The sequence below is a fragment of the Streptomyces sp. NPDC043685 genome, assembly GCF_056436585.1.
The window spans coordinates 1-57,671 of record NZ_JBWKCH010000002.1 but is presented as its reverse complement, the minus strand read 5'-3'; the positions used below and the strand labels follow the sequence as shown (position 1 = coordinate 57,671).

Genomic DNA, 57,671 nt, shown 5'->3' with positions numbered 1-57,671 from the left:
CGAGCTGTCGGGCCGCATGGTCGCCCAGCGCACGGCGAAGGGGCGGGGCGGTGCCCCGGCCGAGGCGGCAGCGTCGCAAGGCTCCGGCGACCTCGACTCCCCGTCCAGTGCCACCGTTCGGCTGCGGCCCGGCGCTGCCCGGCGGCAGACGGAGGCGGCCGCGCCCCCGCTCCCCCGGCTCGTGGTGGTCGTCGACGATCTGGACGCGCTGGTCTCCCCGGCGCTCGGTTCGACCGGGCGGCCGGCGGCCGGTTCGGTGATGCGGGCGCTGGAGGCCGTCGCCCGGGAGGGCGAGCGGCTCGGCGTCCATCTGGTGGCGGCCACGGGCCCGTGCGCCCGTACGGCGGAGACGGAACCGGTGCGCCGGGCCACCCTCCGGGTCGCGCTGGACACGCCGGTCGAGGGCCCGGAGGAACCGGCCCCGGGGCGGGGCAGGCTGACCGGTGCGGACGGGCGGGTCACCCCGTTCCAGGGCGGCCGGGTCACCGGCCGGATTCCCCGGACGGCGACGCTGCGCCCCACGGTCGTGCCCCTGGAATGGCACCGCATGGGTGACCCTCCGGCCCGCCGTCCGGTGCGGGAGCTCGGAAACGGGCCCACCGACCTGGCACTGTTGGCCAGCGCGCTGGAAAGGGCGGCACGGGAGGTCGCGGCGGCGAAGGTGCCGTCGCTCCTGTAACCAGGGACGGCCGCCGGCCCCACCGGCGTCCTGAAGCCGCGTCCCTGGTCACGAGGGAGTCACGATCCCCCGCTTGACAGCCGATGCCATCTTGCCGCCCCCGCACACCCGGGCGTAGACCAGATCGCACGGGAGCGCGCTCGACGTTCGACGAGGAACGAAGAACGGGGCAGTCATGCGCATGACGAGCAGCACCATCCGGACACGCTGGTCGCCCGAGCGGGACAAGGCGACCCCCCAGCACCGCAGAGCCGCCAGGGCCGCGGCCGCCGTCGCCGCGGGAGCGCTCGCGCTCTCGCTCTCCGCCTGCGGAGGCAGCGACAAGGACACCAGTGGAAGCACGGGCGACAGCGAGGAGACCGCCAGCAGCGTCAACCTTCCCAAGCTGGACGGGACGAGCCTGGAGATCGCCGCCGTGTGGAGCGGTACGGAACAGGCCAACTTCAAGAAGGTCCTGGCGGAGTTCGAGAAGCGCACGGGCGCCAAGGTGACGTTCGTGCCCGCCCAGGACCCGATCATCAACTTCATCGGCTCGAAGGTGGCCGGTGGGCAGCCGCCGGACATCGCGATGCTGCCCCAGCCGGGCGCCATCAAGCAGGCCGTCGACAGGGGCTGGGCGAAGCCGCTGGGCTCCGACGCGGCCAAGGAGCTCGGCGAGAACTACTCGCAGGGCTGGCAGAACATCGGCAAGGTGGGCGGCAAGCAGTACGGCGTCTACTACAAGGCCGCCAACAAGTCCCTGATCTGGTACAACAACCAGGTCTTCGAGAACGCCGGGGCGAGTGAGCCCGAGACCTGGCCGGATCTGCTCAACACCGCGCAGACGGTCTCCGACTCCGGTGTCACCCCGTTCTCCGTCGGCGGCGCCGAGGGCTGGACGCTGACCGACTGGTTCGAGAACGTGTACCTCTCGCAGGCCGGGCCGGAGAAGTACGACCAGCTGGCCAAGCACGAGATCAAGTGGACCGACCCGTCCGTGAAGGACGCGCTGACCACGCTGGCGCAGGTCTGGGGCAAGCCGGACTGGATCGCGGGCGGGGCGAACGGGGCGTTGCAGACCGACTTCCCGGCGTCCGTCACACAGGTCTTCACCGGTGGGGACCAGCCCAAGGCCGCCATGGTGGCCGCGGGTGACTTCGCGCAGGTCAACATCCCCTCCAGCATGAAGATCGGCACGGACGCGAAGGTGTTCCCGTTCCCGGCGGTCGGTGACAACGGACCGGTGGTCTCGGGCGGCGACGCGGCCGTGATCCTCCAGGACTCCAAGGGGTCGCAGGCCCTGGCCACCTGGCTCGCCTCGCCCGACGCGGCGCAGATCCAGGCCAAGCTGGGCGGTTACCTCTCGCCGAACAAGAACGTGCCGAACTCCGCGTACCCGAACGCGGTGCAGCAGAAGATCGCCAAGGCGCTGATCGACGCCGGTGACGACTTCCGCTTCGACATGTCCGACCAGGCCCCGCAGGCCTTCGGCGGCACGCCCGGCAAGGGCGAGTGGAAGATCCTCCAGGACTTCCTGAAGAACCCGAAGGACATCGCGGGGACGCAGGCGAAGCTGGAGGCCGAAGCGGCAGCGGCCTACGGGAACTGACGTCATGACGCCGGTTCCGGCGGCAGGGGGCACCGCGCCCCCTGCCGCTCCCAAGTCGCGCAAGAGTGTGACCGGCACCCGCAGGATCGTCGCGGCGCTGTTCCTGCTGCCCGCGCTCGTCCTGCTCGGCGCGCTCGTGGTGTACCCGATCGGGTACTCGGTCGTACGCAGTTTCTACGACCAGTCCGGTGACGGCTTTGCCGGAATAGACAACTACAAGGCCCTCTTCACCGACGAGGGCATCCGCACCGCGCTGAAGAACAACATCATCTGGGTGGTGTTCGCGCCGACCGTCGCGACGGTGCTCGGCCTGATCTTCGCGGTGCTGACCGAACGGGTGCGCTGGGGCACGGCGTTCAAGCTGGTCGTCTTCATGCCGATGGCGATCTCGATGCTGGCGGCGGGCATCATCTTCCGCCTGGTGTACGACCAGGACCCGGACAAGGGTTTTGCGAACGCGGTGTGGGTGGGCGTGCACGACACGTTCGCCCAGGCGTCGGCGTTCCCGAAGGCCCACCCGGGCCGGGACTCGCCGCTGAAGCCGGCCGGCGGGGGCGCGTTCATCACCACCTCGCCCGTCCGCACGGGCGAGGCCGTCTCGCTGCCCCTGGTGGGTGTGGCGCCCGATCTGATGCCCGACGGCGCGAAGGCCGCGGCGGCACCGAAGCCCGAACCGGGCAAGGTCACGGGCACGACCTGGCAGGACTTCACCCGCGGCAAGGGCGTCGGCAGGCTCAACAGCGTCGACGCCTCCGAACTGGGCTACGCCGGCATGAGGGTCGAGGCCGTGAAGGACGGCAGGGTGGTGGCGTCGGCGACGGCCGCAGGCGACGGCACCTTCACCCTGCCCGCCTCGGCCGACGGCGCACAACTCCGGCTCCCGGCGAGCAACTTCAAGGAGCCCTACGCCGGCCTGGACTGGCTCGGCCCGTCCCTGGTCACCCCGGCCATCATCGGCTCGTACATCTGGATGTGGGCGGGTTTCGCGATGGTGCTGATCGCGGCCGGGCTCGCGAGCGTGCCCCGGGAGCTGCTGGAGGCGGCCCGGGTCGACGGCGCGAGCGAGTGGCAGGTGTTCAGACGTGTCACGGTGCCGCTGCTGGCGCCGGTCCTCGCGGTCGTCGCCGTCACCCTGATGATCAACGTGCTGAAGATCTTCGACCTGGTCTTCATCATCGCTCCGGGATCCTCCCAGGACGACGCGAACGTCCTCGCCCTGGAGCTGTACCGCAAGGGGTTCTCCGAGGACCAGCCGGGCATCGCCAGCGCCATCTCGGTGTTCCTGCTGCTGCTCGTGATCCCGGTGATGTGGTTCAACGTACGCAGGCTGCGGCGGGAGGTGCGGCGATGAAGGCCGGACAGTCGCTGGGATCGCGACTCGCCGAGGCCGTCAGCGGCGGGGTGCTGCGGGTGTTCCTCATCGTCGTCGGGCTGTTCTGGCTGGTGCCGACGATCGGGCTGCTGCTGTCCAGCCTCCGCGCGCCGGAGGACATCTCGGCCAGCGGCTGGTGGAAGGTGTTCACCGAGCCCTCGCAGATCACCTTCGACAGCTACGCGAAGCTGCTGGAGAACGAGGACATCACCAGCTCCCTGCTGAACACGGTGTGGATCACCGTGCCGGCGACCCTGCTGGTGGTGATCATCGGCTCGCTCGCCGGTTACGCCTTCGCCTGGATGGAGTTCCCGGGCCGGGACTGGTGGTTCCTCGGTGTGGTCGGCCTGTTGGTCGTGCCCGTGCAGGTCGCGCTGATCCCGATCGCCGAACTCTTCGGCAAGATCGGCATCTTCGGCTCGGTGCTCGGCGTGGTGCTCTTCCACGTCGGTTTCGGTCTGCCGTTCGCGGTGTTCCTGCTGCGGAACTTCTTCGCGGAGATCCCCCGGGAGCTGCTGGAGGCCGCGCGGCTCGACGGGGCGGGTGAACTGCGCCTGTTCTTCCGTGTCGTGATGCCCCTCGGCGGTCCGGCGATCGCCGCGCTCGGCATCTTCCAGTTCCTGTGGGTGTGGAACGACATGCTGGTCGCGCTGATCTTCTCGGACTCCGGGAGCCAGCCGATCACGGTCGCACTGCAGACGCAGGTACGGCAGTTCGGCAACAACATCGACGTGCTGGCACCCGGCGCGTTCATCTCGATGGTGGTCCCGCTGGCCGTCTTCTTCGCGTTCCAGCGGCAGTTCGTGTCCGGCGTGATGGCGGGCGCGGTCAAGTAGGGGTCGGCGCAAGCAAGTTGAAGGGGCGGGCCGGGGGCGGGCCGCCCCTTCCGCGTTCCCCCGGATGCCGTAGTCGGCGTAACCAAGTCGGCCTACCGGCCGTTCCCGGGCCGAACGCCCGCGCCGACCGATGGATGGCCTCTTGCCCAGGTTCAGTGTCATTGTCCCCGCGTACCAGGTTCAGGCGTACCTGCACGAGTGCCTGGAGTCGGTGCTCTCCCAGTCCTGCCCCGATCTGGAACTGATCGTCGTCGACGACTGCTCCCCGGACGCGTGCGGCGCGATCATCGACGAGTTCGCCGCCCGTGACACGCGCGTACGCCCCGTCCATCTGCCGGAGAACGTCGGGCTGGGCCGCGCGAGAAACGCCGGGGCGGCGCACGCGAGCGGTGACTACCTGCTGTTCCTCGACGGCGACGACACGCTCACGCCCGACGCGCTGCGCTCGATCGCCGACCGGCTGAAGGAGACCGGCGAGCCGGACGTGCTGGTCTTCGACTACGCCCGCACCTACTGGACGGGGGAGGCGATCCGCAACCAGGCGGCCCGCCAGCTCACCGAGCGGGGCCCGGCGCCGTTCCGCCTGGAGGACCGGCCGGGGCTGCTGCGCCTGCTGATGGTCGCCTGGAACAAGGCCTACCGGCGGGAGTTCGTCGAGCGGGAGCAGTTCGCCTTCCCGCCCGGCGTCTACGAGGACACACCGTGGACGTACCCGGTGCTGATGACCGCCGAGTCGATCGCGACCCTCGACCGGGTCTGTGTGTACTACCGGCAACGGCGCCAGGGCAGCATCCTGCGCACCACCAGCGAGCGGCACTTCGACGTCTTCGAGCAGTACGACCGGGTCTTCGCCTACCTCGACGAGCGCCCCGCGCTGGCCCAGTGGCGGCCGGTGCTGTTCCGCCGCATGGTGCACCACCTGGCCATCGTGTACTCCCGGCGGGACCGGCTCCCCCGGGGCTCGCGCGCGGACTTCCTGCGCCGGGCCCGCGCCCACTACCGCCGCTACCGCACCCCCGGCGTCACCGTCCCCCTGCGCTGCCGGATCCACCACGTCCTGATCCGCTTCGGCCTGCACCGCACCTACCGCATCCTCCAGCTGGCGTCGGCCCTGCACCGCGCCGCCGCCAGGACCGCCGGGAAGCTGCTGCGAGGGCTCCGGTCGGCCGCCCTGAGGACCCACTACCGCCTCCAGCGGTGTCTGCCGCTGCGCGCCGACCGCGCTGTCTTCGCCGCCTACGACGGGCGCGGCCACGGCTGCAACCCGGGCGCGCTGGAGGCCGCGTTCCGCGATCTCGCGCCGCACATCCGCACCTCCTGGGTCGCCCGCCCCGAGCACCACCACACCATCCCGCCCGGCCCGCGCCGCCTCGTCCCCGGGTCGGCCGGCTACTGGACGGCGCTCGCCCGCTCCCGGTACCTGGTCAGCAACACCGGCTTCGACGACCGTCTGGCCAAGCGCCGGGGCCAGGTCCTGATCCAGACCGGGCACGGCACCCCGCTGGGCCACATCGGCCTCGACCTCCAGGAGCGCCCCGCGGCGGCCCGGGGGCGGGACTTCGCCCGGCTGCTGAAGGACGTCGACCGGTGGGACTACGTGCTGTCCGCCAACCGCCACACCACCCTGACCCACGAACGGGTCCACCCAGGCCGCTACACCATGCTGGAGTACGGCTACCCCCGCAACGACGTGTTCCGCACGGCGACCGAGGCGGACGTGGCCCGGCTGCGCGATTCGCTCGGCATCCCGCGGGGCGCCGTGGCGATCCTGTACGCGCCGACCCACCGCGACTACCGCCGCTCCCAGCGCCACGCCCTGGACCTCCAGCGGATCGTGCGGCGCCTCGGCCCGCGTTTCGTCGTCCTGGCCCGCGCCCACCACGCCTACGACGCCCCGCTGACCACCACCTGCGGCCGGGTCGTCGACGTCTCCGGCCACCCGAGCGTCCAGTCGCTCTGCCTGGCGTCGGACGCCCTGGTCACGGACTACTCGTCGCTGATGTTCGACTACGCCAACCTGGACCGGCCGATCGTGATCCACGCCGACGACTGGGAGGCGTACGACGCGGCCCGGGGCACCTATTTCGACCTGCGGGACTTCCCGCCGGGTGCGGTCGCTCGCGGGGAGGACGAGCTGATCGACATCTTCGCCACCGGCCACTGGCGCGGCTCCCGTTCGGCCCAGTTGCGCGCGGCGTTCCGCGAGCGGTTCTGCGCCTACGACGACGGCCGGGCCGCCGAGCGGGTGGTGCGCCGGGTCGTGCTCGGGGAGTCGGAGCTACCGCCGGTCGTGCCGCTCGGCGAGCGCCGGCCGGTGCCCTCGGCGGCGGCCTCGCTGACGCGTGAGCCGCTCACCACGGTGCCGTTGCCGGCCGGGCCGCACGCGGTCGCCGACAGCCTCTGACCACGTCTCACCCCGGGGAGTCCGCATGCCCTCCAGCCCGTCGCGGCCGAGACCCAGCAGGCCGCCCTCCTGCCGACCGCCCTCCTGCCGTCCGTCCGGGCGGCCCGGACGCCCGCGCTCCGCCTGAGGACTTCCGACTCCGGCAGATCCGCCTCCTGACAGAAAGAGCAGAATGCCCCGCTTCAGCATCGTCGTTCCGTCCCACGGGGTCGTGGGACGGCTGTCCCTGGCGCTGGACTCGGTCCTCGCCCAGTCCTTCGGCGACTTCGAGCTGATCCCGGTCTGCGACGCACCCGACGCGCCGGCGGCGGACGTCGTCGCCGGGTACACCGAGCGGGACTCGCGGGTGACGCCGGTGCACTCGCCGCCGTCGGCCGGTCTGGCCGGGGCGCGCACCACCGGGCTGCGGGCGGCGGTCGGCGGCCATGTGCTGTTCCTCGACGGCGACGACGTCCTGGCCCCGGGGGCGCTGGCGGCGCTGGACGCCCGGCTGAGCGCGGTGGGCGAGGTCGACGTCCTGTACTTCGAGCACGAGCGCGCCCCCTGGTGGGAGGGCGAGCCGACCAACCCGGCAGCGCCCCTGCTGGCCAAAGCGCCGGACGGGGCCTTCTCCCCCGGCCGGTTCCCGAAGCTGACGGGTGTGGCACTGCCGGCGTGGAGCGCGCTGCACCGCCGGGCCTTCCTCACCGAGCAGGACATCACCTTCCCGGGGGACCACTTCACCGACGTCGGGTTCGGCGGTCTGGTCACCCTGCGGGCGGAGCGGGTGGCGGCCCTGCGCACGGTCGTCGTCCGGCATCTGCTGCGCCGGCAGGGCAACCTCCTGAACCTCCCCGGCGAGCACCACGCCGAGCTGCTCGACCAGACCGAGCTGGTGTTGACACGGGCCGTGGAGCAGGACTTGCCGGGCGACCGGCTGGTGCCGCTGTTCGAGCAGCTCTTCGCCGCCGTGCTGAAGACGGCCGCCCATCCGCGGCGGCTGACCTCCGGGCGACGGGCGTTCTTCCGGCGGGCGAGCGCGCTGTACCGGCAGTACCGCCCCGCCGGCCACCGGGCGCCGGGCGGCAGCCTCGGCGTCCAGCACCGGCTGCTGGCCTCCGGGTCGTACGCGGCCTTCCGCGCCCTGCGGACCGGCAACCGGACGGCGTCGCGGGCCGCCGCCCTGCTCCCCCGCCCCCGGGGGCTGCGCACCCGGCTGCGCTACGCGGCGGCTCTGCGCCGCCCGCTCGACGAGAACCTCGTCGTGTACTGCGCGTACTGGGGCCGCGGTTACGCCTGCAACCCCGCCGCCATCCACGCCAAGGCCCGTGAGCTGGCGCCGCACCTGCGCGCGGTGTTCCTGGTGGAGCCGGACGCGGTGGGCAGTGTGCCGCCGGACGTGGAGTACGCGGTGATCGGCAGCCGGGAGTACTGGGAGGTGCTGGCCCGCGCCAAGTACCTCGTCAACAACGCCAACTTCGCGGACGCCGTGGTCAAGCGCCCCGGCAGCGTGCACCTGCAGACCCAGCACGGCACACCGCTGAAGACGATGGGCGCCGACCAGGCGACGTACCCGGTGGTGGCCGCGGCGACCGGCAGCTTCGCCAGGCTGCTGGCCCGGGTGGACCGCTGGGACTACAACCTCACCTCCAACCGGCACTCCACAGAGATGTGGGAGCGCGCGTTCCCGAGCGCCCACGAGACCCTCGAGTACGGCTATCCGCGCAACGACGTCTACTGCACGGCGTCCACCGAGGACGTCCTCCGCGTCCGGGAGGAACTGGGCGTCCCGCACGGCAAGAAGGCCCTGCTCTACGCGCCCACGCACCGCGACTACGCCACCGGCTTCGAGACGGGGCTGGACCTGGCGGAGTTCTGCGAGGCGATCGGCGACGACTACGTGGTGCTGCTGCGCGCCCACTACTTCTACGACCGGGGGGCGAGCAGGGGCGGCGGCCGGATCATCGACGTCACCGGGCACCGCTCGTCGGAGGACGTGTGCCTGGCCGCGGACGCGCTGATCACCGACTACTCGTCGATCATGTTCGACTACGCCAACCTGGACCGGCCGATCGTCGTGTACGCCGACGACTGGGACGTCTACCGGGAGACCCGGGGCGTCTACTTCGACCTGATGGAACTGCCGCCCGGCCGGGTCGCCCGCACTCCCGGGGAGCTGGCGGCCGTGTTCCGCGACGGTTCCTGGGCGGACGAGTCGGCGGCGTCCCTGCGTGCCGCGTTCCGGGAGCGCTTCTGCCAGTTCGACGACGGGCGCGCGGCCGAGCGTGTCGTGCGCCGGGTGCTGCTGGGGGAGCCGCCCGCGTCGATCCCGCCCGTGGTCCCGCTCGCGGAGCGCGTCCCGGCCCCCGCCGCCACCCTCGTGAGGAGCTGACCGAAGAAGTGCCCCGCTTCAGCATCATCGTCCCCGTCTACAAGGTGCAGGGCTTCCTGCGCGAGTGTCTCGACTCGGTGCTCGGCCAGTCCTACGGCGACTTCGAGGTGATCGCCGTGGACGACCGCTCGCCGGACGGCAGCGGCGCCATCCTCGACGAGTACGCCGCCCGTGACGCCCGCGTGCGGGTGCTGCACCTGCCGGAGAACGTGGGCCTGGGCCGCGCCCGCAACGCCGGTCTCGCCGAGGCGGCCGGCGACTACGTGCTCTTCCTGGACAGCGACGACCACTACACGCCGGGTCTGCTGGCCGCCGTCGCGGCGCGCCTCGCGGTGACCGGCGACCCGGACATCCTGGTCTTCGACCATGTGCGCACCCACTACTGGGGCCGCGGCGGGCGCAGCGAGGCGGCGGACCTGCTGGCCTCGGCCGGTCTGGAGACCTTCGGCATCCGTCAGAGCCCGCAGTACCTGAAGCTGTTCCTGGTCGCCTGGAACAAGGCCTACCGGCGGGCCTTCTTCCAGGAGCACGGTCTGCGGTACGCGGCGGGGCTGTACGAGGACGCGCCGGTGACCTACCGGTCGATGGTGCTGGCCGAACGCATCGCCTGTCTGGACCGGATCGGCGTGGAGTACCGGCAGCGCAGGCAGGGCGCGATCACCAAGACGCCCGGGCGCCGGCACTTCGACATCTTCGCGCAGTACGAGGGGTTGTTCACGTTCCTGGAGCAGCGCCCCGACCTGGACTGGGCGCGGCCGCTGCTGCTGGAGCGGGCGCTGGACCACATGCTGTTCGTGCTGGCCCGTGAGGACCGGGTGCGGCCGGCGGACCGGGGCGACTTCTACCGCGAGATCCGCTCCTTCCACCGCCGTCACCTCCCCGAGGGCGGCTTTCCCCTCCCGGACGGCTGGCGCGGGGTCGAGATGCGGCTGCTGGCCTCGGCGCCGTACGCGTCGTACGCGGCGGCGCGCGGGCTGCGGGAGCTGCGCGCGGCCGCCCTGGGCGGGCAGCGGAGGGCGGTCAGGAAGGCGTCGGAGACGGCGGCGCGCGGCTGGTACGCGGCCCAGTCGAAGCGCCCCCTGGACCCGCACCTCGCCGTCTACGCGGCGTGCCACCACCGGGGTGTCTCGGGCGACCCGGCCGCGATCCACGCCAAGGCCCTGGAGATCGCCCCGCACATCCGGGGCGTGTGGGTGGTCCGGGAGGACGCGGTGGACGCGCTGCCGCCCGGCATCGACCATGTGACGCCGGGCTCGCGGCGCTACCACGAGGTCATGGCGCGGGCCACGTACTGGGTGAACAACGTCAACTGGCCCGGCACCCTGGCCAAGCGGCCCGGCAGCGTGCACCTCCACACCCACCAGGGCACCCCGCTGAAGTTCATGGGCGCCGACCTGCTGACCAAGCCGGGCGCCCGGCACGGCTTCGACGTGCCGCAGATGCTGCGCCGGGCCGACCGCTGGGACTACAGCCTGGTCGCGGGGCGGCACGCGGAGCGCGTCTGGGAGCGGGCCTACCCGTGCCACTTCACCTCGCTGCGGACCGGCAGCCCGCGCAACGACGCGCTGGTCGGGGCGGGTCCCGAGCGGGTCCGGGAGGCGCGCGAACGGCTCGGCGTCCCGGCCGGTGACACGGTCGTGCTGTACGCGCCGACCCGCCGCGACTACCGGCGGGGCGGCCATGTCGACCGGTTCGACCTCGCCCGCTTCGCCGCGGACCTGGGCCCCGGGCACACGCTGGTCGTCCGGCTGCACCCGTCGCTGGCGGCGGGTGTGGCCCGGGGCCTCGGCCTGTCCGACCTGCACCGGCGGGGCGTGCTGGTGGACGCGACCGACGAGCCGCACGTGGAGGACGTGATGCTCGCCTCCGACGTGCTGGTCACCGACTACTCCGCCCTGATGTTCGACTACGCCCTGCTGGACCGGCCGATCGTGGTCCACGCCGACGACTGGGGCGCCTTCGCGGCCAGCCGGGGAGCCTACTTCGACATCACGGCCGACGCGCCGGGCCACGTGTCGCGCTCGTACCGGGAACTGGCCTGGCTGTTCGCGTCCGGCACCTGGCAGGACGCGGAGTCGGCGCGGCTGCGCTCGGGCTTCCGGGAGCGCTACTGCGAGTTCGAGGACGGGCGGGCCGCCGAACGGGTCGTCCGGCTGCTGATGCTGGGCGAGCGGGGCGGCGCGCTGCTGCCCGCGGCCCGCCGGACCGAGGGTGTCCGCACCCGACCCGAGGCGCTGATCGAGAGATGAGAACTCCCGCGACCCCCGAGGCCGTCCCCTCCCTGCCGGGCCAGCGGGCCTCCTCGGCCCGGCCGCCCGCCGCCGCCGAGCGGCTGCCGTGGGTGCCCGGGTGGCACGCCGCCCTGGTCGCCGTGCCCACCGCGGCCCTGTTCGTGCTGGGCTACCGGCGCCGCTGGATCTGCGACGACGGGCTGATCTACCTGCGCCCGGTCCGGCAGATCCTGGCGGGCAACGGGCCCGTGTTCAACGTCGGGGAGCGGGCGGAGAGCTCGACCGGCACCCTGTGGCAGTGGCTGCTCGCGCTGACCACCTGGGTCACCGGCGAGGACCCGGCGTTCCTCGCGGTCGGGCTCGGCCTGGCACTGAGCACGGCCGGGTTCGCGTTCGCCCTGCTCGCCACCTGCCGGCTGCACCGGGGCGCGGGGACACTGCTCCCGGCGGGCGTGTTCGTGCTGCTGGCCGTGCCGCCGTTCTGGTCGTACATGACCTCGGGTCTGGAGAGCGGCCTCGGCACCTTCTGGACCGGCCTGTCGTGGTGGCTGCTGACCCGGACCCGGCGCGGCCAGGAGGCCCGGGAGACGTGCGCTGCGGCCTTCGTGTTCGGGCTGGGTCCACTGGTCCGGCCCGACCTGGCGGTGGTCACGGCGTGCTTCCTGGCGGCCCAGTGGTGGGTGCTGCGTCCCTCCCGGCGCGGCACGGCGGCGACCCTGGCCTCGGCGGGGGCGGTGCCGCTGGCGTACGAGGTGTTCCGGGCCGGCTACTACGGGATCCTGGTGCCGCTGCCCGCCATCGCCAAGGAGGCGAGCGCCAGCGACTGGAGCCGGGGCGCCGGGTACGTGCAGGAGACGCTCGGGCCGTACTGGCTGTGGCCCGTCGTCCCCGTGCTCGGGGCGCTGGCCGCACTGCTGGTGCGCCGGACCCGGCGGCAGCGGCAGGACCGGGCCCCGCGCCGGGCCTCGCTCGCGGTGCTGCTGGCTCCGTCGGTGGCGGGAGCGCTGCTGGCCGGGTACGTCGTCCGGGTCGGCGGCGACTACATGCACGCCCGCATGATCCTTCCCGCCCTGCTCCTGCTGCTCCTGCCGGTGCTGGTCGTGCCCGCGACCCGGTTCACCGGCGCCGCGAGCGTGCTGCTGGTGGTGTGGCTGTGCGCGGCGGTCAGTCCGCTGCGCACCCCGTTCGACGTGCGCGGCACGCCCGGCTCGTTCAATGTGCGCAGCTCCGACGTGGAGGGCCTCGGCGACCACAACCCGGTGCGCACCGCGACCTGGGTGGCCAACTGGCCCGCCCTGCCGGAGGGGCGCGCCATGCTGGCGCGGGCCGAGCGCGCCGCCTCGCCGACGCTGCTCTACTTCGACGCCGGACGGCGGCTGCACGCCACGCCGGCGCGCGCGGACTCCCCGTACCAGGTGGTGATCGTGGGCCGTCACCTCGGTGTGACGGGTGCGGCGGCGCCGCTGGACGCCTACGTCAACGACGCCTGGGGGCTGGCCAGCCCGGTCGGCGCGCATCTGGCGCTGGAGCGGTGGAGCTGGCCCGGGCACGAGAAGTTCCTGCGCAACCACTGGGTCTTCGCGGAGTGGGCGGTGAAGCATCCGCCTCAGCGCGATCTGCTGCGGGCCGGGACGTCGCGGGAGGCGGTGGAGGCGGCCCGGGCCGCGCTGGGCTGCGGCGAACTCGCCGAGCTGCGGGACTCGGTGCGCGCCCCGCTCACCGCCGAGCGGTTCTGGCGGAACCTCACCGGGGCGGCCGAACGGACGCGGTTCCGTTTCGCGCGCTGGCCGGCGGCGGCGCAGCAGGCGCTGTGCGACGGGGCGGCAGGTGGGCGTAGCGGCCTCACCCGATGAAGTGACCCGGGGTCAGGGCGTGCGCGGCGGCGGGAACATTCGGCGCATGCCCCAGACCCCTTCCCCCCTCCTGTGAGCGCCCCGAGCGCCCCGGCCCTGGTCCGGCGGGCCGTGTGCGGCGCGAGCGCACTGCGCGGCGGCCGTGCCGGGAGGCTCACCCCGTACCGGTTCTACGGCGCCCTGTTCTGGCTGGTGATGACGCTGGCGTTCTGGCGGGTGCCGCTGTGCTGCGACGCCGGACAGCACGCGGCGGTCGTCGAGCGTCTCAAGGCCGATCTGCTGCACCCGGCGCACACCATGGCCGATCTGCCGGGCGAGGGCAGCCCGTACTACGGCCCGTACGCCGTCGCCCAGGGCGTGCTGGCGCGTCTGACGGGGCTGTCGGGCTGGGAGGTCGTGAAGCTCGCCGGGCCGGTGCACCTGCTGGTGCTGCTGACGGGGCTCGGCCGTTTCGTCAGGACCCTCACCCCGCGTCCCTGGGCGCCGGTGTGGGCGCTGCTGTTCATGACGCTGCTGTGGGGCACCGCGCGGATCCTGTGGAGCGGCTACCTCGGGCTGATGTCGATGACGACGAACCTGGGCTACCCGTCCGCGCTCGCCATCGGACTGACGTTCTGGGCGTGGGCCTGGACGGTCACGCGCGCGCGGGACGACGCCCCCGCCGTGCGGTTCGTCGGCCCGAGCGGGCTGGGCGGCTGGTGGGGCTACGCCGGGATCGGCGTGCTGTACGGGCTGATCCTGCTCACCCACCCCGTCACGGCGGCCTCGGCGCTGACCGGGGCGGTGGCGCTCGTGGCGTCCCGGCAGCGCGGCTGGTGCCGGCCGGTCGTGGCCCGCTGGGCGCTGACCGCGGCGGCCTGCGCGGCGGTCGCCCTGACCTGGCCGTACTACGACGTCTGGACGCTGGTGGGCGACACCGGCATGGACCCGATGCACCGGCAGCTGTACGAGAGGATGCTCGCCAACTCCTGGCTGGCGCTGCTCGGGCTGCCCGCGCTGTGGGTGCGGGCCCGCCGGTCGGCGCGTGATCCGCTGGTGTGGATGTTCGTGCCGGCGTGCCTGCTCGTGGCGTTCGGCTGGGTCAGCGGGCACTACACGTACGCCCGGGCGCTGTGGGCCCTGCTGGTGCCGTTGCAGTTCGCCCTGGCGGTGGAGCTCGCGGCGCCCCGGCCCTGGCGGCGGGCCCGGCGGGTGCTGGGCGGGGCGGCGGCGGCCGGGGTGTGCGTCGGGTTCGTCACCGTGCACGCCGGTGCGGTGGTGCCGCGCTCGGTCGATCCGGTGGGCTTTCCGCAGCCGACGCGCTGGCCGTCGTACGACTGGGCGGCGCGGTACATCCGGCCCGGTGAGGTGGTGATCACCGACGGGTACCTCGCCGGTCACGCGATCGCCGGGTACGGGCCGAACCTCGCGGCGCCCATCTGGCCCGACCCCGCCCTGGACGAGCGGGAGCGCAAGCGCCGGGCGGCCGACGTGCGCGCCTATCTGGCCGCCGGTTCGACCCGCGCCGAGCGCTCCGCCGTCGTCCGCCGCTATCACGTGCGCTGGCTGCTGCTGACGCGCTGGCACCCGGTGCCCGAGGAGGCCGTGGTGGTGGCGTGGAGCAGACGGACGGGGGAGGTGCTGGCGCGGGTCGGGGGGTGAGGTCCGGTGTCCCCGGGGCTTACTCGATGACGAGGTCGACCTCGATGTTGCCGCGGGTGGCGTTGGAGTACGGGCAGACCTGGTGGGCCTGCTCGACGAGCTTGCGGCCGGTCGCCTCGTCCACGCTGTCGGGGAGCTCCACGCGGAGGGTGACGGCGAGGCCGAAGCCCTCGCCCTGCTTGCCTATGGAGACCTCGGCGGTCACGGCGGCGTCGCTGACGTCGACCTTGGCCTGGCGGCCGACGAGCCCGAGGGCGCTGCCGAAGCAGGCGGCGTAACCGGCGGCGAAGAGCTGCTCGGGGTTGGTGCCCTGGCCGTTGCCGCCCAGCGCCTGGGGCATGCCCAGGGCGAGGTCCAGCACGCCGTCGGAGCTGACGGCCCGGCCCTCACGGCCGTGGGTGGCGGTGGCGACAGCGGTGTAGAGCGCGTCCATGGAAAACCTTCCCTCTCACGTCAACGATCGGCGGCCCGCTTCCGGGCCGCCCGACACCCAGAATTAGAGCACACAATTAAGTTGTGCGCAATTGAATGGCGGGCGCGAGCTACCCTGGACGCATGAACACGCCCGACGACGACTGGCTCCGCCTGGACCAGCAGATCTGCTTCTCCCTGCACGCGGCCTCCCGCGCCTTCAACGGCGTCTACCGCCAGATCCTCAAGGACCTCGGGCTCACCTACCCGCAGTACCTGGTGATGCTGGTGCTGTGGGAGCACGACGAGCTGCCCGTCAAGAAGCTCGGCGAGCACCTGCGGCTCGACTCCGGCACGCTGTCGCCGCTGCTCAAGCGACTGGAGGCGGCCGGTCTGGTGCGCCGGGAGCGCAGTGCGCGCGACGAGCGGTCGGTGGAGGTGCGGCTGACCGAGGAGGGCATCGCCCTGCGCGGACGGGCGCTTCAGGTCCCGCGCCGGATCGCCGTCTCGACCGGCTTCGCCCCCGAGGAGATCCGAGCCCTGCGCAGCCGCCTCGACGAACTCACCACCGCCCTGGACGCGGCAGCGCTCGCCGAGCCGCGGGAGGGTGCGCCGGCCGACGAGCGGCCGTGACAGCACCGAGTGCGGGGGTGCGGCTGCGGCCGTAGGGAAGGCGGGGGGCCGAGCGGGCATCTTGAAGCCGGAAGGCGGGGACACGGCAGGTGGCCTGCGGTCGGACCGCCGGCCGGGACGGCCCATCGGCCGCCGGGGCGCCTCCGGGCCGGGGGCCGGGGCGAGACGCCGCGCCTGCACGCCGGAACCGGAGCGCGGGCATCACGCAGGTGGCGCTTCGGGCACCCGGGAGAAAGCCGGACCGCCAAGAACGGCGGCGGACGCGGCAGGTGGCCTGCGGTCGGACCGCCGGCCGGGGCGGCTCATCGGCCGCCGGGGCGCCTCCGGGCCGGGATCAGGGCGAACGGCCCCGGCATGCCGCGTCACGCCCCTGGCGTGTCGAGGGGTGGGGCGCCGGCGGAGAGCTCAGGGGTGCGGTCGCGGGGTGGTTCCTCGCCGGTCGGGGTGTCTCCGGTCCGGCGCCGGACGTAGAGGCGCAGGAGGACGTCGTCGCGGATGCCTTCCTCCCGGACGTGCTCCTCTCGGACGGTGAACTCCCCGGCGAGGACCGCGAGCTTGGTGCGCTCGACCGGGTCGGCGGGGCTGCGGCGCGGGTCCAGCGCGGATCGCTCGGCGACGACCCAGACGCGGTCCACCGCGGCGAGCCGCCGGCGCAGTTCCCCGGGTGTGGCCTCCCGGCCCCACAGCGTCCCGGAGCGGGGCGCGGACTCCCGCAGCGCGATGTCCCGGGTCCGCCGGAACCCCTTCGGGTAGGCCAGCGCGGCGAGCCTGCCGACCGACGGCACGAACAGCACCGGGTCGCCGGGCCGCATCTGCCGGACGGCGAGCGCGGAGACCCCGGCGAGGTTGTCCGGGCGGTGGGAGGCGGACCTGTCCTGGCGATGCACCGGGAGCTGCGTCAGGAAGGTGGTGGAGAGAACGAGGACCCCCGTGACACCCAGCACGGCGCGCACCTGCCGGCCACCGACCCGCATCCGCCGCCCGTCGAACCGCACACGCCCCAGGGCCAGGCCCACCCGCCCGGCCCCGGCCGCCATCAGCAGGGACGCGCCCGCGAGCGCGTAGAGCACGTACCGGTCGTGATAGAGCGGCCGGGCCTGCGAGACGGTCATCAGGACCGCGGGCGGCACCAGCAGCAGCGGCAGCGCGACCGCCGCCGTCCGCCGTTCCCGCAGCCCCACGGCCGTCAGCAGCAGCGCCCCCCAGAACACCGGCCCCGCCGGGCCCGGGGAGAAGTTCCTGGCCAGCCTCTCGACCCGGTCCCAGCCCGGCGACACCAGCCACGCCACTTGCCCGGACTGCCCCTGGGACACCCACACCAGCGGCAGCAGGAGCAGCGCGACCACCCCGGTCGCCCGCCCCCAGCCGGACCAGACCCTCCTCGGCACCCGCAGCAGCGCCAGCGTCACCGCGTGCGCGCCCAGCACCGGCACCGCCAGTTCGTGCAGCGCACAGGTCAGGGCGACGACCGTCCCGTACGGCCACCAGGCCCGGACGCCCCCCGCGTCCACGGCCCTCACCAGCAGCAGGGTCGCCCCGGCCACGCCCGCCGCGACGAGCGCGTAGGACCGTCCCTCCTGGGCGTAGTGGCCGGCCATCGGCGTGATCGCGTAGAGGACACCGGCCCACAGGCCCACCCGCGGGCCGGCCAGCCGGACGCCCAGGGCCGCGACCAGGCCGGCGGTCGCCGCCGCCGCGCACACCGACGGCAGGCGCAGCACGACCTCGCTCGGGTGGACGGCGAGGACGGCGTGCATGAACAGGTAGTAGAGGCCGTGCACCGCGTCCACCTCGTGCAGCAGCCGCCAGATCTGCGGGACCGTGCGCTGCGCGACCTGGAAGGTGACGCTCTCGTCGCCCCACATGCCGCCGCGGTCCAGACCCCACAACCCGGTCGAGAGCATCACCGCCACGGACACCGCCACCGCCGCCGTGCCCGCCTCGAACCGGCCGCTCCCCCTCGACTGTCCGCTCTCCACGGCCCGATTCTGCGATGATTGAAGCTCTTTGACCGGGTTCAGTGGTGTGTTACCACTTTCATGTCATTCGCCCGGCTTACGATCCGCTGGGATGAACGCCGAGACGCATGCCGAGAGGGACACCCGGGGGCCGCTCGCCGAGGTCGCCGTCGTGGTGATCGGCTACGACGACGCCGCCCATGTGACGGACGCCGTGCGCTCGGCGCTCGCCCAGGGGCCCGCCGTGCGCGAGGTGATCGCCGTGGACGACTGCTCGACGGACGGCAGCGCGGGCCTGCTCGACCGGCTCGCCGCCTCGGAGCCGCGCCTGAAGGTGATTCGCCGCCGGGTCAACAGCGGCGGCTGCGGCACCCCCCGCAACACCGGGCTCGACGCGGTGACCTCGCCGTTCGTGATGTTCCTAGACAGCGACGACGTCCTGCCGCCCGGCGCCGTCGCCGCGCTGCTGGAGGCCGCGTCGGGCGCGCGCGCCGAGGTCGCGAGCGGCCTGTGTGTGCGCCGGGAGGTGCCGTCGGGCCGTGAAGTCCCCTGGCAGGCCCGCCTGTACGCGCTGCACGCGGTGGTGCCGCACCCCGCGCGGCGTACACGCCTGGTCCACGACACGCTCTGCGTCAACAAGCTCTACCGCACCGCCTTCCTGCGCGCGCACGGCATCCGCTTCCCCGAGGGCCGCTTCCCCTACGAGGACGTGGTCTTCACCGCGCGCGTGCTCGCCGCGGCCCCACGCATCGCCCTGATCCCGGACCGGGTGTACGTCTGGCACGTGCGCCGGTCCGCCGAGCGGCTGTCGATCTCCCTGGACCGGGCCGGGGTCGCGAACTGGCGGGCCCGTACGGAGGCCTGCCGGCAGGCGTACGAGGTGCTGCTGGGCGCGGGGCAGAAGGAACTCGCGCGGGCCGTGCGCGCCAAGTTCCTTGACCACGACCTGCGGATGTACCTGCGCGAACTGGGGTTGCGCGACGCCGCCTACCGGCGCGCCTGGTGGGAACTCACGCGGGCGCATCTCGCCGAGTACGACGCCGACGACTGGGCGCGCAACCCGGCCGCTCCCGGCCGGCTGGCCGGGCGGGTCGTCCTGGCCTGTCCGGAGCCGCGCGACCTGCCCCGGCTGCGGGAGCTCGCGGCCCGCCCGGCCCGTCTGTGCCCGCCGTACGCCCACGCCGCGGACGGCACGCCCGTGTGGTCGGACGACCTCCCCCAGGTCTCCCTCGAACCCCTGCTGGCCCGGCCGGTGGGTGCGCTGCCCCTCGCGGTCGACGCGGAGCTGCGGAAACGGGGGCGGGACGCCCGGCTGCGGCTGCGGCTGCACGAGCTGTACGGGCGGGTGGCGCAGGCGGGGCCGGAGACGGTGGAGACGCAGTGGCGGCACCGGGACGACGGGGACGTGGTGGTCCGCGGCGCGACCCTGGCGCTCACGCCGTACGGGTCCGGCGCCGAGGCCGTAGGGACCGGCCCCGAGTCCGCCGGGACCTGGTGGGCGGAGACGACCGTCGACCTCGCTGCCCTGGCCGCGCGCGGCCAGGGCACCTGGGACCTGCGCCTTCGCATCCGCTTCCGCGACGGCGCGAGCCGTGACGTCACCGCGCACGCGCTCACGGGCACCGGTCTGCTGCGCCGCGGCGCCGTCCCGAGCGCCCGGCACGGCGTGGTACTCGTACAGCCGTACATCACCCACTCCGGAGCGCTGGCGCTGCGGGTGGCCCCCGGCGTACGCGGTGTGCTGTCGGTCGCGCGCTCACGACTGCGCCGCCTGCTTCACTGAGAGCACGCGCGTACGACGACCACGACGGATCAGCGCACAGCACCACCACGGGTCAACTGACGAGGGGACGGCCGCACATGACCTGGTTGATCACCGGCGGCGCCGGCTACATCGGCGCGCACGTCGTACGGGCGATGACCGTGGCGGGGGAACGGGCGGTGGTGTACGACGACCTGTCCACCGGCATCGCCGAGCGCGTGCCCGACGGGGTGCCGCTGGTGGTGGGCTCGACCCTGGACGCCGAGCGGCTCGCCCGCGCCCTGGTGGACCACGCGGTCACCGGCGTCGTCCATCTCGCGGCGAAGAAGCAGGTGGGCGAGTCGGTCGACCTGCCGCTGCACTACTACCGGGAGAACGTCGAGGGCCTGCGGGTCCTGCTGGACGCGGTGACGGCGGCGCGGGTGCCGTCCTTCGTCTTCTCCTCCTCGGCGGCGGTGTACGGCATGCCGGACGTGGACCTGGTCACGGAGGAGACGCCGTGCGCGCCCATGTCGCCGTACGGCGAGACCAAGCTGGCCGGCGAGTGGCTGGTCCGCGCGACGGGCCGGGCGACCGGGCTGTCGACGGCGTGCCTGCGCTACTTCAACGTGGCGGGCGCCGCGAGCCCGGAGCTCGCGGACACCGGGGTGTTCAACCTTGTGCCCATGGTCTTCGAGAAGCTCACGGAGGACGCGCCGCCGCGGATCTTCGGTGACGACTACCCGACTCCGGACGGCACCTGCGTGCGGGACTACATCCACGTCGTCGACCTGGCCGAGGCCCATGTCGCGGCGGCCCGCGTCCTGAGCTCCTCCCCCGGCCGCGGCCTCACGCTCAACATCGGCCGGGGCGAGGGCGTCTCCGTGCGCGAGATGATCGACCGCATCAACGAGGTCACCGGCCACGACCGGCCCCCCACTGTCGCCCCCCGGCGCCCGGGCGACCCGGCCCGCGTGGTCGCCTCCGCCGACCGGGCGGCCACGGAGCTGGGCTGGAAGGCCCGACACGACGTCCGGGACATGATCACCTCAGCGTGGGAGGGATGGCTGCGACTCCATCCGGAGTCGAAGCGAGACTGACCCACCGGAGCCCGACGCGCCTCCGCGGACGCGAGCCCGGCGCGCCAGCCCGAACCCCCCGGCGCCTGCCGGGCCCGCCCGAGCGCGGTCCACACCCGCCGGGGCCCGGCCCGGACCCGGGACAGGGCAGACCTGCCCGCGCCCCCGCACGTCCGCCGCGGCCCGCCCGCGCGCGGGGCGCGCGCCCCCGGAAGCGGTCGTCGTCCCGCGGCCTCGCACCCCGGCCGCCGTCGCGGCCTCCCCGCGCGGCCCCCACCAGCGCCGCCGAGGCGGCGGCCTACAGCGCCTTCAGGCCCTCCGACGTGGCCCGGGCCAGCGTGTCCAGGTAGCCCTTGGGGAGTTTCGGGGTGCGGATCACCACCGAGCGCCAGTACAGCGGACCGGAGATCAGGTCGAGGGCCAGCTCGTGGTCGACGCCCGCGCGGAGTTCGCCGCGGCGCTCCGCCGCCGTCACGATGCCCGTGGCGACGCCGTCCTGGCCCTCGCGCAGGGCCTTCTGCAGGGCCTCGGCGATGTCGGGGTTGCGAGCCGCCTCGGCCTGGAGGTCGGGGATGATCTGCGAGGCGACGGGGTGGCGCAGGGCGCGGGACGTCACCTCGTAGAGCAGCCGCAGGTCGCCCTCGAGGGAGCCGGTGTCCGGCGCGGGCAGGCCCTGCACGGCGAGCGCCGAGACGATGTCGAGCACCAGGTGCAGCTTGGAGCGCCAGCGGCGGTAGACCGCCGTCTTCCCGACGCCCGCCCGGCGTGCGATCCCCTCGATGGACATCCGCGCGTAGCCGACGGCCGCGAGTTCCTCGAAGACGGCCGCCCGGATCGCTTCCGTCACGTCCTCCCGCAGTACGGCGGCCCCCGCGGGGGCCCGGCGGCGCGGCGGCTGCTGGGGCTCGTCGGGCTTCGTCGTCATGCCGACAGCATAGGGCGTCACGACGAAACGGTTGCGTTCCGACGCTCGGCCGTCGTACGCTCCCGTTACGACGATACGGTCCCGTCCCGACGTAAGAATCCGTGAAGAGTCCGGTAAAAGTCCACCACTGCCCTTGCTCTTCGCGACCCCAGGTCCCACCCCTCCCCCCGAGCGAAAGCAGCGGATGTGAGTACGGTCCTCCACACACCGCCCCAGTCCCCGGCACCGGTCCCGGCCGACGACCTCGCGGCCCTCGCCGCCCGCCACGGCCTGGCCGTCAGCGGCGCCCGGCCCTCCCTGCCCGAGTACGTGCGCCAGCTGTGGGCCCGCCGCCACTTCATCACCGCGTTCGCCACCGCCAAGCTCACCGCCCAGTACAGCCAGGCGAAACTCGGCCAGGTCTGGCAGGTGATGACCCCGCTGCTGAACGCGGCGGTCTACTACTTCATCTTCGGCGTGCTGCTCGGCACCAAGCACGGCGTGCCGGACTACATCCCGTTCCTGGTCACCGGCGTGTTCATCTGGACGTTCACGCAGAGCTCGATCATGGCGGGCACCCGGGCCATCTCCGGCAACCTCGGCCTGGTCCGCGCCCTGCACTTCCCGCGCGCCGCGCTGCCGCTGTCCTTCTGCCTCCAGCAGCTCCAGCAGCTGCTGTTCTCGATGGCGGCCCTGGTCGTCATCCTGCTCTGCTTCGGCGTGCCGGTCGGGGTGTCCTGGCTGCTGGCGCTGCCGGCGCTGTTCCTCCAGTTCACCTTCAACGCGGGCGTCTCCATGGTCATGGCCCGGATGGGTGCCAAGACCCCCGACATCGCACAGCTGATGCCGTTCGTGCTGCGCACCTGGATGTATGTCTCGGGTGTCATGTGGAGCATCGACAAGCTGGCGCAGAAGGACAGCCTGCCCCACGTGGTGACCATCGCCCTGGCCGCCAACCCGGCCGCCGTCTACATCGACCTGATGCGCTTCGCCCTGATCGACAGCTTCCACGCCGGCCAGCTCCCCGCTCACGTGTGGGCGATCGCCGTCGGCTGGGCGCTGGTCGCCGGCGTCGGCGGCTTCATCTACTTCTGGAAGGCTGAGGAGACGTACGGCCGTGGCTGAGCACCCGAGCGAGAAGATCCCCACCGTCATCGCTGACGGCGTCGACATCGTCTACCGCGTCAACGGCACCGGCGCCGGACGCGGCTCCGCGACCGCCGCCCTCAACCGCATCGTGCGCCGCAAGCAGACCGAGAAGGCCTCCGGCGTGCGTCGGGTGCACGCCGTGAAGAACGTGTCCTTCGTGGCGTACCGGGGTGAGGCCATCGGCCTGATCGGCACCAACGGCTCCGGCAAGTCGACCCTGCTGAAGGCCGTCGCCGGACTCCTGCCCGTCGAGAACGGCCACATCTACACCGACGGCCAGCCTTCCCTGCTCGGCGTGAACGCGGCCCTGATGAACGACCTGACCGGCGAGCGCAACGTGCACCTCGGCGGCCTGGCCATGGGCATGTCCCGCGAGCAGGTCAAGGAGCGCTACCAGGAGATCGTCGACTTCTCCGGCATCAACGAGAAGGGCGACTTCATCACGCTGCCGATGCGGACGTACTCCTCCGGCATGGCCGCCCGGCTGCGGTTCTCCATCGCCGCCGCCAAGGACCACGACGTGCTGCTGATCGACGAGGCCCTGGCCACCGGCGACCGCTCCTTCCAGAAGCGCTCCGAGGCGCGCATCCGCGAGCTGCGCAAGCACGCCGGCACGGTGTTCCTGGTCAGCCACAACAACAAGTCGATCCGCGACACCTGCGACCGCGTGCTGTGGCTGGAGCGCGGGGAACTGCGCATGGACGGCCCGACCGACGACGTCCTCAAGGAGTACGAGGCGTTCACCGGCGACAAGGCCGCCAAGCCGAAGCCCAAGGCCGCCGTTCCCTCGTGAGGCCCACCCGGTCGGCCCTTTCGTCCCATTGATGGCAGCATGACCGCATACGGTGCACGCTGCGAGAGGGGGTCCCCGGGATGGCCGAACTCAGTGTCATCGTCCACGGGCCGAACGTTCAGGACCATCTGACGGAACTCCTCGACTCCCTCGCCGCCCATCCCCTGCCGGACGCCGAGGTGATCGTGGCCGCGGTCGGCGACTGGGCCCGGGAGACCGCCGAGCGGCACACCCCGGACGTCCAGGTCGTGCCGCTTGCGGACGGCGCCGGCGATCCGGCGGCCCGGGCGGCGGGCGCGGCCCGGGCGTCCGGCCGCTGGCTGCACTTCGTCCACGCCAAGGACGGCCTGCCCGCCGGCACCCCGCGCACGGTCGCGGAGCGGGTGGCCGAGCTCCCCGGCGAGGTCGACGTCCTCCTGCTGGACCACGTCCGCAGCACCTGGCACACCTCCGGCATGCCCTCCCCGGACGGCCCGCTCCTCGCCCGGGCGGGCCGCGCCGACCTCGCCCTCGACGACTGCGCGCCCCTGCTGCGGCTCACCCCGCTGCTCGGCACCCGCGTGCTGCGCGCCGGCTTCTGGCGGGCGCACGAGTCACGGCTCAGCACCGAGGACGAACCGTACGCCGCCCTGGCCGCCCTGCTGCTCGCCGAGCGCGTCGCCTGCCTGCCGCATGTCGCCTACGAGGACCGCCGGCTGCGCCCCGCGAGCCTGCCCCCGGTCACGCCCGAGCAGCGCTACGGCCTCGTCGAGCGCTACGAGTCGCTCCTCGGACTCACCCGCGACCGGCGCCCCGTGCACACCGTGCTCTATGACGTCATGGTCCGCGACTGCCTGCGCACCTTCGCGCGCGGCGGCATGCCGGAGGAGGTCGCACGGGAGTTCTTCCGCCGGGCGTCCCTGGCCGCCCTGCGCCACCGCCCCGAGGGCTACCGCCACCCGGGCGGGCTCGAAGGCGTCCGCCGCTCCCTGCTGGAGGAGGGCGCCTACGCGAAGTACCGGGCCTTCCAGGCCGTCAACCGCACCCGCCGCACCGCCAGGTCGGCCGTACGGGCCCGGAAGCGCCAGGCCGGTGCCATGCTCCGCGACCACCAGTACCGCAGGGCGCTCGGCCGCCCGGTCAACCCGCACCTCGCGGTGTTCTCGGCGTACTGGAACCGCGGCGTCGCCTGCAACCCGGCCGCGATCGCCGCCAAGCTCACCGAACTCGCCCCGCAGATCCACCCGGTGTGGGTGGTCACGCAGGAGAACGCGGCGCTGCTGCCGCCCGGCACCGACCACGTGGTGCCCGGCAGCCGCCGCTACTGGGAGGTGCTGGCGACCGCCAAGTACCTCGTCAACAACGTCAACTTCCCCAACGCGGTGGTCAAACGCCCCGACGCGATTCACGTCCAGACCCACCACGGCACGCCCCTGAAGCGCATGGGCATCGACCAGATGGCGTTCCCGGCCGCCGCGCAGGGCCTGGACTTCCGGGCGCTGCTGGAGCGCATCGACAAGTGGGACTTCAGCGTCTCGGCCAACAGCCACACCACCCGTATGTGGGAGCGCGCGTACCCGTCGCGCTACGTCTCCCTGGACCACGGGTATCCGCGCAACGACGTCTACTACACGGCCGGCGCAGGTGAGATCCGCGCGGTCCGCGACCGGCTCGGCATCGCCCGGGGACGCCGGGCGGTCCTCTACGCGCCCACCCACCGCGACTACGAGGCCGGCTGGACCCCGCGCCTGGACCTCGCCACCCTCGCCGACCGCCTGGGCGAGGACACGGTCCTGCTCGTGCGCGGCCACTACTTCTACGGCGGCGCCGCCTCCCCGCTCACCAACCTGCGCCGCAGCGGCCGGATCGTCGACGTCTCCTCCTACGACCCGGTCGAGGAGCTGTGCCTGGCGGCGGACGCCCTGGTCACGGACTACTCCTCGATCATGTTCGACTACGCCAACCTCGACCGGCCGATCGTGATCTACGCCGACGACTGGGAGACGTACCGCACGACCCGAGGCGTCTACTTCGACCTGATGGACCAGGCCCCGGGCCCGGTCGCCCGCACCCAGCAGGAGCTGACGGAGATCCTCACCACCGAGGCCTGGCGCGACGAGAACGCGGCGAAGACCCGGGCCGTCTTCCGACGCCGGTTCTGCGAGTACGACGACGGACGCGCCGCCGAACGCGTCGTGCGCCGGGTCTTCCTCGGCCAGGACGAACGGGACCTGCCGCCGGTGCTGCCGGTCGAGGAGCGCACCCCGGCCCCGACCCCGCAGGAGGCGACCGCATGAGCACCCCCGACGTCACCGTGACGGTCATCGTCTACAACGACGCCGAACGGCTCACCCGCGCGGTCGACTCGGTCCGCCGCCAGACCCACACCGACATCGAGATCATCATCAGCGACGACCACTCCACCGACGAAACCCCGGCGGTGGCGCAGCGGCTGGCGGCCCGGGACCCCCGCGTCCGCCACCTCCGCCTGGAGCGCAACAGCGGCGGTTGCAGCGTCCCCCGCAACCGCGCGCTGCGGATCGCCCGTGCCCCGTTCCTGATGTTCCTCGACAGCGACGACGAACTCCCCGAGAACGCCGTCGCAACTCTGCTCGCCGCGCACCGCGAACGCGAGATCGACTTCGCCATGGGCGCGGTGGAACGGATCCGCGTGGACAACGGCCGCCGCTCGACGTGGATGCCGCACCTGGTCGCCGAGCGGCGCACCCTCGACGGCATCGAGGCGGACCCGCGGCTGCTGTTCGAGCACCTGTCGACGAGCAAGATGTATGCCCGCGCCTTCCTCGACCGGCACGGCCTGCGCTTCCCCGAGGGCATCCACTACGAGGACCAGCTGTTCTCGGCCCAGGCGTACTGCCTGGCCAAGAGCTTCACGATCGTCCCCGAGCCGGTCTACCGCTGGTACGTGGCGCCCTTCGCGGCCTCCGAGACGGCCTCCATATCCAACCAGCGGCACAAGCTCGCCAACGTCCGGGACCGGGTTCACGTCCAGCGGCTCATCGACGCGTTCCTGGCCGAGAGCGGGCACGAGTCGCTGCGCGAGGACAAGGACCACAAGTTCCTCAAGCACGACTTCCGCATGTACGCCGGTGACCTGCCGTACCGCGACGACGCCTGGCTGACGTCCTTCGCCGACATCGTCACGCCCTACCTCGACACGCTCACCCCGGGCGCGTTCGCCCGCCTCCCGCGTGCCGAACGCGTCGTCCTCCAGCTGATCCGCGACCGGCGGCTGCCGGAGGCCCGCCTCGCGGCCCGGGGTCTGGGGCACGGAGTCGGACCGCGGCGCGTGGTCACCGACGCGGACGGCCGCACCTACTGGGGCGACCGGGTCCCCGACTCCGAGTGGTCACGCCGCGAACTGGACGTCTCCGACCTGGAACTGGCGACCCGTCCCTTCCCGAGCGCCCAGTTCCGCCACGAGATCACGGAGATCACCCGCGGCCCGGGCGCCGCGATCGACCTCACCGTCCGCACGTACGACCCGGCGCTGCGGCTTCCGGTCGGGCCGCAGCGCGCCACGCTCCTCATCGCCCCGGGCGGCCGCCGGCTCAGCGTCCCCTTCCGCCTCTCCCCCGTCCGCCCCGGCCTCTTCGAGGGCCACGCCCACCTCGACCTCGGGGCTGCCGCGCTCCCCCTCCAGGGCTTCGCGGGGATCCGCCACCCGCTGCTGCGCCTCCAGCACCAGGGCCTGTCCCACACGGGTCTGCTGCTGGCGCCCCTGGCCTTCCCGACGCTGACGACCCGCCTCCCGTCCCACCGCCTGACGGTGGAACCGGAGGGGCACGGCCCGGGCCGCCTCCAGGTCCGCTGGGAACCGGTGGGACTGACGGCGAGAGTGATCCGCCCGACGGTACGCAGGCTGGCCCGCCCGAGGGTGAAACGGGCAGCGAGGCTGGTGGCGAGCGCGTTGCGGTAGCCACCCGGCTGCGGGCACGTGTGCCGCCGGGGGCGGCACAGGGGTGGGCGGCTGCGAGGGTGGGCGGCTCCAGCGGCGGGTGGCTGCCCCGGCCGCCACCCCGCAGCACCCCTCAGCACCCCGCTAACGCTCCACCGCGTACAGCACCTGCCCCTCCGGCCCCCGAGCCACCTCCCGCAATCCCGCTCCCCCGGTCCCGCCCGCCGTGTCCACCACCCACCGCACCCCGTACTCCCGCAGAATCTCCCGCCGCTCCGTCCCCGGCGTGCCCTCCGCGAAGTACCTCCGCACCGCCCCCTCACGCCGCCGCTCGTCCGGCAGGAAGAAGTCCGGATACCCGGGCGCCACCGTGTACGCCCCGTACGCCGGGATCTGCCTGGCCGGCCGGCCCTCCCGCGCCATCACCACATCCCCGTACCGCACCCAGCGCGTCATCCAGTGGTACCCCGCCCACGGCCGCCGGTACCTCTCCGCGACGGCCTCCGGCAGGTGCCGCGGCTCGACGACGTACCCGACGGCCCCCGCCTGCGTCCACGCCCCGATCGCCAGCGCCGCGCCCAGCACGCACGCCCACCCCGTCCGCACCGCACGCAGCCCGGCCTCGCACACCTCCACGGCCGCCGCGAGCTGCGCCGGAATCAGCACCGCCGGCAGCGCCCGCCCCCAGGAGTAGTGACCGCCGACCCCGCCGGCCGTCACCACCGCGACACCCAGCACGAAGAACAGCACCAGCGGGTCCCACCGGTCGCGCCCCGCCCGCGCCCCCAGCGCCACTACCCCGATCAGCACCAGCCAGTACCGCCCGAGCAGGTCCTCGTACAACGGCCGGTGCACCGCCTCCAGCCCGTCCCCCGCTCCGAACAGCGCGAAGAAGTCGTAGTACGGCCAGAGCGCCAGCACCCCGAGCCCCACCACCAGTGCGCCGCCGAGCCGGAGCCGGACCCGCCGGTCCGGCCGGGCGGCCACCACCGTCGCGGCCGCCCCCAGGGACGCCACCACCCCGGAGAACTGGTGACACAGCAGGACGACCGCCCACAGCACTCCCAGCCCGAGCCACGCGCCCCACCCGGCACCGGCGCGCACCGCCTGCCCCAGCCACGCCCAGAGGTGGAAGGCCAGCCCGAGCGCGAAGAGGCTCGGGTACGACACCGTCAGAGCCAGCGAGTCGAGCCCGTAGAAGCCGCTCCACTTGAACACGGCCGTCCCCCACAGGAACAGCAGGCTCAGCAGGGCCAGCGCGGGCGCGGCCCGGTGCCCGGTCAAGGTCCGTACATACCGCCACACGCCCGTGACCAGCAGCACGAGCCCGGCCAGCGCACCGAGCCGCAGCACGACGAAGACCGACAGGCCGCTGACCCGGGCGACACAGCCGAGCACCAGCATCCAGGGCGAGTAGTACGGGCTCGGCGTGTCCGCGTCGACCAGCGGATCGCCCGGGTCGACCGGGTCGTGCCGCAGGCGCTGGAGCGTCGCCGCGTGCATGCCGAGGTCACCGGCCCAGGGCAGCCGGACGATGACCAGGAGCAGCAGCAGGAGGACCACCGCGGCGGCGGCCTGCGCGGCGGCGACGGCCGGTCTAGGCGCGGCGCGCATCGTGCCCGAACACCCAGGTCCGTTGGACGAGGAAGCGGAAGGCGGAGGCCAGCACGATGGACACCGCCTGGAGAACGACTCGCTTGACCGGGAGGGCGGGGGCGGCGGCCGCCCGCTCCTCGGAGAGGTTCACAGTCACGCCCCAAGCCTTAGCCGGATTCGGTGAGTCCTCCAGTCGAATCGCCCTGAGGCGGGCCAAGAGGAGGCGCCCCGGGCCGGAAACCGGCCCGGGGCGCCCGTCACGCCGTACGTGCTAGGAGTGCGTGCGCAGCAGCGTCCTCATCGTGCGCATCGCCACCGACAGGTTGGCGAGGTCGAACGCGTCGGACGACTGGATCTCCTCCAGGGTGCTGCGGGCCCGGCCGAGGATCGCCGCGTTCTTCTGCTCCCACGCCTTGTAGCGCTGCTCGGGCGTCGAGGCGCCGTCGCCCACCGCCAGGACGTCGGCGGTCAGCGCCGCGTGGGCCGCGTAGAGGTCCTCACGGATGGCCGCGCGGGCCATGGACTGCCAGCGGTCGGAGCGGGGCAGCTCGATGATGCGGTCCATCAGCTGGGTGATGCGCAGCCGGTCGGCGAGGTCGTAGTACACCTCGGCCACGTCCAGCGGCTCGCGGCCCATGCGGTCGGCGATCGAGACGATGTCGAGCGTCGGGAAGGCCGAGGAGAAGCCCGCCACCCGGGTGGCGAGTTCCTCCGGGACGCCGGCGCCCGTCAGCTCGTCGTAGATCTTCTGGTACCACTCCAGGTCGGCGCCGCGCAGCAGCTTGGGCAGCTGCCCCCAGACCTGCTCAACCCGTTCGGCGAAGAAGTCGACGGTCCCGGCGAGCTCCAGCGGCTGCGGCCGGTTGTTGAGCAGCCAGCGCGTGCCGCGCTCCACCAGGCGGCGGGCGTGCAGCCGGATGCGCGTCTGGACCTCGGCCTCGACCTTGTTGTCGAGCGCCTCGACCCCGTCCCACACCGGGGACTGGCGGAAGATCGCCCGGGCCGCGGTCTGCGCCCGCACGATCTCCTCCAGCGACGCGCCGGTCTCCTCGCGCAGGCGGTGCAGGTAGGTCGTGCCGCCCGTGTTGACCGTGTCGTTCACCAGGACCGTCGTGGTGATCTCGCGGCGCAGCGGGTGGCTGACCAGGTGCTCGGGGAACTGCTCGCGCAGCTCCTTCGGGAAGTAGGCGTGCAGCAGCGTGCTGAGGTACGGGTCGTCCGGCAGCGAGGTGTGCAGCAGCTCCTCGGCGACCGTGATCTTCGTGTACGCCAGCAGTACGGCCGTCTCCGGGCCCGTCAGGCCCTGGCCCTGGGCGAGCCGCTCGCGGATCTGCCGGTCGGTGGGCAGGAACTCCAGCGCCCGGTCCAGGTGCCCCTCCCTGACCAGGTGCTTCATGAAGCGCTGCTGGGCGTGGAGCATGGCGCTGGACTGGGCCAGGGCGTTGGCGATGGCCGTGTTCTGCGCGTAGTTGTTGCGCAGCACCAGGTGGCCGACCTCGTCGGTCATGTCGGCGAGCAGCTTGTTGCGCTGCTTGACGGTCATGTCGCCGTCCCGGACCAGGCCGTTGAGCAGGATCTTGATGTTCACCTCGTGGTCGGAGGTGTCCACGCCCGCGCTGTTGTCGATGGCGTCGGTGTTGATCCGCCCGCCGTGCAGCGCGAACTCGATCCGGCCGAGCTGGGTCAGGCCCAGGTTGCCGCCCTCGCCGACCACCTTGACGCGCAGGTCCATGCCGTCGACGCGGATGGCGTCGTTGGCCTTGTCGCCGACGTCGGCGTTGGACTCGGCCGAGGACTTCACGTACGTGCCGATGCCGCCGTTCCACAGCAGGTCCACCGGCGCGTGGAGGATGGCCTTCATCAGGTCGGCCGGGGTCAGCTTGGTGACCTTGGCCTCGATGCCGAGGGCCTCGCGGATGTGCGCGTTGACCGGGATCGCCTTGGCCGTGCGCGGGAAGATGCCGCCGCCGGCCGACAGCAGTTCCTTGTTGTAGTCCTCCCAGCTGGAGCGGGGCAGCTCGAACAGGCGGCGGCGCTCGGCATAGGAGGTGGCGGCGTCCGGGTTCGGGTCGATGAAGATGTGCCGGTGGTCGAAGGCGGCGACGAGGCGGATGTGCTCGGAGAGCAGCATGCCGTTGCCGAAGACGTCACCGGACATGTCGCCGATGCCGACGACCGTGAAGTCCTCGCTCTGGGTGTCCACGCCCATGTCGCGGAAGTGCCGCTTGACGGACTCCCAGGCGCCGCGGGCGGTGATGCCCATGCCCTTGTGGTCGTAGCCGGCGGAGCCGCCGGAGGCGAAGGCGTCGCCGAGCCAGAAGTTGTACTTCTCCGCGACCTCGTTGGCGATGTCGGAGAAGGTCGCGGTGCCCTTGTCGGCGGCGACGACGAGGTAGGTGTCGTCCTCGTCGTGGCGGACGACGTCCGCGGGCGGGACGACCTCGCCGGCGACCATGTTGTCGGTGATGTCGAGCAGCGCCGAGATGAACGTCTTGTAGCTGGCGATGCCCTCGGCCATCCACGCGTCGCGGTCGACGCTCGGGTCGGGCAGCTGCTTGGCGACGAAGCCGCCCTTGGCGCCGACCGGCACGATGACGGTGTTCTTCACCATCTGCGCCTTGACCAGGCCGAGGATCTCGGTGCGGAAGTCCTCACGCCGGTCGGACCAGCGCAGACCACCGCGGGCGACCTTGCCGAAGCGCAGGTGCACGCCCTCGACGCGCGGCGAGTACACCCAGATCTCGAACGCCGGGCGCGGTGCCGGAAGGTCGGGGATGGCCTGCGGGTCGAACTTCATGGAGACGTAGTCGTGCGGCTTGCCGCCCGCGGCCTCCTGGAAGAAGTTGGTCCGCAGGGTCGCCTTGATGACGGTGAGGAAGGACCGCAGGATCCGGTCCTCGTCGAGCGAGGCCACCTGGTCGAGGGCCGCGTCGACCTCCTCCAGCAGCGCGTCCACGATCTCGTGCCCGGCGCGCTGCCGGTCCGGCGACATCCGCGCCTCGAACAGGGAGACGAGCAGCCGGGTGGTGTGGACGTTGTTGCGGAGGGTGTCCTCCATGTAGTCCTGGCTGAACGTCGACGCCGCCTGGCGCAGGTACTTGGCGTACGCGCGCAGCACCACGGCCTGGCGCCAGGTCAGCCCGGCGCTCAGCACGAGGGCGTTGAAGCCGTCGTTCTCCGCCTTGCCGGTCCAGGTGGCGGCGAAGGCGTCCTGGAAGCGCTCGCGGGCGTCGTCGCCGAAGTGGTCCCCAACGCCGTTCGCGCGGGGCATGCGCAGTCCGAAGTCGTAGATCCAGGCCACGCTGCGGTCCGAGCAGCGCAGCTCGTACGGCCGCTCGTCGACGACCTCGACCCCGAGCCGGTTGAGGACCGGGAGCACGGCCGACAGGGAGATCGCGTCACCCGTGCGGTAGATCTTGAAGCGGCGCTCCTCGGGGGCGGCGCCCACCGGCTCGTACAGGCTGAGCGCGAAGTCCTTGCCCTCCTCGGCGTTCAGCTGCTCGAGGTGGACGAGGTCGGCGACCGCGGCGCGCGGGTTGTGGTCGGCCTTGTAGCCCTCCGGGAAGGCGTGCGCGTACCGGCGCATGGCTTCGGCCGCGTGCTCCTCGCCGAGCTCGGCGTTGAGCGCCTCGGCGAAGGCGTCCTCCCAGGAGCGGGCGGCCTCCACCAGCCGGGCCTCGATGCGCTCCTTGTCGGAGTCGGACAGCTCCGGCAGCTCGGTGCCCTGCGGGACGCGGACCACGAAGTGCAGCCGGGACAGGATCGACTCGGTGTTCCAGGCCGTGAAGTCGACGCTGATGCCGCCGAGCTCCTCCTTCAGGATCTCGATGATCCTCAGGCGCACGGCCGTGGTGTAGCGGTCGCGCGGGAGGTAGACCAGGGCGGAGTAGTAGCGCCCGTACTCGTCCTGGCGCAGGTAGAGCCGGAGGCGCCTGCGCTCCTGGAGGTAGAGGACGGAGGTGACGATGGAGCGCAGCTCGTCGACCGGGGTCTGGAAGAGCTCGTCGCGCGGGTACGTCTCCAGGATCTGCGTCAGGTCCCTGCCGTCGTGGCTGTTGGGCGAGAACCCGGCACGCTCCAGGACCTCCTCGACCTTGCGGCGGATGACCGGGACCCGGCGCACGGACTCGGTGTAGGCGGCGGAGGAGAACAGCCCGAGGAACCGCCGCTCACCGACGACGTTGCCCTCGGCGTCGAACTTCTTGACGCCGATGTAGTCCAGGTACGACGGGCGGTGCACGGTCGCGCGGCTGTTCGCCTTGGTCAGGACGAGCAGCTTGTGCTCGCGCGCCTTGGCCCGGGCGTCGGCGGGCAGCCGCTCGAAGGACGGGCTGACCGGGTGGCTCTCCTCACCGGCGTGCTGCGGGTCCGCGCGCAGTATGCCGAGACCGGTGCCGGGCACGGCGGCCAGGGAGTCGTCGTCGCGCAGCTGGTACTCGCGGTAGCCGAGGAACGTGAAGTGGTCGTCGGCCAGCCAGCGCAGCAGCTCGCGGGCCTCCTCGACCTGGGGGCCGGGCAGGTCACCGGGGATGGGCTCGTCCGGCAGCCCCTCCGCCAGCCGGGTCGCCGCCTCCCGCATCTTGCCCCAGTCCTCGACGGCCTCACGGGCGTCGGACAGCACGCGCAGCAGGTCGGCGGTGATCTGCTTCAGATCGGCCCGGTCGGTCTCGCGGTCGATCTCGACATGGATCCACGACTCGACGTGGGCGTCGTGCGGCAGCTCGCCGATGGCCGGGGTCGACAGGACCTCGATCAGTTTGCCGGTGACATCGCGCCGCACGACGAACTGCGGGTGGATGACGACGTGGATCCCACGCCCCTGCCGCGTCAGCTCATTGGTGACGGAGTCGACGAGGAAGGGCATGTCGTCGGTGACGACCTCGACCACGGAGTGGCTGCAGGTCCACCCGTTCTCCTCCACCGTGGGCGTGTGCACCCGCACGTTGGCCGTGCCCTGGGGGCGGTTCTCGGCCAGCCGGTAGTGCGACACGGCGGCTCCGAAGACATCGACCGGGTCGCGGTCGGTGAGGTCCTCGGGGGCCGTGTGCAGGTAGTAACGCTGGAGGAACGTGAGGAGGGTCTCGCGGTCCGGGGCCTCTTGGGCGTCTGGGGTCTCCTCGCCCGTCGACCCGGTCGGTAGGTGCCCCCCGACCGGGCTGTTCTCAGCTACCCGGGCGGCCCTCTCGAGCAGCTCGGCCTTGGCTTCGTCCAGCTTGGTCTGCATTGTCCTCTGGCTCCTGTCGCGCGCCGTTGCGTGACGTAGAAGGAAGTACGGCCTCTGCGCTTACGACCTCACGTCGTGACACGGGGTATCCGGTCTGTTCCGACGCTATGCCGCAAGGTGAGATGAGCGGGGGTGTCTGAGCCAATCTTGAGCCACGCCACCGATGTGACGCTGCTCTCTGCGACGCCCGGGTACGGGTGATGCTCGGCGTCCCGGGAGTCCTCGATGCCACGTCCCGCCCGCGAAGACCAGCGACTGCCGCCCGGTCACGGATGTCGTCCGTGCTCTCCGGGCGCAAGGCAGGGACGACGGCGTCCCCGCGAACTATCGCGCTGATCACGCCACCAAGGCTATCGCTCCTTACAGGCACCGCGTCATGAGCCGTATGTGTACAAAACCAGCCCTGGAAGTTTGACGTTCTGCACAGTGCCGCCACGGGGTGCCATCGGCGGGTCCCGATCAGGCCGCGAGTCTCTCGGCCTCCGCGACCGCTTCCTCCAGCGTGTCCACCACGGGCACGCCGACCGCTTCCAGACTCACCCGACTGTGCGACCCGCCGGTGTACAGCACGGCCCGGGCGCCCACGTGGAGCGCGGCCACCGCGTCGTCGGCGGCGTCCCCGATCACCACGGTCCGCTCCGGCGCCACCCCGCTCAGCGACGCCAGGTGGCGCACCATGTGCTCGGCCTTGCTGCCGCCCGACGGCCCGGTGCGGCCGTCCACCCGTATGAAGTGCGGCTCGATCCCGAAGCCCCGCACCAGCGGAACGAGCTCCTCGTGCACGTACATGCTCAGGATCGACTGGCTGCGGCCCGACGAGCGCCAGCCGGCCAGCAGCTCCACGGCCCCCGCCGTCAGCCCGCACGCCGTCCGGTGCTCGGCGTAGTACCGGTGGAAGATGTCGTCCATGGCCAGCCACTCGGCCTCGGTCGGCAGCCGCCCCATCAGCCGCTCGTAGAACTTCGGCACCGGCACGCAGTACAGCTCCCGGTACTTCTCCAGCGTCAGCGGCTCCAGGCCCAGCTCGGCGAAGGCCGCGTTCGTCGCCCCGATGATCGCGTCGATGTCGTGGAACAGCGTCCCGTTCCAGTCCCAGACAATGTGCGCGCCCGTCTTCGTCCCCATGCCCGAAAACGTACCCGCCCGCACTGACAATCAAGAGAGCGGTGACTCAACGCGCCCCCTCGGCCGTGTCAGGCCCCGGCACCCACGAGGTTCGGGATCTCCTGTGTGGCGAACCACAGCAGCTCGTGGTCCTCCGCCCCGTCCACGACGAACTGCGCGTCGCCGTCGCCGCCGTCCGCCGCCGGCAGCGCCTCGGCGGCCGCCGCCACATCGGTCTCGGCGTCCGCCGCGTCGACATGCACCGACGCCGCCTTGCCCAGCCGTAGCGGGCCCGCGACCCGCACCTCGCCCAGCGCCGCCGGGTCGAGCCCGCGGCCGGGATCCGCGCTCGCGGCCCGGTCGGCCACGTCGACGGCGACCACGACCCGGCGCCGCGGCGCCTCCGGCTCGGCCGCCAGCAGCCGCAGCGAGGCGAGCGCGGCCCGGCCGAGCGCCGCGTACTCCAGCTCCTCGATGTCGTCGGAGACGTACCACTCGCGCAGCGCGGGCGTCACGGCGTAGGCGACGAACGGCCCGGCTCCCAGCTCACCCGTCCTGTGGGCCTCGGCGAGACCGGGGAGGGTCAGGGGCACGTAGACACGCATGGCTGGCCGCTTTCGTGGTCGTGGTCGGAGAGCTCCAAACGGCCTTCAGGATACGTGCGGGGCGTCCCCTTTCGAGTCCCGCCCCGAGCCGCCGGACGCGTCCACCCCGGGCCGGGAATTCACCCGGTCCACCCCCACGCCCCTGGGCTCCGCACCCTCGACATCACCCTGATAGGTGAACCTTTCCGGCGCTCGCGACCCGAGCCCCGCCTCCTTGCCGCCGCCCCCGTCCGCCCCGTACAAGATCAGCGACCCGAAGTTACTCCCCGGTATCCACCGGACCCACGAAACGGGGACCCCCCATGCGCAAGGTCATGACCAGGACCCGCCACCGCCTCACCCCCCACCCATCCGCGAGGCCCACGGACGGGACGACTCCACGCCCTCCCTCGCTGCCCACCGGCCAGGGGGCGGGACAGTCTCCCGCGGACAGCCCGCGGCCCCCGGCCGCCGACGCGCCCAACGGTCCTGACCGCGGCACCCTCAGCGCCCGCAGCGCCACCGGCACCTGCAGCCCCGTCACGGACACCGCATCCCGCACGCCCGGCGACAACCGAGCCGCGCTCTTCATCCCGATCGGCACCGGCACCGCACCGTCCCTCCCCTCCGGCGCCCGCGCCGGGCGATCCCTCCCCGCCGCCGCGGCGGCACCACCGCGTTCGCCCGGCGGCGGCCGCACGCGTCCCGCGGCGGCCGGGGGCCGTCCGCCGGTTTCCCAGCGCTCCAGGAGCCCCCGTACGCGTCCGGCCGACACGCGTCCACCCACGCCCTCCGCGACCCGCTCCGCACCCCGCACAGCCCCTCGCAGGGCCGCGGAGGACACCACCCGGGTGCACACGGGCGTCACTCCGCCGGGCTCCGAAGAGAGCGCCCCGCGCGTCCCCGCCCAGGGCTCCGCTCGGGCGGCGGTTCCCCAGCCCCTGCCCACCGACGTCTTCGCCGACCTCCTCGTCGCCGTGCTGAGCGGGCACCGCCCCGTCCACTCGATGCTCCGCCACACCCGCGGTCGCGCCTACGACGAACTGGCCTGGCTGGCGGAACGCGGCCCCCTGCGCACCCGCGGCGCCCGCCCCGTCGTGCGGGACATCGGCTACTTCGAGCCCCGCCCGGGCGCCATCGAGGCCTTCGCCCGCATCGGCGCCGGCGACCGGCTGCGCGCCATGGCCTTCCGCCTGGAGCTGGGCCAGGACCTCCGCTGGCGCTGCACGGCGGTGGAACTCGGCGGCCCCCGCCCACCCCGCCCGGCGTACGAGTGAGGGCGCCGAAACAGAGGGGCCGGACACCCTCAGGTGTCCGGCCCCTCACATCGCTACGCGGCAGGCGTCACTTCTTGCGGCGCCCGCGGCTGCGCGCCTGCTTGCGACGCTCCGCACGCGTCAGGCCGTCGGCCTCGGAACGCACCGGCTCGCCGTCCTCGGTGAAGTCGCCCTCGATGGTGCCGCCCTCGCCGTCGACCGTCGGCGCGGAGAAGTGGAGGTTGCGCCGCTGCGGCACGTCGAGGCCCTTGGCACGGATCTCCGGGCGGGAGCCCGCCTGCGCCGGCACCGCGTCGTGCTTCTCCAGGTCGGCCACCGGCTTGGTGTCCTCGACCGGGACCTCCTCGACCTGCTGCTCGACCTGGACCTCCAGGTTGAACAGGTAGCCGACGGACTCCTCCTTGATGCCCTCCATCATGGCGGTGAACATGTCGAAGCCCTCGCGCTGGTACTCGACCAGGGGGTCCTTCTGCGCCATGGCGCGCAGGCCGATGCCCTCCTGGAGGTAGTCCATCTCGTAGAGGTGCTCGCGCCACTTGCGGTCGAGGACCGACAGCACGACCCGGCGCTCCAGCTCACGCATGATCTCGGAGCCGAGCTGCGCCTCACGCGCCTGGTACTGCTCGTGGATGTCGTCCTTGATGGAGTCACCGATGAACTCGGCGGTCAGACCGGCGCGGTCACCGGCCGCCTCCTCCAGCTCCTCGACCGTGACATTGCACGGGTAGAGCTGCTTGAACGCGCCCCACAGCCGGTCGAGGTCCCAGTCCTCCGGGAAGCCCTCGGCGGTCTCGGCCTGGACATAGGCGTCGATGGTGTCGTCCATGAAGTGCTGGATCTGCTCGTGCAGGTCCTCGCCCTCCAGGACGCGGCGCCGCTCGCCGTAGATGACCTCGCGCTGACGGTTGAGGACCTCGTCGTACTTCAGGACGTTCTTGCGGGTCTCGAAGTTCTGCTGCTCGACCTGCGACTGGGCGGAGGCGATCGCGCGCGTGACCATCTTGTTCTCGATCGGCACGTCGTCCGGGACGTTCGCCATCGACATCACGCGCTCGACCATCTGCGCCTTGAACAGCCGCATCAGGTCGTCGCCGAGGGAGAGGTAGAAGCGGGACTCGCCGGGGTCGCCCTGACGGCCGGAACGACCGCGCAGCTGGTTGTCGATGCGCCGCGACTCGTGCCGCTCGGTGCCGAGCACATAGAGGCCGCCGAGCCTTTCGACCTCTTCCTTCTCCGCCTTGACGGCCTTCTCGGCCCGCTCGAGCGCCTCCGGCAGGGCCTGCGCCCACTCCTCGATGTGCTCCTCGGGGTCGAGACCGCGCTGGCGCAGCTCCGCGTCGGCGAGGTCCTCGGGGTTGCCGCCGAGCTTGATGTCCGTACCACGGCCGGCCATGTTCGTGGCCACCGTGACCGAACCCTTGCGGCCGGCCTGGGCGACGATCGTCGCCTCCCGGTCGTGCTGCTTGGCGTTGAGCACCTCGTGCTGGATGCCGCGCTTGCTGAGCTGCTGCGAGAGGTACTCGGACTTCTCGACGGAGGTGGTGCCGACGAGGATCGGCTGGCCCTTGCGGTGCTTCTCCTCGATGTCGTCGACGACCGCCTCGAACTTGGCGACCTCGGTCCGGTAGATCAGGTCCGACTGGTCCTTGCGGACCATGGGCCGGTTGGTCGGGATCGGCACCACGCCGAGCTTGTAGATCTGGTGGAACTCGGCGGCCTCGGTCATGGCCGTACCGGTCATGCCGCACAGACCGGGCTGTTCCTTGCCGCTGTGGTCGTGGCGCTTGTAGAGACGGAAGAAGTTCTGCAGCGTGATCGTGGCGAGCGTCTGGTTCTCGTCCTTGATCGGCACCGCTTCCTTGGCCTCGATCGCCTGGTGCATGCCCTCGTTGTAGCGGCGGCCCGCGAGGATACGTCCGGTGTGCTCGTCGACGATCATGACCTCGTCGTCGATGATGACGTAGTCCTTGTCCTTCTTGAAGAGCTCCTTGGCCTTGATGGCGTTGTTCAGGTAGCCCACCAGCGGGGTGTTCACCGACTCGTAGAGGTTGTCGATGCCCAGCCAGTCCTCGACCTTGGCGACACCCGACTCGTGGATGGCGACCGTGCGCTTCTTCTCGTCGACGTCGTAGTCGCCGGTCTCCTCGATGCCCTTGAGCGGCTGGCCGGCCTCGCCGCGCTTGAGGCGCTTCACCAGCTTCGCGAAGTCCCCGTACCACTTGGTGGCCTGGTCTGCCGGGCCGGAGATGATCAGCGGCGTACGGGCCTCGTCGATGAGGATGGAGTCGACCTCGTCGACGATGGCGAAGTTGTGGCCGCGCTGGACGAGCTCGTCCTGGGACCACGCCATGTTGTCGCGGAGGTAGTCGAAGCCGAACTCGTTGTTCGTGCCGTACGTGATGTCGCAGGCGTACTGCTGGCGGCGCTGAGCCGGCGTCATGTTGGCGAGGATGCAGCCGACCTCCAGCCCCAGGAACCGGTGGACGCGGCCCATCATCTCGGAGTCACGCTCGGCCAGGTAGTCGTTGACCGTGATGATGTGGACGCCCTTGCCGGACAGCGCGTTGAGGTAAGCCGGCAGCGTGCCGACGAGGGTCTTGCCCTCACCGGTCTTCATCTCGGCGACGTACCCCATGTGCAGGGCCGCGCCACCCATCATCTGCACGTCGTAGTGACGCTGGCCGAGGACGCGCTTGGCGGCCTCGCGGACGGTGGCGAAGGCCTCGGGCAGCAGGTCGTCCAGGGTCTCGCCGTCGGCGTAGCGCTGCTTGTACTCATCGGTGAGGGCGCGCAGCTCGGCGTCGGAGAGGTCGACGAAGTCCTCTTCGATGGAGTTGACCTGGTCCGCGATGCGGTGCAGCTTGCGCAGGATCTTGCCTTCGCCTGCACGCATGATCTTCGAGAGGACGGACACGGGGGTTGGTCTCCTTGCCGGTCGGGCCTGGGACGGTCGGTTACCACTTGACTTACTGAGCAACGGCCATCGTATGCGAGGACCCCACCGCGCCGGGAGGGCCTGCCGTGACGGCGACCGTCCGTTGCTTCCATTCTGATTCACGTCTGCTTCACAGGGGACAACGTCCGGCCCCCTCGGATGGTGCCGCACCCCCCTCGGCCGAATTGCACGAAGCGCGATGACCTCCTCACCCACCGCACGGGGCACTCACCGCACACCGATGACATGGAGACCGGCCTGCGCGCACAATCGGCCGATGGACCCCGTCACCCTCACCACGGACCGCCTGCTGCTGCGCACGGTGGGCCCCCAGGACACCGACGCCGTGTACGAGGCCTGTCAGGACCCCGACATCCAGCGCTGGACCACGATCCCCTCGCCCTACCTGCGCGAGCACGCCGAGAACTTCACGGAGCGCCTGGCCCCGGACGGCTGGGCGGACGGCTCCATGTTCACCTTCGGCGTCTTCCCGCACTCCGGAGAACTGGCGGGGATGCTCGGGATCACGATGCGCGCCCCGGGCATGGGCGAGATCGGCTTCTGGGCCGCGCACCGGCACCGCGCCAACGGCTATATCACCGAAGCCGCCCTGACCGTCTGCCGCTGGTCGTTCACCCGCGCCGCACTCGACCGCGTCGAATGGCGCGCGGAGGTGGGCAACCGCGCGTCCCGCGCGGTGGCGGAACGAGCGGGCTTCACGATCGAGGGCACGCTGCGCTCCGCGACGAACAACAAGGGAGTACGCCGCGACACCTGGGTGGGCTCCCTGCTCCCCTCGGACCTGGGCCTTCCGTCGACGGCCCCGTATCTGCCGGCCCGCTGACGGCTCGGCCCAGCCGGCGAATCCACAGGTCTCTCCGTGTTGTCAGTCCCACCCCCTAGTCTGCGACCATGACCACCCCGCGCCCCACAGCAGACCTCTCCGCAGACGAGGCCCGCCGCATCGCGCTTCGCGCGCAGGGCTTCCTCGGCGCTCCCGACCGTCGTTCCGGCGTCCGCGGCGTTCTCCGTCATCTGGGCGCGATACAGCTCGACACCATCTCGGTCCTGGCCCGCTCCCATGAGCTCGTGCCGTACGCCCGCCTGGGCGCGGTGGGCCGGAAGACGGTCGAGGACGCCTACTGGAGGGACACTCACTCCTTCGAGTACTGGTCCCACGCCGCGTGCATCCTCCCCATCGAGGAATGGCCCCACTTCGCCTTCCGCCGCCGCGCCTACCGCAACCGCCCGCACTGGAACCACGAGCTCCCGGACGGCGTCTACGACCAGGTCATCAAGCAGCTCCGCTCCGAAGGCCCCCTGACGGCCACGGAGTTGGGCGGCGCGAAGAAGACGAACGACTGGTGGGACTGGTCCGGCACCAAGGTCGCCGTCGAACGCGCCCTGATGTACGGCGAGGTGGTGTGCGTCGAGCGCCGCGGCTGGAAGCGGGTCTATGACCTCGCCGAGCGCGCCATCCCGGAGCAGCACCTGCACGACGAGCTGGACGACACCGAGTGCCTGCGCCGCCTGGTCGCCCTGGCGGGCCGGTCGCTGGGGGTCGGCACCCGCGCGGACATCGCCGACTACCACCGCCTCAAGGGAGAGCAGTTCGACGCGGTGATCGCCGACTCGGGCCTGGTGCCGGTCTCGGTCGAGGGCTGGGGCAAGCCGGCGTGGGCCGACCCCGCGGCCCTGGAGACACCCCCGCGCGGCCGCCACCGCACGACACTGCTGTCGCCCTTCGACTCCCTCATCTGGGAACGGGCGCGCACGGAGCGGATCTTCGGCTTCACGCACCGCCTGGAGGCCTACGTCCCCAAGCAGAAGCGGATCCACGGCTACTTCGCGATGCCGGTGCTGGCCGGCGGCCGTCTCGTCGGCCGCGTCGACCCGGCCCGTGAGGGCCGCACTCTGGTGGCCAAGCAGGTCACGCTCGACGGCCCGAAGGCGGTCCCGGCCGTCGCCCAGGCCCTGGCCGAAGCGGCGACCTGGGTGGACTGCACGGACGTCCGCGTGGAGCGGGTCGACGTGCCCGACCTGCGCGAGCCCCTGGCCAAGGAACTGGCCGGCCTGCTCGGCTGAGGGCGGGCCCAGCCGGCCCGGAGGACCCGTCGGACCTAGCGGATCTCGAGGATCTTCTCCCGCATCGCGTACACCACCGCTTCCATCCTGGAGTGCAGCTGGAGCTTCTCCAGGATGTTGCGGACGTGGTTCTTCACGGTGTTCTCGGAGATGAACAACTCCTTGGCGATGTCGCGGTTGTTCATTCCCGTGGCGACGAGCTTGAGGACTTCGAGTTCCCGGTCGGTCAGACGCGGCGCGGGCACCAGCCGTCGTTCGTCGGTGCGCTGGATCATCGACTTGAACTCGGTGAGGAGTTTCGACGCCATGGACGGGCTGATCTGCGACTGGCCGTCGGCCACCGCGCGAATGGCGGTGGCCACCTCGTCCGTGGAGATCTCCTTGAGGAGATAGCCGGTCGCGCCCGCCTTGATGGCGTCGTAGAGATCGGCTTCCTCATCGCTGATCGTCAGCATGATGATCTTGGCGCTGGGGGCCACCTCCTTGATGGAGGTGCACGCCTCGATACCGCCCCGCTTGGGCATCCGCACGTCCATCAGGATGATGTCGGGCAGCAGGTCGGCGGCCTTCTCGACGGCCTCGGCGCCGTCGCCCGCCTCCCCCACGACCTGGATGTCCTCCTCGGCCGCGAGCACGATCTCCAGACCACGGCGGAACAGGGCGTGGTCGTCCACCACGAGGACTCTGATCGGTTCCTTGCGTGGAGTCCCCGAGTCCGGGCCCATGGCGACGACGCCGTCGCCGGCGTCCTCACCACGCATCGGTCCGAAGCTGTCCGCCATCGTTCCTCCCCCTGAAGGCTGTGGCCTGAGGTCCTGAGCCATCGCCAACCCAGAGCAACGACCCACCGGTTGGGCCGTGGCCACCATGATTTCATGCCCGGACGGCACCGGGGTGCCGGAGCGGGGCGCGAAGTGGTCGCACGGGGGTGCCCCTGGGGGCGCACACGCGCTCCAGGGGCACCTGTTCCACTGTCACCCGGCGCGGTCAGCCGCCGAGCGCACCGCCCGCGTCGGGGGAGTGTGCCTGGGTGACCATCGTGTCCGTGCTGAGGTGGATCACGCCGTAGTCGTAGGCGTGCCGTCGGTAGACGACACTCGGTTCCTTCGTCTCGGAGTCGACGAACAGGTAGAAGTCGTGCCCGACCAGCTCCATCTCGTAGAGAGCCTGGTCGAGGGTCATGGGCGCTGCCACGTGGGTCTTCTCGCGGACGACGATGGGGCCGTCACCCTGCACTTCCAGCGAGCCGATCTTCTTCGTCGGTACGGCCTCGGGCTCTTCCTCGGAGGCCGTCACCAGGCCGTTTCCGTTGAGCGTCGCCACGCCCGGAACATGGTCGGCGACCTCGGCGGCCGGGATGCGGCGCGCACCACGGCGCGAGTACCGCTTGTCGTGCTGCCTGCGCAGCCGGGCTTCCAGCTTTTCCGCCGCCAGGTCGAGCGCCGCGTACGGATCGCTCGCCGCTGCCTCCGCCCGGATCACCGGGCCGCGGGAGCGGAGGGTGATCTCCACTCGGTCACAACGGTCGGCCTGCCGAGGATTGGGCTCCTTGGACACCTCGACGTCGAGGCTGATCACCTTGCCATCGAGCTTCTGGATCTTCTCCAGCTTCAGCTTCTCGGCCACGTGCTTCCGGAACCGCTCGGGCACCTCGGTCTTGCGGCCCTTGACGACGATGTCCACGCAGAACTCCGTTCCCGGATCGCTCCGCTTCGCCGCGGAGCGTCTCCCTTTTGCACCAGGCTCCGGTGAGTCCCGGAACCTCGGACTCGGTGACTTCCACCTCCTCCCCCGAGAGCGAGATCTCCACTCCACCGGCGCGGGTGATGAAGAAAAAACCCGCAGCACGGCATTCGGATTCGAGAGGTGTGGCCTGCGGCTTTCCCTCTCAACCGAACATATCTCGCCCGGACGGATGTCGTCACCCTCTACTGCGGCGTACCTCCGTTCAGGTGAATAAGCCCTCTCGTTACCTGCAACGACACAAGATCTCAGTCAGTTCCGGTTTATTTCAAAAGAGTCCGGTGATGCCGCGACGACCGCCGCGCACAACACGTCGACGACTGCGCCGGCGTCACCTGCGCCCGCGTGCCCCTGCCGGGCGGGCCGACGGCCCGTCCTCTCTCGCCTTGATCCGATGTTCTGTTCCTCTCTGCTTTCCCACGTCTCACCCCCGTACACGGCCGAAGTCCACGCGGCGTTTGAAATCAGCCCCGTCCCCCCGCGGGGGGTCGCATACGTGTGCGACACCGCCCGTACGGCTCGCGCGGCCTCCGCCAGGGAGGCCCCGGTGGTCATCACGTCGTCGACGAGGACGACCGGTCCCCCGCCGAGCAGCCGGGCCCCTCCCGGAACCACCGCAAGCGCTCCGGCGAGATTGTCCGACCGCTGCCGGGAGTTGAGCCCCGACTGGTCGGCCACGGCCCGCCGCTGCCGCAATACACCGAGCACCCGGGCCGGGACCCCCCTCCGCCGCAACTCCACCGCCGCCGCGAGCGCGATCCGCCGCGCCGGATCATGCCCCCGGGCCCGCACGGCCCGCCGCCCGGACGGCACGGGCACGAGCAGCAGCGGCACCCGGCCACACCGGGGCCAGGCCGGACCGGCCGCAGCCGAATTCTGGGTGCCCCGGAGCCCCGCCAGCACGGCCCCGGCCAGGGCCGCCCCGAGCGGTCCGGCCAGCGCCAGGGCACCACGCTCCTTGTGAGCCAGCAGCGTCGCCCTGACCTCGTCCGCGTACCGCGCCGCCGCGTGCACCACAGGCAGCCCGGGCGGCTCGGGCACCGGCCGCACCCGGCGCGCCGCCGCTCCGCTCAGCACCGCACGGCACCGCGCGCACAGCACCGTACGAGGCTCACCACAGCCCCCGCACTCACCCGGCAGCACCAGGTCGGTGAGGTCCTGCCACCACCCCCGCATGACCACCACTGTGCCGACTCGCACCCGGCCCGGCCACCCCTGTGGACAACTCCCTGTGGACAACCGACCCGGCCGCGACCTGCTCGTCCCCCACACGAGCGACACCCGCACGAGAGCCTCGCCCCGACGGGCCCAGGCCCGTCGCACGCCCCGGCATCAGGCCCGTACGGCCTGCACGTCGTCATGCCCCGGCCCTGCACGGGCCCGGCCGGTCGGCACGGGCCCGGTCGGCACGGGCCGCACGGGTGTCACCCCCGCAGCACCGGCGGAACGCCGACGGCCGGGCCGGCACGGGCGGCACCCCCGCAGCACCGACGGGAACGCCAACGGCCGCCCCTCCCGGGTTTCCCCGGCGGAAGCGGCCGCGAGACGGTCGCGTACGCGGTGGGGCAGGCGCGCACGGCCCGAGGCACCGGCACACCGCCAACGCGCCGGCCGCACCCACGCAGCACGCCCCGGCATCCGCCACCGGGCGCGCACGCCTCACCCCGGATAGACCGGTGCCGTCCCCTCCGTCACCTTCTGCCACTGCTCGCCCGAGGGCAGCCGGACGATGCCGTCCACCGAGTACGCCACCAGCGGCAGCCGGTCGTCCTCGGCGGCCGTGACGTCCTTGACGCCGGTCAGGGCCGCCGGCGCCGGTACGTCCGGCGTGGAGCCGTCGACCTGGACGTACCGCATCTGCTCGACGCCCCCGTGCTCGCGCCCGACCACCACGAGCCGGCTGTCACCGGCCCACGACATGGCCGTGACCTCCTCCAACCCCGGTGTCGCGGAACGCAGTTCGACCACCCTGACGGTCTCGCCCCCGCCCCGCTTCTCCTCCCGCTCGATCAGCCCGATGAGCAGGGTCTTCTTGCCGCCCTTCTCCACGACGAGCGCGATCCGCACCCCGTCGGCGGCCACGCGCACGGACTGGATCCGGCCGTCCAGGTGCGGCATGCGCACCTCCACCGGGTCGCCCTTGCCCTCCTCGAGGAGGAGCAGCCGCGGACGGTCGGGGTCGCGGTCGGCCACCCACAGACCGTCGTCCGCGTCCCAGCTGGGCGTCGTCAGCCGGTCCTTCTCGGCCCGGCCCTGGCTGCGCAGCACGGGCTCGCCGAGCGATCCGCCCGAGACCAGCGAGCCCACGTACAGCGACTTGCCGTCCAGGCCGACACCGGCGGCGGTGTGCTCGTCACGCGAGACCGCCACCGACCGCAGCGCCGTGTCGCCGTCGCCGAGCGCACCGGGCGCCGGGTCCGGGTCGGTGTCGCTGTTGCCTGCGGCGATCCGGACGAGCCGGTGCTTGCCGTCGAGGAAGTACAGGTAGTCGGGGTGCCGCGCCGAGCTCCGGGAGGCCGCCGCGTCGGCCGCTCCCTGCGTGAGCGAGCACAGCTGCGCCCCGCCGGCCCGCAGCTCTACCTCGTCCACCGCCGGGCTGAGGTTGCGCAGCGTGAAGAGCAACTGGGCGGCCATCTCCTCGCACCGGTTGGTGCCGATGCCCGCGGCCTTGTCGTTGAGCGGGACCGTCAGCTTGTTGCGGTCGTCGGGTGCCAGCGAGCCGGCGTCCTTCGCCAGCGCCGTACCGGTGGGGAAGCTCGACCTGACCACGGGCCCCAGCCAGCGCGACGGCCCCTCGAGCAGGGAGTTCACCATCTGCGTCATGGGCTCCACGCGCCGGCGCACATAGACGGGGTCGGCGACCGCCGTGGGCTGGGACTTCGACCCGGCCGCGTCGGTGTTCGAAGCGAAGTAGTACTTGCTGACGGACATGTAATTGCGCTGGAAGTCCGACTCGCCCATCACGACGCCCTGCGGCAGCGCGTCGATGCGCCACTGCCGCTTGTCGTCCTGCGTCAGGTGCACACTGCGCCCGTACGCCCCGGTCGCGGGCGCGTACGCCTGCTGCGCGTCGACGGTGGCGACCTTGGTGCCGGTCAGCATGTACGTGATCTCACCGCGGTCCTCCGCGCCACGACCCGGCTCGGGCTTGGCGCCCGGCCCGTCCGCCAGCACCGTGGCGGACGCCTCGGGCCGCCAGGTCTTCGCGGCCTCAGGGGTCAGGTACTGGCGCGCCGTCTTGTAGTGCGGATCGTCACTGGTGAGCGCCTCCAGGAAGCCCTGCACGATCTCCGAGGGCGGCGCGTCCTCCCCCGGCTGCACGGCGAACACCCGCACCTGCGTCTCCTGACGCGGAGTGGACTCCACGCCCCGCAGATCCCCGCTGTCCGGCATCGAGGCACATCCCGCCAGCACCAGGACACCTCCGGCGGCGTACACCATCACGCGCGCGTGCCTGCGCCGGCCGCGCCCTTCGCGGTCAGCGCCCACGAGATGCCTCCCCTTGCCTGTCCACGTCCCCGCGCCCGGTCCCCCGGCCGCCCGGCCCCGCGGAGCGGTCCTCCGCGTCACGCGGCCCGTTCACGGCCGTCTCCCGGCCAGTTCCCGCCCGGCCGCCGGTGTCCTCGTCGCGCGCGGCCCCCTCCGGGCCGCCCGCGCTCCGGCCTGCGGCGGACTGCTCCGCCCCCGCCGGTTCGTCCTGCCGCCGTGTGCCCGACGCCGGCCTGGGCACCACGCGCGAGCCGTTGCCGGGCAGGGCCGTCGGATCCGCAGTCGGAGAGACGCGCGGCGGTATCGGGTCACGCTTCGCGCCCTGCGGCACCGAACCGCTCACCGGCTGCGCCGGCACGGTCGCCCGCTTCTCGCCGTCCCCGCCGCCGCACGGCAGGCCGGCGTCGTCGAGACCCCGGTTGCGCCGCGAGTCCTTGGGCTCCAGCGGTATCGGGGAGCCCCGCAGCGGCTCGTCGGCCGTCCTGGGCAGCGTCAGCCGGAACTGCGAACCGCCGCCCGGCTCGCCCCACGCCTGAAGCCAGCCGCCGTGCAGCCGCGCGTCCTCCAAGGCGATCGAGAGCCCCAGACCCGTACCACCCGTGGTCCGCGCGCGGGCCGGGTCGGCCCGCCAGAAGCGGCTGAACACCCGGGTCGCCTCGCCCGGCTTGAGCCCGACCCCGTAGTCCCGCACCGCCACGGCGACGGCACCACCGGCCGCCGCGAGCTTGACGACGACGTCCCTGCCCTCGCCGTGCTCGACGGCGTTGACGACGAGGTTGCGCAGCACCCGCTCCACACGCCGGGCGTCGGCCTCGGCGACGACGGGCTGCTGGTCCCCGAGGACCCGGATCCGTGTGCCCTTGCGCTCCGCGAGCGGCTCGGCCCCGCTGACCACCCGCCGTACGACGTCCCTGAGGTCTATCGGCTCCGCCTCCAGCGCCGCGGCGCCCGCGTCGAACCGGCTGATCTCCAGCAGGTCCGCGAGCAGCGACTCGAAGCGGTCCAGCTGGTCGGCGAGCAGCTCCGCCGACCGGGCGGTCACCGGGTCGAAGTCCTCACGCGCCTCGTGGATGACGTCGGCGGCCATCCGGACCGTCGTCAGTGGCGTGCGCAGCTCGTGCGACACGTCCGACACGAACCTGCGCTGCATCCGCGACAGGTCCTCCATCTGGCTGATCTTCAGCTGGAGGTTCTGCGCCATCTTGTTGAAGGCCTCACCGAGCCGGGCGATGTCGTCCTCACCGGTGACCTTCATACGTTCCTGGAGCCGCCCGGCCGACAGCCGCTCGGCGATGCCCGCCGCCATCCGCACCGGCGTGACGACCTGCCGCACGACGAGCCAGGCGATGGCCCCGAGCAGCACGACGACGAACAGCCCGGCCGTCGCCAGCGTGCCCTTGACCAGGCTGAGCGACTTCTCCTCCTGGGTGAGCGGGAAGAGGTAGTACAGCTGGTACGGGTCGCCGTTGGGGTCGCTGACCTGCTTGCCGATGACCAGGCCCGGCTGGGAGTCCTTGGTCGCGTTGTTGTAGGTGATGCGGGTGTAGCTCTGCGCGGCCGTCGTACTGCTGTCGATCCGCTCGCGCAGGTCGGCGGGCACGCTCCTGCTCCAGTCCACCTCGCCGGAGGCACGCTGCCCACGACCGCCCGCGCCGTCCGCGCCGGAGGCCGGCAGGGTCACCACTTCGAAGGCGCCTTGGCCGCCGCTGGACAGCGAGGAGACGAGTTCGCTCATCCACGGGCCGACATTCTGCGTGGGGCGCCCGTCCGCCGTGGCGATGTCGGCGCCGGTGCCGCTCGCCGCCTCGTCGGCCCGCTGCTCGGCCACCGCGAACCCGCCCGTGGCCTGGCTCTGCGACGCCTTCACCTTGGCGTCCAGCAGGCCGTTGCGCACCTGTCCGATGACGACGAAGCCCAGCAGCAACACCACGCCGAGCGACATCAGCAGCGTGGTGACGACGACCTTGAGCTGGATGTTGCGCCGCCACAGCCGCATGACCGGCAACAGCGGCCGGCGCACCCACCGCATGAACAGACGGATGACCGGACTGCCCTGGACACCGCCCTGGAGCAACAGCCCGCTCTCCAGGAACCGCCCCCAGCGGGAGCCGGACTTCTTCCGCCCGACAGGCCGCCCCGGGCGGGCCCCGGACCGGCCGGGCGCCGAAGCGGCACTGTCGCCGGACATGTCAGCTCGGTCCTGCCTTGTATCCGACGCCACGGACGGTCACCACGATCTCCGGCTTCTCCGGGTCCTTCTCGACCTTGGAGCGCAGCCGCTGCACATGCACGTTGACCAGCCGTGTGTCCGCCGCGTGCCGGTAACCCCAGACCTGCTCCAGCAGCACCTCACGGGTGAACACCTGCCACGGCTTGCGCGCGAGCGCCACCAGCAGATCGAACTCCAGCGGCGTCAGAGCGATGGACTGCCCGTCCCGCTTCACGGAGTGCCCGGCCACGTCGATGACCAGGTCACCGATGGCGAGCTGCTCCGGAGCGGGCTCCTCCGACCTCCTGAGCCGCGCCCGGATCCGGGCCACCAGCTCCTTCGGCTTGAACGGCTTCACGATGTAGTCGTCCGCGCCCGACTCCAGGCCCACGACGACATCGACGGTGTCGCTCTTCGCGGTCAGCATCACGATCGGCACGCCCGACTCCGCCCTGATCAGACGGCACACCTCGATGCCGTCCCGGCCGGGCAGCATCAGGTCGAGCAGCACCAGATCGGGCTTGGCCTCGCGAAAAGCGGCCAGCGCCTTGTCGCCGTCGGCCACGAACGACGGCTCGAAACCCTCACCACGCAGCACGATGCCGAGCATCTCGGCCAGTGCGGTGTCGTCGTCGACGACAAGGACTCGTCCCTTCATAAACGACATCATCCCATTCTCATAACAGTGGTGAAGGCAGTGGTGAGGTAGGTCACCGGCCAGTGACCATAGTCGCAGCAAGCGCTACTGTCTGCCCTCGCCCACCCCGGAATGATCTCCCGCCAGGGCGAGAAGGGCGAGGGTGCTACGCCCGGCCGGCCCCGCGCACCCTCCCCGCTGCCCGGCTCAGCCCGCCGTCACCCGCCGCGACCGCGCACACACCTCGGCGAGTGCCTCGGCCGTCACCGGTGAAACAACACCCTCCTCCGTGACGATCGCCGTCACCAGCTCCGGCGGCGTCACGTCGAACGCCGGGTTGTACGCCTGCGTCCCCAGCGGCGCCACCGGAATCCCGCCGCCCGCCTCCGCGCCGACCACCGGCACCTGCGGCGCCGTCACCTCGGTCACCTCGTGCCCCGGCCGCTGCTCGACCTCGATGGACGCACCCTCCGCGGTGTCCAGGTCCACGGTCGTCACCGGCGCCACCACGATGAACGGCACATGGTGGTACCGCGCCAGCACCGCCAGCGGATAACTCCCGACCTTGTTGGCCACCGAACCGTCCGCCGTGATGCGGTCCGCCCCGATGAGCACCGCGTCCACCTCCCCCGCGGCGAACAGCGACCCGGCCGCGTTGTCGGTGAGCAGCGTGTACCCCATCCCGCTGCGGGCCGCCTCGTACGCCGTCAGGCGGGCACCCTGGAGCAGCGGCCGGGTCTCGTCCACCCACAGTCTGCGCAGCCGTCCCGTCCGGTGCGCCGCGAGCGCCACCGCGAACGCCGTCCCCTCCCCGCCGGACACCAGCGAACCGGTGTTGCAGTGGGTGAGGATCCGGTGCCCGCCACCGGGCAGCAGCTCGTCGAGCAGCGCCAGCCCGTGCTCGGCCATCCGCCCGCTCGCCTCGGCGTCCTCCCGGTGCAGCTGCCGAGCCGCGGCCAGCGCCGCCGCGGCCGCCTGCCGGGCGTCACCGCCCTTGGCGAGCGCCGCCTCGTGGGCCGACCGCGCCCGGCGCACTCCCACCGCCAGGTTCACCGCCGTCGGCCGGGCACTCGCCAGCGCGGCCGCCGCCTCGTCCACGTCGAAGCCCCGCACGGCGGCGAGCGCCACCCCGTACGCCCCCGCGATGCCCAGCAGAGGGGCACCTCGCACGGCGAGCGTGCGAATCGCCTCCACGAGCGCGGACGCGTCCGTACAGACCAGTTCGACCTCCTCGGCCGGCAGCCTCGTCTGGTCCAGCAGGACCAGAACAGGGCCTTCCGGTGGCTCTTCCCAGCGGATCGCCGGGATCTCGGTCGGCCGCTTGTCATCGCCGCTGTGCGCGTACAGATCAGCCATGCCGTCAGTCTGCCCCCTATCGAGCGGACAATTGAAGGTACGCAGCCCACACCGCGGCCGGTCACTCGAAGACCACCCCATGGCACGATGGCTGCCAACCTGCCGCCGCGACCGCGGACGGGCACCGTGAAGGAGCGACGATGAACGACACTCCGGGCTGGGCCTCGCCCGGATCCGCCCCGTCCGACGGGCAGAAGCCGGAGCAGCCCGGACCTGCCGCGCCCACCGACCGCCCTGGCCCGGCACAGCCCGCGGACCAGCCGGCACAGCCCGGCCCGGCCCCGCAGGGCCCCGGCCCGCAGTGGTCCAAGGAACAGCCGCCACCGGCCCAGTGGTCCGCCCCCAGCGGCCCGGCCGTCCCCGGCCAGGCGCCCCCGCCCCCGCCGCCGCCCGGCCCGGGCTGGGGCAACCAGTCCCCCGGCGGCCCTGGCGGATACGGCCCCGGAGGCCGACCCGGATACGGCGGCTGGGGCAGCGGCTGGGGCGGCCCCCCGCCCGCCGCCAAGCCCGGCGTCATCCCGCTCCGCCCGCTCGGCGTGGGCGAGATCCTCGACGGCGCCGTCTCCACCATGCGCACCTACTGGCGCACGGTCCTGGGCATCTCGCTGACCGTGGCCGTGATCACCGAGGTCGTCGTCGTGCTGTTCCAGGGCCTCGTCCTGGACGACTCCAGCACCGAAGCCCTCGACGACCCCAGCGCCACCCTCAGCGAGCTGAGCCGCGCCATGGGCGACGCCATGCTCAACTCCACCGTCGTCTTCGTGATCTCCCTGGTCGGCACCGTCATCGCGACCGCCCTGCTCACCACCGTCACCAGCCGCGCCGTGCTCGGCAAGCCGGTGACCATCGGCGAGGCCTGGCGGGACGCCCGCCCTCAGGTGCTCAAGCTGTTCGGCCTGATCTGCCTGCTGCTGCTCATCACCGCCGGCATCGTCACCGTGGGAACCCTGCCCGGCATCCTCGTCGGCGTCGCCGTGAACGGCGGAGCGGGCGTCGCCCTCACCGTCCTGGGCGTCATCGGCGCCGGCATCGTCGCCCTGTGGCTGATGATCCGCTTCTCCCTCGCCTCGCCCGCCCTCATGCTGGAGAAGCAGGGCATCAAGAAGGCCCTCGTCCGCTCCGCGAAACTCGTCCAGGGCACCTGGTGGCGGATCTTCGGCATCCAGCTGCTCGCCACGCTCATCGCGAACATCGTCGCCTCGATCATCGTCATCCCCTTCACCCTCCTCGCCGCGGCCCTCAGCGGTGACGGCCTCACCGGCTGGCTCAACACCGGCGCGGGCGGCCTCGGCTGGACGTTCCTCATCATCAGCGGCATCGGCTCGGTGATCGGCTCCATGATCACGTTCCCGATCACCGCCGGCGTCACCGTGCTGCTCTACATCGACCAGCGCATCCGCCGCGAGGCCCTCGACCTCGAACTGGCCCGCGCCGCAGGCGTCCAGGGCTACGGCTCCACCGCCCCCGGCACCACCCCGGGGAGCTGATGCGGTGAGCCGGGCGGGGGAACTTCTCACCACGGCGCTGCCGCGCGCCGGCATACGGACGCTGCTGAGCGCCGGCGACACCTCCCTGCTGTCGCCGGCCCGCTCCACCGACGATCCGCCCCTCACCATCCCGCGCGACCCCGCGCGCGAGGCGGCCCGGCGCGAGCTGTCCAAACGGATGTACCACGAGGACGACCCCAGCCTCTTCCAGCGCGCCCTCGACGCCTTCTGGGACTGGCTCAGCAAGCTCTTCAACGCCACCTCGACCGCCACCCCCGGCGGCACACTCGGCCTGATCGTCGTCATCCTGGCCGTCATCGCGGTCCTGGCCGCCCTGTGGTGGCGCCTGGGCACCCCACGCCGCCGACCCACCTCGTCCGCCACCCTGTTCGACGACCGCCCCCGCAGCGCCGCCGACCACCGCGCCAACGCCGAGGCACACGCCGCCCAGGGCCACTGGAACCAGGCCGTCCAGGAACGCATGCGGGCCCTCGTCCGCGCCCTGGAGGAACGCGCCCTCCTCGACGCCCGCCCCGGTCGCACCGCCGACGAGGCCGCGGCCGAAGCCGGCCGCGCCCTGCCCGCCCACACCGACCGGCTGCGCACCGCCGCCCGCGACTTCGACGACGTCACATACGGCGGCCGCTCCGCGACCGAGCAGACGTACCAGCGCATCGCGGAACTCGACCGCGACCTGGAACGCACCAAGCCCCAACTCGCGACGAGCAACGCGAGCACGGCCCCCCACACCCGCCAGGGAGCCGCCGAATGACCACCGGGGCCACTCTCACGCCCACCTCGGCCTCGCCCACCGCCCGGCAGGTCTGGACCCGCGCCCGCGGCATCGCGCTCGCCGCCGTCGTGCTCCTCGCCGGAGCCGTCGCCATCGCCGTCATCCGCTCCGACGCCCGGCACGGCGAACTCGACCCCCGCTCCGCCGACCCCAACGGCAGCCGCGCCGTCGCCGAACTCCTCGCCGACCGGGGCGTCGACACCCGCGTCGTCACCACCCTGGACGAAGCCGCCGCCGCGACCGGACCGGACACCACCCTTCTGGTCGCCGACCCCGACCTGCTGACCCCACGTCAGCAGATCCGGCTGCACCACGCGTTCGCCGACTCCCACGGCCGCACCGTCCTGGTCGCCTCTGGCAGCGCCTCCATCGAACGGCTCGCCCCCGGCGTCACCGCCGACCCCGCCACCAGCCTCGACTCGACGCTCGCCCCCGACTGCGCCCTGCCCGCCGCCCGGCGCGCCGGCACCGCCGAGACGGGCGGGCTCCGCTACACCACCACCCACCTCGGCGCCGACAAGTGCTACCCCAGCGAGCGACTGGCCACCCTGCTGCGCATCCCGGACGCACACGGCGACGGCGACACCGTCGCCCTCGGCGCTCCCGACATCCTCCTCAACGACCGCCTCGACCAGCAGGGCAACGCCTCGCTGGCCCTTCAGCTCCTCGGCTCCCGCCCCCATCTGGTCTGGTACCTCCCCTCGCTCTCCGACACGTCAGCCACCGGCGACGACGACCAACGCGGCTTCCTCGACCTGCTCCCCTCGGGCTGGCTCTGGGGCACCCTGCAACTCTTCATCGCCGCGGCCCTGGCCGCCCTCTGGCGGGCACGCCGACTGGGCCCCCTCGTGCCCGAGAAACTCCCCGTCGCGATCCGCGCCTCGGAGACCACCGAAGGGCGCGCCCGCCTCTACCGCAAGGCCGACGCCCGCGACCGCGCGGCCGACGCTCTTCGCTCCACCACCCGCACCCGCCTCGCCCCCCTCACCGGCGTCCCCGTCACCCAGGCGCACACGCCCGAGGCCCTGCTCCCCGCCCTGTCCGCCCACCTCCACGGCGACGGCCAGGACCTGCACGCCCTCCTCTTCGGACCACCGCCCCGCGACGACGCAGCACTCATCGCACTCGCCGACCGACTCGACGCCCTCGAAAGAGAGGTACGCCGTCCATGATGGACCCGACCACTGACAACGCCGGGCAGACCGGGGACCCGGGCACCGCCCGAGACGCCCTGGAGGCCCTGCGCGCCGAGATCGCCAAGGCCGTGGTCGGCCAGGACCCCGCCGTCACCGGCCTCGTCGTCGCCCTGCTCTGCCGCGGCCACGTCCTCCTCGAAGGCGTCCCCGGCGTCGCCAAGACCCTCCTGGTCCGCGCGCTCGCCTCCGCCCTCGAACTCGACACCAAGCGCGTCCAGTTCACCCCCGACCTCATGCCGAGCGACGTGACCGGCTCCCTGGTCTACGACACCCGCAGCTCCGAGTTCTCCTTCCAGCCCGGCCCGGTCTTCACCAACCTCCTCCTGGCCGACGAGATCAACCGCACACCCCCGAAGACCCAGTCGTCCCTCCTGGAGGCCATGGAGGAACGCCAGGTCACCGTCGACGGCACCCCCCGCCCCCTGCCCGACCCGTTCCTGGTCGCGGCGACCCAGAACCCGGTCGAGTACGAGGGCACCTACCCCCTCCCGGAAGCCCAGCTGGACCGCTTCCTCCTCAAGCTCACCATCCCCCTCCCCTCCCGCCAGGACGAGATCGACGTCCTCACCCGCCACGCCGAGGGCTTCAACCCCCGCGACCTCAAGGCCGCCGGCGTACGCCCCGTGGCGGGCCCGGCCGACTTGGAAGCGGCCCGCGCCGCCGTCGCCAAGACGACGGTCTCCCCGGAGATCACCGCCTACGTCGTCGACATCTGCCGCGCCACCCGCGAGTCGCCGTCCCTCACCCTCGGCGTCTCCCCCCGAGGCGCCACGGCCCTGCTGGCCACCGCCCGCGCCTGGGCCTGGCTCACCGGCCGCGACTACGTCATCCCCGACGACGTGAAGGCATTGGCCCTCCCCACCCTCCGCCACCGCGTACAACTCCGCCCGGAGGCCGAAATGGAAGGCGTGACGGCCGACTCCGTCATCAACGCGATCCTCGCCCACGTCCCCGTCCCCCGCTGATGGCACTCACCGGACGCGCCGCCCTCCTCGCGGCCCTCGGCTCCCTCCCCGTCGGCATCTGGGAGCCCAGCTGGACGGGCATCCTCGCGGTCAACGCACCTTTGGCCGCCGCGTGCGCCTGCGACTTCGCGCTGGCCGCCCCCGTACGCCGCCTGGGCCTGACCCGCTCCGGCGACACCTCCGTACGCCTCGGAGACACGGCGGACGTGACCCTCACCCTCACCAACCCGTCCCGCCGCCCCCTGCGCGCCCGGATCCGCGACGCCTGGCCCCCCAGCACCTGGACGCCCGGCACGGAATCCACGGCATCCCGGCACCGCATCACGGTCCCCCCGGGCGAACGCCGCCGCGTGACGACCCGCCTGCGCCCCACCCGCCGAGGCGACCGTCAGGCAGACCGCGTCACCATCCGCTCGTACGGCCCGCTCGGCCTCTTCGCCCGCCAGGGCACCCACAAGGCCCCCTGGACGGTACGGGTGCTGCCCCCGTTCACCAGCCGCAAGCACCTCCCCTCGAAACTGGCCCGCCTGCGCGAACTGGACGGCCGCACCAGCGTCCTCACCCGCGGCGAGGGCACGGAGTTCGACAGCCTGCGTGAGTACGTCCCCGGCGACGACACCCGCTCCATCGACTGGCGCGCCACCGCACGCCAGACCACGGTCGCCGTCCGCACCTGGCGCCCCGAGCGCGACCGCCACATCCTGCTGGTCCTTGACACCGGCCGCACCTCGGCCGGCCGCGTGGGCGACGCACCCCGCCTCGACGCCTCCATGGACGCGGCACTCCTCCTCGCCGCCCTGGCCTCCCGTGCCGGCGACCGCGTGGACCTTCTCGCCTACGACCGGAACGTCCGCGCCCTCGTGCAGGGCCGCACCGCGGGTGACGTCCTCCCCGCCCTGGTCAACGCGATGGCCACGCTGGAGCCGGAACTCGTCGAAACGAACGCCCGGGGTCTCACGGCCACGGCCTTGCGCACGTCCCCCCGTCGTTCCCTGATCGTCCTGCTCACGACCCTGGACGCCGCCCCCGTCGAGGAGGGCCTGCTTCCGGTCCTCCCGCAGCTCACCCAGCGCCACACGGTTCTGCTGGCCTCGGTAGCGGACCCGCACATCACCGAAATGGCCAAGGCTCGCGGTGATGTCGACGCGGTCTACGAGGCCGCCGCCGCAGCCCAGGCCCAGTCGGAGCGTCACCGCACCGCAGAGCAGCTCCGCCGCCACGGCGTCACGGTCGTCGACGCCACCCCGGATGACCTGGCGCCGGCACTGGCGGACGCGTATCTGGCTTTGAAGGCGGCCGGACGCCTCTGACGAAACAGACCCCGACGAAGAACGAGTTTTTCGGAAAGGGACCAGAAACGCAGAAAGCCCCCGCATCCGAAGATGCGGGGGCTTTCTATAAAAATTGTTCGGCGGCGTCCTACTCTCCCACAGGGTCCCCCCTGCAGTAC

General features: G+C 72.5%; 40 protein-coding genes (1 of these 40 running past the window's edge). 24 read left to right on the top strand and 16 right to left on the bottom strand.

Translation table 11 applies throughout. The features are described 5' to 3' along the window. From AC0665_RS04980 to AC0665_RS04940, 9 genes are all read left to right on the top strand, one after another. A protein-coding gene (locus AC0665_RS04980; RefSeq protein ID WP_478704707.1) for an FHA domain-containing protein crosses the window boundary here: on the top strand, window positions 1-679 show its end. 3,425 nt of this gene lie to the left of the window's left edge; the window shows 679 of its 4,104 coding nt (coding positions 3,426-4,104); its start codon lies beyond the left edge, outside the window; its stop codon occupies window positions 677-679. 175 nt (window positions 680-854) lie between these two features. After that, window positions 855-2,267: an ABC transporter substrate-binding protein gene (locus AC0665_RS04975; protein WP_468409701.1), complete on the top strand. Its 1,413-nt coding sequence runs from the start codon at window positions 855-857 to the stop codon at window positions 2,265-2,267. 4 nt (window positions 2,268-2,271) lie between these two features. Continuing rightward, window positions 2,272-3,618, top strand: coding sequence for a carbohydrate ABC transporter permease (locus AC0665_RS04970; RefSeq protein ID WP_468633230.1), 1,347 nt, complete (start codon window positions 2,272-2,274; stop codon window positions 3,616-3,618). After that, window positions 3,615-4,475 carry a carbohydrate ABC transporter permease gene (locus AC0665_RS04965; RefSeq protein ID WP_468409705.1) on the top strand — a complete coding sequence of 287 codons (861 nt, stop codon included), beginning with the start codon at window positions 3,615-3,617 and terminating at the stop codon, window positions 4,473-4,475. The genes AC0665_RS04970 and AC0665_RS04965 overlap by 4 nt, the downstream gene beginning before the upstream one ends. A 142-nt stretch (window positions 4,476-4,617) precedes the next feature. Continuing rightward, a complete protein-coding gene (locus AC0665_RS04960; RefSeq protein WP_478704443.1) occupies window positions 4,618-6,879 on the top strand; it encodes a bifunctional glycosyltransferase/CDP-glycerol:glycerophosphate glycerophosphotransferase in 2,262 nt (753 codons plus the stop codon). A 172-nt stretch (window positions 6,880-7,051) separates the two neighbouring features. Next, on the top strand, window positions 7,052-9,250 hold the full coding sequence (locus AC0665_RS04955) for a bifunctional glycosyltransferase/CDP-glycerol:glycerophosphate glycerophosphotransferase (protein WP_478704442.1): 2,199 nt from the start codon (window positions 7,052-7,054) through the stop codon (window positions 9,248-9,250). A gap of 8 nt (window positions 9,251-9,258) precedes the next feature. After that, a complete protein-coding gene (locus tag AC0665_RS04950) occupies window positions 9,259-11,499 on the top strand; it encodes a bifunctional glycosyltransferase/CDP-glycerol:glycerophosphate glycerophosphotransferase (protein WP_478704441.1) in 2,241 nt (746 codons plus the stop codon). Next, window positions 11,496-13,334 (top strand): arabinofuranosyltransferase AftB family protein, encoded by a 1,839-nt coding sequence (locus AC0665_RS04945; protein ID WP_478704440.1) that lies wholly within the window; start codon window positions 11,496-11,498, stop codon window positions 13,332-13,334. Before AC0665_RS04950 ends, AC0665_RS04945 begins: the two co-directional genes overlap by 4 nt. Window positions 13,335-13,631: 297 nt before the next feature. Continuing rightward, entirely contained in the window at window positions 13,632-14,975 is a 1,344-nt protein-coding gene (locus AC0665_RS04940) for a hypothetical protein (RefSeq protein ID WP_478602781.1), read from the top strand. A gap of 19 nt (window positions 14,976-14,994) precedes the next feature. On the opposite strand, the gene AC0665_RS04935 is transcribed toward AC0665_RS04940, so the two are convergent. Further along, window positions 14,995-15,408 (bottom strand): organic hydroperoxide resistance protein, encoded by a 414-nt coding sequence (locus AC0665_RS04935; protein WP_010039835.1) that lies wholly within the window; start codon window positions 15,406-15,408, stop codon window positions 14,995-14,997. A gap of 95 nt (window positions 15,409-15,503) precedes the next feature. Here AC0665_RS04935 and AC0665_RS04930 point away from each other — a divergent pair, with 95 nt between their 5' ends. Beyond that, on the top strand, window positions 15,504-16,019 hold the full coding sequence (locus AC0665_RS04930) for a MarR family winged helix-turn-helix transcriptional regulator (RefSeq protein ID WP_468633220.1): 516 nt from the start codon (window positions 15,504-15,506) through the stop codon (window positions 16,017-16,019). 362 nt (window positions 16,020-16,381) lie between these two features. On the opposite strand, the gene AC0665_RS04925 is transcribed toward AC0665_RS04930, so the two are convergent. Next, window positions 16,382-17,998, bottom strand: coding sequence for a glycosyltransferase family 39 protein (locus AC0665_RS04925; protein ID WP_478704439.1), 1,617 nt, complete (start codon window positions 17,996-17,998; stop codon window positions 16,382-16,384). Between the two features lie 91 nt (window positions 17,999-18,089). On the opposite strand from AC0665_RS04925, the gene AC0665_RS04920 reads away from it, so the two are divergent. Together AC0665_RS04920 and galE are read left to right on the top strand one after the other, a co-directional pair. Further along, a complete protein-coding gene (locus tag AC0665_RS04920) occupies window positions 18,090-19,760 on the top strand; it encodes a glycosyltransferase family 2 protein (protein ID WP_478704438.1) in 1,671 nt (556 codons plus the stop codon). A 77-nt stretch (window positions 19,761-19,837) separates the two neighbouring features. Beyond that, window positions 19,838-20,818, top strand: a complete 981-nt coding sequence (gene galE / locus AC0665_RS04915) for a UDP-glucose 4-epimerase GalE (RefSeq protein ID WP_478704437.1) — start codon at window positions 19,838-19,840, stop codon at window positions 20,816-20,818. 277 nt (window positions 20,819-21,095) lie between these two features. Here galE and AC0665_RS04910 read toward each other — a convergent pair whose 3' ends face one another. Beyond that, window positions 21,096-21,722, bottom strand: coding sequence for a TetR/AcrR family transcriptional regulator (locus AC0665_RS04910; RefSeq protein WP_478601825.1), 627 nt, complete (start codon window positions 21,720-21,722; stop codon window positions 21,096-21,098). 186 nt (window positions 21,723-21,908) lie between these two features. Between AC0665_RS04910 and AC0665_RS04905 the strand changes: the two genes are divergently transcribed. The 4 genes from AC0665_RS04905 (at window position 21,909) to AC0665_RS04890 (ending at window position 27,562) form a co-directional block, all read left to right on the top strand. Next, complete coding sequence (locus AC0665_RS04905; protein WP_363122218.1) at window positions 21,909-22,826, top strand: ABC transporter permease; 918 nt, start codon at window positions 21,909-21,911, stop codon at window positions 22,824-22,826. Then, window positions 22,819-23,643 (top strand): ABC transporter ATP-binding protein, encoded by an 825-nt coding sequence (locus AC0665_RS04900; RefSeq protein ID WP_468409727.1) that lies wholly within the window; start codon window positions 22,819-22,821, stop codon window positions 23,641-23,643. Before AC0665_RS04905 ends, AC0665_RS04900 begins: the two co-directional genes overlap by 8 nt. 80 nt (window positions 23,644-23,723) lie before the next feature. Continuing rightward, window positions 23,724-25,919, top strand: a complete 2,196-nt coding sequence (locus AC0665_RS04895; RefSeq protein ID WP_478704436.1) for a CDP-glycerol glycerophosphotransferase family protein — start codon at window positions 23,724-23,726, stop codon at window positions 25,917-25,919. Continuing rightward, complete coding sequence (locus AC0665_RS04890) at window positions 25,916-27,562, top strand: glycosyltransferase family 2 protein (protein ID WP_478704435.1); 1,647 nt, start codon at window positions 25,916-25,918, stop codon at window positions 27,560-27,562. The genes AC0665_RS04895 and AC0665_RS04890 overlap by 4 nt, the downstream gene beginning before the upstream one ends. Before the next feature lie 123 nt (window positions 27,563-27,685). On the opposite strand, the gene AC0665_RS04885 is transcribed toward AC0665_RS04890, so the two are convergent. The 5 genes from AC0665_RS04885 to AC0665_RS04865 all read right to left on the bottom strand — a co-directional run bounded on the left by AC0665_RS04885 (window position 27,686) and on the right by AC0665_RS04865 (window position 36,070). After that, window positions 27,686-29,155: a hypothetical protein gene (locus AC0665_RS04885; RefSeq protein ID WP_478704434.1), complete on the bottom strand. Its 1,470-nt coding sequence runs from the start codon at window positions 29,153-29,155 to the stop codon at window positions 27,686-27,688. Next, window positions 29,139-29,294, bottom strand: a complete 156-nt coding sequence (locus AC0665_RS04880) for a hypothetical protein (RefSeq protein ID WP_478601813.1) — start codon at window positions 29,292-29,294, stop codon at window positions 29,139-29,141. Before AC0665_RS04880 ends, AC0665_RS04885 begins: the two co-directional genes overlap by 17 nt. 114 nt (window positions 29,295-29,408) lie before the next feature. After that, the gene (locus AC0665_RS04875) at window positions 29,409-34,361 is read right to left on the bottom strand and encodes an NAD-glutamate dehydrogenase (protein ID WP_478601810.1); all 4,953 of its coding nucleotides are present in this window, start codon (window positions 34,359-34,361) and stop codon (window positions 29,409-29,411) included. A gap of 459 nt (window positions 34,362-34,820) precedes the next feature. Next, a complete protein-coding gene (locus AC0665_RS04870; protein WP_478508152.1) occupies window positions 34,821-35,486 on the bottom strand; it encodes an HAD family hydrolase in 666 nt (221 codons plus the stop codon). A 68-nt stretch (window positions 35,487-35,554) separates the two neighbouring features. Then, entirely contained in the window at window positions 35,555-36,070 is a 516-nt protein-coding gene (locus AC0665_RS04865; protein WP_468633201.1) for a DUF6912 family protein, read from the bottom strand. 830 nt (window positions 36,071-36,900) lie between these two features. Between AC0665_RS04865 and AC0665_RS04860 the strand changes: the two genes are divergently transcribed. Continuing rightward, window positions 36,901-37,326 (top strand): Rv3235 family protein, encoded by a 426-nt coding sequence (locus tag AC0665_RS04860; RefSeq protein ID WP_478601806.1) that lies wholly within the window; start codon window positions 36,901-36,903, stop codon window positions 37,324-37,326. A gap of 67 nt (window positions 37,327-37,393) precedes the next feature. Here the strand turns inward: AC0665_RS04860 and secA are convergent, their stop codons facing one another. Beyond that, window positions 37,394-40,240, bottom strand: a complete 2,847-nt coding sequence (gene secA, locus AC0665_RS04855) for a preprotein translocase subunit SecA (protein WP_468409744.1) — start codon at window positions 40,238-40,240, stop codon at window positions 37,394-37,396. Between the two features lie 298 nt (window positions 40,241-40,538). On the opposite strand from secA, the gene AC0665_RS04850 reads away from it, so the two are divergent. Together AC0665_RS04850 and AC0665_RS04845 are read left to right on the top strand one after the other, a co-directional pair. Beyond that, window positions 40,539-41,105, top strand: a complete 567-nt coding sequence (locus tag AC0665_RS04850) for a GNAT family N-acetyltransferase (protein ID WP_478601803.1) — start codon at window positions 40,539-40,541, stop codon at window positions 41,103-41,105. Between the two features lie 68 nt (window positions 41,106-41,173). Continuing rightward, window positions 41,174-42,346 carry a winged helix-turn-helix domain-containing protein gene (locus AC0665_RS04845; RefSeq protein ID WP_478601800.1) on the top strand — a complete coding sequence of 391 codons (1,173 nt, stop codon included), beginning with the start codon at window positions 41,174-41,176 and terminating at the stop codon, window positions 42,344-42,346. Between the two features lie 35 nt (window positions 42,347-42,381). Here the strand turns inward: AC0665_RS04845 and AC0665_RS04840 are convergent, their stop codons facing one another. The 7 genes from AC0665_RS04840 to mtnA form a co-directional block, all read right to left on the bottom strand. Beyond that, window positions 42,382-43,128, bottom strand: coding sequence for a response regulator transcription factor (locus tag AC0665_RS04840; protein WP_363122230.1), 747 nt, complete (start codon window positions 43,126-43,128; stop codon window positions 42,382-42,384). A 205-nt stretch (window positions 43,129-43,333) separates the two neighbouring features. Further along, complete coding sequence (gene hpf, locus AC0665_RS04835; protein WP_161364089.1) at window positions 43,334-44,029, bottom strand: ribosome hibernation-promoting factor, HPF/YfiA family; 696 nt, start codon at window positions 44,027-44,029, stop codon at window positions 43,334-43,336. Window positions 44,030-44,341: 312 nt separating this feature from the next. After that, window positions 44,342-45,265: a ComF family protein gene (locus AC0665_RS04830; RefSeq protein ID WP_478704433.1), complete on the bottom strand. Its 924-nt coding sequence runs from the start codon at window positions 45,263-45,265 to the stop codon at window positions 44,342-44,344. Between the two features lie 483 nt (window positions 45,266-45,748). Continuing rightward, window positions 45,749-47,578 carry an LpqB family beta-propeller domain-containing protein gene (locus tag AC0665_RS04825; RefSeq protein ID WP_478704432.1) on the bottom strand — a complete coding sequence of 610 codons (1,830 nt, stop codon included), beginning with the start codon at window positions 47,576-47,578 and terminating at the stop codon, window positions 45,749-45,751. Continuing rightward, window positions 47,568-49,766: an MtrAB system histidine kinase MtrB gene (gene mtrB, locus AC0665_RS04820; RefSeq protein WP_478601794.1), complete on the bottom strand. Its 2,199-nt coding sequence runs from the start codon at window positions 49,764-49,766 to the stop codon at window positions 47,568-47,570. The genes AC0665_RS04825 and mtrB overlap by 11 nt, the downstream gene beginning before the upstream one ends. 1 nt (window position 49,767) lies before the next feature. Next, the gene (mtrA, locus tag AC0665_RS04815; RefSeq protein WP_009188938.1) at window positions 49,768-50,457 is read right to left on the bottom strand and encodes a two-component system response regulator MtrA; all 690 of its coding nucleotides are present in this window, start codon (window positions 50,455-50,457) and stop codon (window positions 49,768-49,770) included. Window positions 50,458-50,631: 174 nt separating this feature from the next. Continuing rightward, a complete protein-coding gene (gene mtnA / locus AC0665_RS04810; protein ID WP_468409757.1) occupies window positions 50,632-51,780 on the bottom strand; it encodes an S-methyl-5-thioribose-1-phosphate isomerase in 1,149 nt (382 codons plus the stop codon). 140 nt (window positions 51,781-51,920) lie between these two features. On the opposite strand from mtnA, the gene AC0665_RS04805 reads away from it, so the two are divergent. The 5 genes from AC0665_RS04805 to AC0665_RS04785 are packed head-to-tail and all read left to right on the top strand — an operon-like array spanning window position 51,921 to window position 57,531. Next, a complete protein-coding gene (locus AC0665_RS04805) occupies window positions 51,921-53,267 on the top strand; it encodes a DUF7847 domain-containing protein (protein WP_478704431.1) in 1,347 nt (448 codons plus the stop codon). A 4-nt stretch (window positions 53,268-53,271) separates the two neighbouring features. Further along, on the top strand, window positions 53,272-54,039 hold the full coding sequence (locus AC0665_RS04800) for a DUF4129 domain-containing protein (RefSeq protein WP_478704430.1): 768 nt from the start codon (window positions 53,272-53,274) through the stop codon (window positions 54,037-54,039). Further along, window positions 54,036-55,232 carry a DUF4350 domain-containing protein gene (locus tag AC0665_RS04795; protein ID WP_478704429.1) on the top strand — a complete coding sequence of 399 codons (1,197 nt, stop codon included), beginning with the start codon at window positions 54,036-54,038 and terminating at the stop codon, window positions 55,230-55,232. The genes AC0665_RS04800 and AC0665_RS04795 overlap by 4 nt, the downstream gene beginning before the upstream one ends. Beyond that, window positions 55,232-56,221 carry an AAA family ATPase gene (locus AC0665_RS04790; protein WP_363122239.1) on the top strand — a complete coding sequence of 330 codons (990 nt, stop codon included), beginning with the start codon at window positions 55,232-55,234 and terminating at the stop codon, window positions 56,219-56,221. The genes AC0665_RS04795 and AC0665_RS04790 overlap by 1 nt, the downstream gene beginning before the upstream one ends. Beyond that, window positions 56,221-57,531 carry a DUF58 domain-containing protein gene (locus tag AC0665_RS04785; RefSeq protein WP_478704428.1) on the top strand — a complete coding sequence of 437 codons (1,311 nt, stop codon included), beginning with the start codon at window positions 56,221-56,223 and terminating at the stop codon, window positions 57,529-57,531. Before AC0665_RS04790 ends, AC0665_RS04785 begins: the two co-directional genes overlap by 1 nt. Window positions 57,532-57,671: the final 140 nt, after the last annotated feature.

What these genes read in the sequence shown, in the direction of transcription:
- mtrA (WP_009188938.1), bottom strand. Translation starts at nt 50,457, where the DNA reads ATGATGTCGTTTATGAAGGGACGAGTCCTTGTCGTCGACGACGACACC.
- AC0665_RS04830 (WP_478704433.1), bottom strand. Translation starts at nt 45,265, where the DNA reads ATGCGGGGGTGGTGGCAGGACCTCACCGACCTGGTGCTGCCGGGTGAG.
- AC0665_RS04955 (WP_478704442.1), top strand. Translation starts at nt 7,052, where the DNA reads ATGCCCCGCTTCAGCATCGTCGTTCCGTCCCACGGGGTCGTGGGACGG.
- AC0665_RS04890 (WP_478704435.1), top strand. Translation starts at nt 25,916, where the DNA reads ATGAGCACCCCCGACGTCACCGTGACGGTCATCGTCTACAACGACGCC.
- AC0665_RS04945 (WP_478704440.1), top strand. Translation starts at nt 11,496, where the DNA reads ATGAGAACTCCCGCGACCCCCGAGGCCGTCCCCTCCCTGCCGGGCCAG.
- AC0665_RS04910 (WP_478601825.1), bottom strand. Translation starts at nt 21,722, where the DNA reads ATGACGACGAAGCCCGACGAGCCCCAGCAGCCGCCGCGCCGCCGGGCC.
- AC0665_RS04790 (WP_363122239.1), top strand. Translation starts at nt 55,232, where the DNA reads ATGGACCCGACCACTGACAACGCCGGGCAGACCGGGGACCCGGGCACC.
- AC0665_RS04850 (WP_478601803.1), top strand. Translation starts at nt 40,539, where the DNA reads ATGGACCCCGTCACCCTCACCACGGACCGCCTGCTGCTGCGCACGGTG.
- AC0665_RS04940 (WP_478602781.1), top strand. Translation starts at nt 13,632, where the DNA reads ATGGCCGATCTGCCGGGCGAGGGCAGCCCGTACTACGGCCCGTACGCC.
- AC0665_RS04965 (WP_468409705.1), top strand. Translation starts at nt 3,615, where the DNA reads ATGAAGGCCGGACAGTCGCTGGGATCGCGACTCGCCGAGGCCGTCAGC.
- AC0665_RS04865 (WP_468633201.1), bottom strand. Translation starts at nt 36,070, where the DNA reads ATGCGTGTCTACGTGCCCCTGACCCTCCCCGGTCTCGCCGAGGCCCAC.
- AC0665_RS04895 (WP_478704436.1), top strand. Translation starts at nt 23,724, where the DNA reads ATGGCCGAACTCAGTGTCATCGTCCACGGGCCGAACGTTCAGGACCAT.
- AC0665_RS04885 (WP_478704434.1), bottom strand. Translation starts at nt 29,155, where the DNA reads ATGCGCGCCGCGCCTAGACCGGCCGTCGCCGCCGCGCAGGCCGCCGCC.
- mtnA (WP_468409757.1), bottom strand. Translation starts at nt 51,780, where the DNA reads ATGGCTGATCTGTACGCGCACAGCGGCGATGACAAGCGGCCGACCGAG.
- AC0665_RS04795 (WP_478704429.1), top strand. Translation starts at nt 54,036, where the DNA reads ATGACCACCGGGGCCACTCTCACGCCCACCTCGGCCTCGCCCACCGCC.
- AC0665_RS04930 (WP_468633220.1), top strand. Translation starts at nt 15,504, where the DNA reads ATGGCGGGCGCGAGCTACCCTGGACGCATGAACACGCCCGACGACGAC.
- AC0665_RS04975 (WP_468409701.1), top strand. Translation starts at nt 855, where the DNA reads ATGCGCATGACGAGCAGCACCATCCGGACACGCTGGTCGCCCGAGCGG.
- AC0665_RS04875 (WP_478601810.1), bottom strand. Translation starts at nt 34,361, where the DNA reads ATGCAGACCAAGCTGGACGAAGCCAAGGCCGAGCTGCTCGAGAGGGCC.
- AC0665_RS04805 (WP_478704431.1), top strand. Translation starts at nt 51,921, where the DNA reads ATGAACGACACTCCGGGCTGGGCCTCGCCCGGATCCGCCCCGTCCGAC.
- AC0665_RS04970 (WP_468633230.1), top strand. Translation starts at nt 2,272, where the DNA reads ATGACGCCGGTTCCGGCGGCAGGGGGCACCGCGCCCCCTGCCGCTCCC.
- AC0665_RS04920 (WP_478704438.1), top strand. Translation starts at nt 18,090, where the DNA reads ATGAACGCCGAGACGCATGCCGAGAGGGACACCCGGGGGCCGCTCGCC.
- AC0665_RS04840 (WP_363122230.1), bottom strand. Translation starts at nt 43,128, where the DNA reads ATGGCGGACAGCTTCGGACCGATGCGTGGTGAGGACGCCGGCGACGGC.
- AC0665_RS04935 (WP_010039835.1), bottom strand. Translation starts at nt 15,408, where the DNA reads ATGGACGCGCTCTACACCGCTGTCGCCACCGCCACCCACGGCCGTGAG.
- galE (WP_478704437.1), top strand. Translation starts at nt 19,838, where the DNA reads ATGACCTGGTTGATCACCGGCGGCGCCGGCTACATCGGCGCGCACGTC.
- mtrB (WP_478601794.1), bottom strand. Translation starts at nt 49,766, where the DNA reads ATGTCCGGCGACAGTGCCGCTTCGGCGCCCGGCCGGTCCGGGGCCCGC.
- AC0665_RS04785 (WP_478704428.1), top strand. Translation starts at nt 56,221, where the DNA reads ATGGCACTCACCGGACGCGCCGCCCTCCTCGCGGCCCTCGGCTCCCTC.
- AC0665_RS04845 (WP_478601800.1), top strand. Translation starts at nt 41,174, where the DNA reads ATGACCACCCCGCGCCCCACAGCAGACCTCTCCGCAGACGAGGCCCGC.
- AC0665_RS04870 (WP_478508152.1), bottom strand. Translation starts at nt 35,486, where the DNA reads ATGGGGACGAAGACGGGCGCGCACATTGTCTGGGACTGGAACGGGACG.